At 60.2% G+C, this 57671-nt stretch carries 52 protein-coding genes (1 of these 52 running past the window's edge); 10 read left to right on the top strand and 42 right to left on the bottom strand.

Annotated features, from left to right (window positions below):
• Together AC1Q61_RS13385 and AC1Q61_RS13380 are read right to left on the bottom strand one after the other, a co-directional pair.
• Positions 1-63 carry the 5' portion of a DUF8820 family protein gene (locus AC1Q61_RS13385; protein WP_003943690.1) on the bottom strand. It extends 393 nt beyond the left edge of the window, so only the first 63 of its 456 coding nucleotides appear in the window; it begins with the start codon at positions 61-63; the stop codon falls past the left edge of the window.
• Between the two features lie 45 nt (positions 64-108).
• Positions 109-1287, bottom strand: coding sequence for a DUF6745 domain-containing protein (locus AC1Q61_RS13380; RefSeq protein ID WP_492651138.1), 1179 nt, complete (start codon positions 1285-1287; stop codon positions 109-111).
• Positions 1288-1532: 245 nt separating this feature from the next.
• On the opposite strand from AC1Q61_RS13380, the gene AC1Q61_RS13375 reads away from it, so the two are divergent.
• Entirely contained in the window at positions 1533-2465 is a 933-nt protein-coding gene (locus AC1Q61_RS13375; protein ID WP_125050427.1) for a hypothetical protein, read from the top strand.
• Here AC1Q61_RS13375 and AC1Q61_RS13370 read toward each other — a convergent pair.
• On the bottom strand, positions 2455-4395 hold the full coding sequence (locus AC1Q61_RS13370; protein WP_492651137.1) for a S9 family peptidase: 1941 nt from the start codon (positions 4393-4395) through the stop codon (positions 2455-2457). The genes AC1Q61_RS13375 and AC1Q61_RS13370 overlap by 11 nt on opposite strands.
• 76 nt (positions 4396-4471) lie before the next feature.
• On the opposite strand from AC1Q61_RS13370, the gene AC1Q61_RS13365 reads away from it, so the two are divergent.
• Entirely contained in the window at positions 4472-5725 is a 1254-nt protein-coding gene (locus AC1Q61_RS13365) for a pyridoxal phosphate-dependent aminotransferase (protein WP_003943683.1), read from the top strand.
• A gap of 509 nt (positions 5726-6234) precedes the next feature.
• Positions 6235-7497 (top strand): YibE/F family protein, encoded by a 1263-nt coding sequence (locus AC1Q61_RS13360; RefSeq protein WP_492651367.1) that lies wholly within the window; start codon positions 6235-6237, stop codon positions 7495-7497.
• Between the two features lie 9 nt (positions 7498-7506).
• On the opposite strand, the gene AC1Q61_RS13355 is transcribed toward AC1Q61_RS13360, so the two are convergent.
• Positions 7507-9183: a DUF7159 family protein gene (locus AC1Q61_RS13355; RefSeq protein WP_492651368.1), complete on the bottom strand. Its 1677-nt coding sequence runs from the start codon at positions 9181-9183 to the stop codon at positions 7507-7509.
• A 149-nt stretch (positions 9184-9332) separates the two neighbouring features.
• The gene (locus tag AC1Q61_RS13350; protein WP_063314864.1) at positions 9333-10652 is read right to left on the bottom strand and encodes a UDP-glucose dehydrogenase family protein; all 1320 of its coding nucleotides are present in this window, start codon (positions 10650-10652) and stop codon (positions 9333-9335) included.
• Between the two features lie 108 nt (positions 10653-10760).
• Between AC1Q61_RS13350 and AC1Q61_RS13345 the strand changes: the two genes are divergently transcribed.
• The gene (locus tag AC1Q61_RS13345) at positions 10761-11285 is read left to right on the top strand and encodes an arsenate reductase/protein-tyrosine-phosphatase family protein (protein ID WP_058038968.1); all 525 of its coding nucleotides are present in this window, start codon (positions 10761-10763) and stop codon (positions 11283-11285) included.
• On the opposite strand, the gene AC1Q61_RS13340 is transcribed toward AC1Q61_RS13345, so the two are convergent.
• From AC1Q61_RS13340 to AC1Q61_RS13225, 24 genes are all read right to left on the bottom strand, one after another.
• Entirely contained in the window at positions 11257-12681 is a 1425-nt protein-coding gene (locus tag AC1Q61_RS13340; protein WP_492651369.1) for a tyrosine-protein kinase domain-containing protein, read from the bottom strand. The genes AC1Q61_RS13345 and AC1Q61_RS13340 overlap by 29 nt on opposite strands.
• 130 nt (positions 12682-12811) lie before the next feature.
• Complete coding sequence (locus AC1Q61_RS13335) at positions 12812-14137, bottom strand: UDP-glucose dehydrogenase family protein (RefSeq protein ID WP_058038966.1); 1326 nt, start codon at positions 14135-14137, stop codon at positions 12812-12814.
• Positions 14138-14192: 55 nt separating this feature from the next.
• Positions 14193-15161: a GDP-L-fucose synthase family protein gene (locus AC1Q61_RS13330; protein WP_492651370.1), complete on the bottom strand. Its 969-nt coding sequence runs from the start codon at positions 15159-15161 to the stop codon at positions 14193-14195.
• On the bottom strand, positions 15158-16189 hold the full coding sequence (gene gmd, locus AC1Q61_RS13325) for a GDP-mannose 4,6-dehydratase (protein ID WP_007726640.1): 1032 nt from the start codon (positions 16187-16189) through the stop codon (positions 15158-15160). The genes AC1Q61_RS13330 and gmd (AC1Q61_RS13325) overlap by 4 nt, the downstream gene beginning before the upstream one ends.
• 97 nt (positions 16190-16286) lie before the next feature.
• Positions 16287-17081, bottom strand: a complete 795-nt coding sequence (locus AC1Q61_RS13320; protein WP_042452261.1) for a WecB/TagA/CpsF family glycosyltransferase — start codon at positions 17079-17081, stop codon at positions 16287-16289.
• Positions 17082-17086: 5 nt separating this feature from the next.
• Positions 17087-18253 (bottom strand): glycosyltransferase family 4 protein, encoded by a 1167-nt coding sequence (locus tag AC1Q61_RS13315; RefSeq protein ID WP_065456014.1) that lies wholly within the window; start codon positions 18251-18253, stop codon positions 17087-17089.
• Positions 18250-19146 carry a glycosyltransferase family 2 protein gene (locus AC1Q61_RS13310; protein WP_065456015.1) on the bottom strand — a complete coding sequence of 299 codons (897 nt, stop codon included), beginning with the start codon at positions 19144-19146 and terminating at the stop codon, positions 18250-18252. The genes AC1Q61_RS13315 and AC1Q61_RS13310 overlap by 4 nt, the downstream gene beginning before the upstream one ends.
• Positions 19143-20354, bottom strand: coding sequence for an MATE family efflux transporter (locus AC1Q61_RS13305; RefSeq protein WP_054187552.1), 1212 nt, complete (start codon positions 20352-20354; stop codon positions 19143-19145). Before AC1Q61_RS13305 ends, AC1Q61_RS13310 begins: the two co-directional genes overlap by 4 nt.
• On the bottom strand, positions 20351-21562 hold the full coding sequence (locus tag AC1Q61_RS13300; RefSeq protein ID WP_209907884.1) for a glycosyltransferase family 4 protein: 1212 nt from the start codon (positions 21560-21562) through the stop codon (positions 20351-20353). The genes AC1Q61_RS13305 and AC1Q61_RS13300 overlap by 4 nt, the downstream gene beginning before the upstream one ends.
• Before the next feature lies 1 nt (position 21563).
• Positions 21564-22889 (bottom strand): O-antigen ligase family protein, encoded by a 1326-nt coding sequence (locus tag AC1Q61_RS13295; protein WP_065456017.1) that lies wholly within the window; start codon positions 22887-22889, stop codon positions 21564-21566.
• On the bottom strand, positions 22876-24399 hold the full coding sequence (locus AC1Q61_RS13290) for a sugar transferase (protein WP_047269061.1): 1524 nt from the start codon (positions 24397-24399) through the stop codon (positions 22876-22878). Before AC1Q61_RS13290 ends, AC1Q61_RS13295 begins: the two co-directional genes overlap by 14 nt.
• An 875-nt stretch (positions 24400-25274) precedes the next feature.
• Positions 25275-25577, bottom strand: coding sequence for a GNAT family N-acetyltransferase (locus AC1Q61_RS13285; RefSeq protein ID WP_230359580.1), 303 nt, complete (start codon positions 25575-25577; stop codon positions 25275-25277).
• Positions 25578-25992: 415 nt separating this feature from the next.
• Positions 25993-27438 carry a tyrosine-protein kinase domain-containing protein gene (locus tag AC1Q61_RS13280; RefSeq protein ID WP_007726623.1) on the bottom strand — a complete coding sequence of 482 codons (1446 nt, stop codon included), beginning with the start codon at positions 27436-27438 and terminating at the stop codon, positions 25993-25995.
• Between the two features lie 639 nt (positions 27439-28077).
• Positions 28078-29403, bottom strand: a complete 1326-nt coding sequence (locus AC1Q61_RS13275) for a UDP-glucose dehydrogenase family protein (protein WP_007726621.1) — start codon at positions 29401-29403, stop codon at positions 28078-28080.
• Positions 29404-29455: 52 nt separating this feature from the next.
• Complete coding sequence (locus tag AC1Q61_RS13270) at positions 29456-30424, bottom strand: GDP-L-fucose synthase family protein (protein WP_019747431.1); 969 nt, start codon at positions 30422-30424, stop codon at positions 29456-29458.
• Positions 30421-31452: a GDP-mannose 4,6-dehydratase gene (gmd, locus tag AC1Q61_RS13265; protein WP_019747432.1), complete on the bottom strand. Its 1032-nt coding sequence runs from the start codon at positions 31450-31452 to the stop codon at positions 30421-30423. Before gmd (AC1Q61_RS13265) ends, AC1Q61_RS13270 begins: the two co-directional genes overlap by 4 nt.
• A gap of 48 nt (positions 31453-31500) precedes the next feature.
• The gene (locus AC1Q61_RS13260; RefSeq protein WP_492651371.1) at positions 31501-32853 is read right to left on the bottom strand and encodes a lipopolysaccharide biosynthesis protein; all 1353 of its coding nucleotides are present in this window, start codon (positions 32851-32853) and stop codon (positions 31501-31503) included.
• Positions 32850-33776: a glycosyltransferase family 2 protein gene (locus tag AC1Q61_RS13255; protein ID WP_021343200.1), complete on the bottom strand. Its 927-nt coding sequence runs from the start codon at positions 33774-33776 to the stop codon at positions 32850-32852. Before AC1Q61_RS13255 ends, AC1Q61_RS13260 begins: the two co-directional genes overlap by 4 nt.
• Positions 33766-34557, bottom strand: a complete 792-nt coding sequence (locus tag AC1Q61_RS13250; RefSeq protein ID WP_019747435.1) for a glycosyltransferase — start codon at positions 34555-34557, stop codon at positions 33766-33768. Before AC1Q61_RS13250 ends, AC1Q61_RS13255 begins: the two co-directional genes overlap by 11 nt.
• Positions 34554-35603, bottom strand: a complete 1050-nt coding sequence (locus AC1Q61_RS13245; protein ID WP_019747436.1) for a glycosyltransferase — start codon at positions 35601-35603, stop codon at positions 34554-34556. Before AC1Q61_RS13245 ends, AC1Q61_RS13250 begins: the two co-directional genes overlap by 4 nt.
• Positions 35600-36922 carry an O-antigen ligase family protein gene (locus tag AC1Q61_RS13240; RefSeq protein ID WP_308372106.1) on the bottom strand — a complete coding sequence of 441 codons (1323 nt, stop codon included), beginning with the start codon at positions 36920-36922 and terminating at the stop codon, positions 35600-35602. Before AC1Q61_RS13240 ends, AC1Q61_RS13245 begins: the two co-directional genes overlap by 4 nt.
• Position 36923: 1 nt before the next feature.
• Positions 36924-38075: a polysaccharide pyruvyl transferase family protein gene (locus AC1Q61_RS13235; RefSeq protein WP_492654889.1), complete on the bottom strand. Its 1152-nt coding sequence runs from the start codon at positions 38073-38075 to the stop codon at positions 36924-36926.
• Positions 38047-39144: a glycosyltransferase family 4 protein gene (locus tag AC1Q61_RS13230; protein WP_031332980.1), complete on the bottom strand. Its 1098-nt coding sequence runs from the start codon at positions 39142-39144 to the stop codon at positions 38047-38049. Before AC1Q61_RS13230 ends, AC1Q61_RS13235 begins: the two co-directional genes overlap by 29 nt.
• Positions 39145-39295: 151 nt before the next feature.
• Positions 39296-40816, bottom strand: a complete 1521-nt coding sequence (locus AC1Q61_RS13225; RefSeq protein WP_308372104.1) for a sugar transferase — start codon at positions 40814-40816, stop codon at positions 39296-39298.
• A gap of 872 nt (positions 40817-41688) precedes the next feature.
• Between AC1Q61_RS13225 and AC1Q61_RS13220 the strand changes: the two genes are divergently transcribed.
• The 3 genes from AC1Q61_RS13220 to AC1Q61_RS13210 all read left to right on the top strand — a co-directional run bounded on the left by AC1Q61_RS13220 (position 41689) and on the right by AC1Q61_RS13210 (position 45213).
• Positions 41689-43158: a hypothetical protein gene (locus AC1Q61_RS13220; RefSeq protein WP_228117920.1), complete on the top strand. Its 1470-nt coding sequence runs from the start codon at positions 41689-41691 to the stop codon at positions 43156-43158.
• A complete protein-coding gene (locus tag AC1Q61_RS13215; RefSeq protein ID WP_099698602.1) occupies positions 43152-44624 on the top strand; it encodes a glycosyltransferase in 1473 nt (490 codons plus the stop codon). Before AC1Q61_RS13220 ends, AC1Q61_RS13215 begins: the two co-directional genes overlap by 7 nt.
• A gap of 262 nt (positions 44625-44886) precedes the next feature.
• A complete protein-coding gene (locus tag AC1Q61_RS13210) occupies positions 44887-45213 on the top strand; it encodes a helix-turn-helix domain-containing protein (RefSeq protein ID WP_223258030.1) in 327 nt (108 codons plus the stop codon).
• On the opposite strand, the gene AC1Q61_RS13205 is transcribed toward AC1Q61_RS13210, so the two are convergent.
• The 4 genes from AC1Q61_RS13205 to AC1Q61_RS13190 all read right to left on the bottom strand — a co-directional run bounded on the left by AC1Q61_RS13205 (position 45207) and on the right by AC1Q61_RS13190 (position 51588).
• Complete coding sequence (locus tag AC1Q61_RS13205; RefSeq protein WP_019747444.1) at positions 45207-46130, bottom strand: UTP--glucose-1-phosphate uridylyltransferase; 924 nt, start codon at positions 46128-46130, stop codon at positions 45207-45209. The genes AC1Q61_RS13210 and AC1Q61_RS13205 overlap by 7 nt on opposite strands.
• A 571-nt stretch (positions 46131-46701) precedes the next feature.
• A complete protein-coding gene (locus AC1Q61_RS13200; protein WP_133728385.1) occupies positions 46702-47850 on the bottom strand; it encodes a beta-mannosidase in 1149 nt (382 codons plus the stop codon).
• Between the two features lie 46 nt (positions 47851-47896).
• Entirely contained in the window at positions 47897-49630 is a 1734-nt protein-coding gene (locus AC1Q61_RS13195) for a glycosyltransferase family 39 protein (protein ID WP_046378102.1), read from the bottom strand.
• Positions 49627-51588 (bottom strand): hypothetical protein, encoded by a 1962-nt coding sequence (locus AC1Q61_RS13190; RefSeq protein WP_492651373.1) that lies wholly within the window; start codon positions 51586-51588, stop codon positions 49627-49629. The genes AC1Q61_RS13195 and AC1Q61_RS13190 overlap by 4 nt, the downstream gene beginning before the upstream one ends.
• Before the next feature lie 306 nt (positions 51589-51894).
• On the opposite strand from AC1Q61_RS13190, the gene AC1Q61_RS13185 reads away from it, so the two are divergent.
• Positions 51895-52617, top strand: a complete 723-nt coding sequence (locus tag AC1Q61_RS13185) for a hypothetical protein (protein ID WP_492651374.1) — start codon at positions 51895-51897, stop codon at positions 52615-52617.
• Positions 52618-52650: 33 nt separating this feature from the next.
• Here AC1Q61_RS13185 and AC1Q61_RS13180 read toward each other — a convergent pair whose 3' ends face one another.
• The 9 genes from AC1Q61_RS13180 to AC1Q61_RS13140 all read right to left on the bottom strand — a co-directional run bounded on the left by AC1Q61_RS13180 (position 52651) and on the right by AC1Q61_RS13140 (position 56363).
• Complete coding sequence (locus tag AC1Q61_RS13180; RefSeq protein WP_019747449.1) at positions 52651-52848, bottom strand: CsbD family protein; 198 nt, start codon at positions 52846-52848, stop codon at positions 52651-52653.
• An 87-nt stretch (positions 52849-52935) separates the two neighbouring features.
• Complete coding sequence (locus AC1Q61_RS13175) at positions 52936-53199, bottom strand: GlsB/YeaQ/YmgE family stress response membrane protein (RefSeq protein ID WP_003943661.1); 264 nt, start codon at positions 53197-53199, stop codon at positions 52936-52938.
• 409 nt (positions 53200-53608) lie between these two features.
• Positions 53609-54193, bottom strand: coding sequence for a hypothetical protein (locus AC1Q61_RS13170; RefSeq protein ID WP_492651375.1), 585 nt, complete (start codon positions 54191-54193; stop codon positions 53609-53611).
• Entirely contained in the window at positions 54190-54759 is a 570-nt protein-coding gene (locus AC1Q61_RS13165; RefSeq protein WP_492651376.1) for a DUF6286 domain-containing protein, read from the bottom strand. The genes AC1Q61_RS13170 and AC1Q61_RS13165 overlap by 4 nt, the downstream gene beginning before the upstream one ends.
• Positions 54756-55148 (bottom strand): Asp23/Gls24 family envelope stress response protein, encoded by a 393-nt coding sequence (locus tag AC1Q61_RS13160; RefSeq protein ID WP_019747452.1) that lies wholly within the window; start codon positions 55146-55148, stop codon positions 54756-54758. Before AC1Q61_RS13160 ends, AC1Q61_RS13165 begins: the two co-directional genes overlap by 4 nt.
• Positions 55141-55320: a hypothetical protein gene (locus tag AC1Q61_RS13155; protein ID WP_003943629.1), complete on the bottom strand. Its 180-nt coding sequence runs from the start codon at positions 55318-55320 to the stop codon at positions 55141-55143. The genes AC1Q61_RS13160 and AC1Q61_RS13155 overlap by 8 nt, the downstream gene beginning before the upstream one ends.
• A 38-nt stretch (positions 55321-55358) precedes the next feature.
• Positions 55359-55547: a hypothetical protein gene (locus AC1Q61_RS13150; protein WP_007726577.1), complete on the bottom strand. Its 189-nt coding sequence runs from the start codon at positions 55545-55547 to the stop codon at positions 55359-55361.
• A gap of 70 nt (positions 55548-55617) precedes the next feature.
• Complete coding sequence (locus AC1Q61_RS13145; RefSeq protein WP_037131005.1) at positions 55618-55902, bottom strand: Asp23/Gls24 family envelope stress response protein; 285 nt, start codon at positions 55900-55902, stop codon at positions 55618-55620.
• Positions 55899-56363, bottom strand: a complete 465-nt coding sequence (locus AC1Q61_RS13140) for an Asp23/Gls24 family envelope stress response protein (protein ID WP_003943699.1) — start codon at positions 56361-56363, stop codon at positions 55899-55901. The genes AC1Q61_RS13145 and AC1Q61_RS13140 overlap by 4 nt, the downstream gene beginning before the upstream one ends.
• Before the next feature lie 186 nt (positions 56364-56549).
• Between AC1Q61_RS13140 and AC1Q61_RS13135 the strand changes: the two genes are divergently transcribed.
• Together AC1Q61_RS13135 and AC1Q61_RS13130 are read left to right on the top strand one after the other, a co-directional pair.
• Positions 56550-57128, top strand: coding sequence for an RNA polymerase sigma factor (locus tag AC1Q61_RS13135; protein WP_003943626.1), 579 nt, complete (start codon positions 56550-56552; stop codon positions 57126-57128).
• Positions 57125-57616: a hypothetical protein gene (locus AC1Q61_RS13130; protein WP_218960345.1), complete on the top strand. Its 492-nt coding sequence runs from the start codon at positions 57125-57127 to the stop codon at positions 57614-57616. Before AC1Q61_RS13135 ends, AC1Q61_RS13130 begins: the two co-directional genes overlap by 4 nt.
• Positions 57617-57671 lie beyond the last annotated feature (55 nt).

Raw genomic sequence — 57671 nt, 5'->3', positions numbered from 1 at the left:
GTAGTCGAAGACATCGAGGCCGGTGAGGCTGGTGAGAGCGGACAAGGTCATGTTCGAGTTCATAAGTATCACCCAAGGTTTGAGGATTGAGGGTAGAGGGTTCGGGATTCAGGTTCGACGAACGAGACGGGAATAGTCGGTACCGGTGATGCCGTAAGTCCATCCGGCGGCATCCAACGCGGAGGTAAACCATCCGGGTACGTGAAGGCCGTATCGACGCCGATGCCCGTCGCGTTCGAGAGAACCGTTGACCGCGAGGAGAATCCGTCCACTTCGACCCCAGCCCTCCGGCGACGCGTAGAGCTGCAGCAGGCAACCGGCGTTACCGGGATCGTCGGTTTGGTCGACCAGTGTCAGGCCCGCCAGCTCGATGTAGGAATCCCAGCCGATCCGCTCGATTGCACATCGACGGATCTCGACGTTGCGCTCGTGCGCGATGCGTTCGGCGGTGGGGTCGAGCACTACCCACTCTGGAACGATCGCTCCGTGTAGAACGAACGCCGTTGTACCGTCTACGAATTCGATTGCGGGGGAATCAGAATAATGCAAGCGCCGTGCTCCCTGCGCGCTGCCCGGAATCGGTTCGGCATGTAAGGCGGTGGGTCGTTCCGCCATGATGCACACGTCGTCGAACGCCCACCACCACCCGGTCGAGTCGGCCAGTGCGGTCTGCACGTCGAGGAGTTCACGGTCTTCCGAGCGGAAAGTCGCAAGACCGAATCGATGACATGTGTCGTAGTACGCGATTCGATGTGCGTCCTGCTGCCCGTACCAGGTCACTTCCCCGGCCACCCGAGTCGACATCGTTCGTATCGCAGCTGCGACGCCGTCGAACAGCGTGGTGTGCAACGATTCCCAAATGGACGCCCTGACCAGGCGCTCCCCCTGCCGGCGTTCCATCTGCCAGCCAGTTCTCCGACGTTCGATCCGCGCGTCCATGCGTCGGCGCGATGCCGCAAACATGCTCGCGATATACCCGGAAGCGCAGTCGAGGCCGGTGCCGTCCAATGACATCTTGGTCGACAGTCCTTCGGTGACGATCAGGTCCGAACCAGCAGACGGCGACGGGACCCAGACGAACTCCGGTTTCGGGAGCCCGGAGCGCCGATACAGTTGCGCGACAGAGGCTTCTGCGGTGTCTCGATCAGCAGGACGAGTACACAATCCGCGTTCGAGCCACACGTCGCGGATCTTTTCCAGGGCCAGACTGTCTTCATCGAAGAGATTGAAGTTCTCGGGCAATGTCGCTCGATGTGATGCCGACGAGCGAATCGGTGCGGCGCTCACGCGACGGTGGCGGTGTCCGCCTTTCCTGTAGTCATAGTTGAACAGCCTGGCACGCGAACGCTCCGGACGCAAGGGTTTCCTAGAGCGCGACACCGGGAACCTGCCACCGTTTCCCCATACCGAACACCCTCTCCAGCGACGCGAAACCGGTTCGAACTGTGGACAAGTGGTGTTCACTCACGGCTATCCACACCCCCGGGGTCACGGCTTCCTTTCCATCGCCGGGCGCAGCAAGATCGATCGACATGGGGGAACAGACACATATCATCCGCAGGCCGGACCAACTGTCGATCGGTCGCACCGATGCCGAGATCCGACAGGCCTGCGCTAGTGGAACCTGGGCCAGAATCCATCGTGGTGCGTACGTGGACAGCGGCCACCTGTCCCGCCTCGACGCATACGGACGACATCGATTGCGGGCAGAGGCCGTGGCCTGCGCCGCTTCACCCGGTGCCACTGTCAGCCACGTCTCGGCTGCGGTTCTGCACGGTTTCGAACTCTGGAACACTCCGCTCGACGTCGTCCACCTGTCCCGGAACCGGCGAGGTGGTGGCCGAAAGTCCGCTCGACGTCATGTGCACTCGACATGGCTGGCGGACAACGAGATCACCGAAGTCGATGGGCTGCGCGTCACGACTCCGGCACGAACTGTTGCGGATCTCGCGAGGACACTCACTTTCGAACAGGCTCTCGTCGTGGGCAATTCAGCGTTGCACCGTTCAAGGTTGACCAAGGACGCGGTTGCAGCCTCGCTGGCACTCAGCCCGAACCATCCGCGCCATCGACATGCGCTCCACGCGCTCACCGCGATGGACTCCCGTATCGAAAGCGTCGGTGAATCACGGAGCCTCGCATTGTTCCTGCACGAACACCTGCCGCTCCCCGAACCCCAGGTCGACATCCACGACGCTCGAGGGTTCGCCGGCCGCGTCGACTTCCTGTGGCGTGAGCAGCGCACCATCGGAGAGTTCGACGGCCGCATCAAGTACGGCCGACTGGTGCCAGCCGGTCGCAGCCCCGAGGACGCGCTCTGGAACGAGAAGCTCCGCGAAGACCGACTCCGTGACGCAGGGTGGGAGGTCGCGAGGTGGACGTGGGCCGACCTGTCGACCCCGTCACTGGTGGCAAGTCGGATCCTGGCGGCCTTCGCGCGCAGCCGCGGGGCCGTCAGCTACTGATCGCAGGCTTCCACAGCTCGAGCGTCGGAATGCCGGGTGGAGTGAATCCGAGCACCTGCCCGTAGAAGGACAGCTCGGCGTTGCGTGAGCTGATGATGGTCGACTGCTTGCGGAATCCGTGAGATTCACCCTCGTAGGCCAGGTACGCGTGCGGAATGCCCTTGGCCACCAGAGCATCCCGGAATCGCTCCGCCTGCGAGGGTGGCACGATCGGATCGTCGAGACCCTGGAGAAGCAACACCGGGCAGTTCAACCCGTCGACGTTGTTGAGTGGAGCACGTTCCGCGTACAGGTCGGCAGATTCCGGCAGCGGGCCGATCAAACCGTCGACGTAACGCGATTCGAAATCGTGAGTTTCCTGCACGAACAGGTCCAGTTCGGCCACGCCGAAATAGGAAGCACCACAAGCGAACACGTCGGACGTCGTCAGTGCGGCCAGAACGGTCCAACCACCGGCAGATCCGCCTTCGATGGCAAGGCGGGCCGGATCGGCGAGCCCCTGCTCGGCCAACCCGTTGACGGCGGTGACGACGTCCTGCACGTCGACGACACCCCACTGACCGCGCAATCGATTACGGTACTCACGCCCGTAACCGGTCGACCCGCCGTAATTCACATCGACGACACCGATTCCGCGGCTGGTGAAGAAGGCGTAGACGAGGTTGAGGGCCGGTGCGACGTGCGCCGTCGGTCCACCGTGAACAAACGCGACGTACGGCGGCAGTTCATCGTCGGGCCCTTTGTATCGCGGGCTGCGCGGCGGATAAGCAACGGCGTGAACTTCTCGCCCGTGTCCGTGAGCCACGACGGCTCGCGCTTCCGGAAGATAGGCAGACTCGGGCAATTCTTCGACCGACGAACGGATTTCGGTGAGTTCACCGGTACCGAGGTCCAGTTCACGTAGCGCGCCCGCCAGTTTCGCGCCTCCCGAGATGAGCAGTAACCGATCGCCACGAACCTGCATGAGGCCGATGCTGGTGGCACCCGGGATCGCGATGTCGCGCAGTTCCCCCGACGCCGGGTCGAGTACCGCCAGCGTGTCGGTTCCGACGGTGCGTGCGGTGAGAAGGTGCCCGTTGTCGAGTTCGACGAACCAGCGCGCACCGAAGCGCCACTGTGGGCCACCGAAATCCGCATTCAGCGGGCAGGTCGGGATGATCTTGCCGCCGACGCGATAGATGTTCCACCAGCCGCTGCGATCGCTGATTGCGTAGAGTTCGTCGTCGGTGATCCACTCCGGCTGCAGGACGGACTCTTCAAGTCCGCCGATAAGCACGGAATACGCCTGAGCGATGCCGTCGACGAGTGGAGCCACCCTCAGTTCGGTACCGTCCCAGGGCATTTGCGGATGGTTCCATGCGATCCAGGCGATCTTGGTTCCACTCGGCGAAAGCCTCGGTGACGAGAGGAAGTCCGAGCCGCCGACGATCGAGCGGATGTTGCCGGAACCGTCCAGCGGAATCGCGCAGATATCGCGAGTGATCGCCCCGTCCTCCGCGTGCGCTTCCCGAACCGCCCACACCTCGCCGTTCACGATCTGCAGGTCTGCGTATCGCCACGCGGCCGGCGACGCCGGTTCGGGCGTCAGAGCCCGTGGAGTGACTCCTTCGAGGATGTACACCCGTTGATCGGAGAATTCACTGAAGACCAGTTTTCCGGACTCGGTGACCGTCCAGGCGCCACCGCCGTACTCGTGAACCCTGGTTCGCGCGTTCCACGGCGCGGGGAGGATGTCGACGGGTTGGTTGTCGAGACCAGATCGACGGATCGAGGTCCGACCACCCTCGGTCGGACGAAGTTCAGCCCACCAGATCTCGTCACCGACGTATCGTCCACCCTCGACAGGGTGCCCACCTGCAGCCAGATCAGCTGCTCCGATCGGAGAAGTCCACGATCCGTACGGGGCTGCAATCTGCTCGCTGGGGGTCATCGCTCGACAATAGCCAACGGGGCGTGCGACACGGTCCCCGACAATGCACTTGCACAGTGGTGGAATCATGTAACTCGTGAGCACACCAGAACCCGTCCGCCACCGTCAGCCGCAGCGCGAGCTGGAGCAGTCGTCGAAGCTCCAGAACGTCCTGTACGAAATCCGTGGACCGGTGCACGCGCATGCCGCCCGGTTGGAGGCGGAAGGACACCGGATCCTCAAGCTCAACATCGGCAACCCGGCACCGTTCGGATTCGACGCCCCCGATGTGATCATGCGGGACATGATCGCCGCCCTGCCCTATGCACAGGGCTATTCGGAGTCGAAGGGCATTCTGTCGGCGCGGCGCGCAATCGTGACGCGTTACGAGCTGGTTCCCGGCTTCCCCGAGCTCGACGTCGACGACATCTACCTCGGCAACGGTGTTTCCGAACTGATCACGATGACCATGCAGGCCCTCCTCAACAACGGCGACGAGGTTCTGATCCCAGCACCGGACTACCCCCTGTGGACTGCGATGACGAGCTTGTCCGGAGGCACGCCCGTCCACTATCTCTGCGACGAGGCCAACGACTGGAATCCCGATATCGCCGATATCGAATCCAAGATCACCGACAAGACAAAGGCTCTCCTCGTCATCAACCCGAACAACCCCACGGGTGCGGTGTACTCGATGGAGGTTCTGCAGCAGTTGGTCGATCTGGCACGCAAGCATCAGCTTCTGCTGCTCGCCGACGAGATCTACGACAAGATCCTCTACGACGACGCCAAGCACATCTCGCTGGCAACACTTGCCCCTGATCTGCTGTGCCTGACGTTCAACGGCCTCTCGAAGGCCTACCGCGTCGCCGGCTACCGCTCCGGCTGGGTGGCGATCACGGGCCCGAAGGATCACGCGGCCGGCTTCCTCGAGGGACTCGATCTCTTGGCGTCGACCCGTCTGTGCCCCAACGTCCCCGGACAGCACGCCATTCAGGTCGCCCTCGGCGGTCACCAGAGCATCGAAGACCTGATCCTGCCCGGCGGCCGCCTGCTCGAGCAGCGCGACGTCGCTTGGGAGCGATTGAACATGATTCCGGGGGTTTCGTGTGTGAAGCCTCGCGGCGCGCTCTACGCGTTCCCTCGTCTGGATCCGAACGTCTACGAGATCCACGACGACGAGAAGTTGGTTCAGGACCTGCTTCTCCAGGAGAAGATCCTGATGGTTCAAGGCACCGGGTTCAATTGGCCGAATCACGATCACCTTCGGATCGTCACCCTTCCGTGGGCCCGAGATCTCGCCGTGGCCATCGAGCGATTCGGCAACTTCCTCACCAGTTACAAACAGTAGATTCTCACGCTGAATCCGGCTGAAATCGAGTAAACAATTCGTTGTACAAATGCCCCGTAAACGTAAAACTGCGGGGCATTTGTGCGACCTTGGTCACATTTTTCGCAAACCATGCGGTTTGATTGACTCTTTAACTATTTAGTGACCTGCCCCGATGTGAAAACGGTCCAACCGGTACGTGATTCGTTGTGAAATTGGTAGTTGGACAACGCGCCAAATCGGTTTGAAATTGGGTACATTAGTTAGCAGCACTTCGGTGCCGCGAGCACCTGGTATCCCTCCCCCCCCTGTGGATACCAGGTTGGTGGCGGGGACAACCCCCCCTGTTCCCCGCCACCCAGCTCGACCAATCCCAGTTTCACAACCACTCATCGGTAGCACCGGTTTTCGCCGACTCTGCCTTGCAGCGACACTGCCTTTCACCGACACTGCCGTCAGAAGCTGACCATTCGCTTCGGAGCCGATAACATTGCACCGGTGCAAATCCCCAGTCCGACACTCAGTTTCCGATGAGTCACGGCCATGGCCACGGTGGCCCCATTCAGATCGGCCCCACCGCATCACGCGTCGTCATCGGGTTGCTCGTCGTCATCGGCATGGTCGTCGTCGCGGCAGCTGTCGCACTGTGGCCGGACAAGAACACCATTCCCGTCCCACTCCCCTTCCAGAATGCCGACGGCAGCTCGGTGGAAACCGCGGCGGGCACCGTCACGATGCAGGATCTCGGTGACTGCGGAAGTTCCTCCGCCGGAAGGGTATTCGTCGGTGCCCCGCAACCGCCGCCTACCTCCGCCTACCAGTGCCAGCGAAGTATCGTCGATATCGAATCCGGGCCGAATGCCGGAACGAAGACATTGCTCGAGGTCATTCCGGGCGCCGGTCAGCCGGACCTTCGCGTGGGTGACCACATTCGGCTGGTGCGTCAGACCGACCCGAACGGAAACACGCAGTACTCCTTCGAAGACTATTCGCGTGGGCTCCCGCTGGCGTTGATCGTCATCGCGTTCGCCGTCGTCATCATCGCAGTCGCACGGTGGAGAGGGCTGCGCGCACTCGTCGGCCTGGTGATCGCCTTCGGCGTAGTCGTCGGGTTTCTCCTACCCGCTCTGCTCGACGGCAAGCCTGCGATACCGGTTGCGCTGGTCGCCGGGGCGGTGATCTTGTACGCGGTTCTCTATCTGGCGCACGGGGTCTCACTCAAGACCAGTTCTGCTTTGCTTGGCACCCTTGCCGCCATGGTGCTCGCCGCGGTTCTCTCCTACCTCTGCATTGAACTGACACACCTCACCGGTTTGTCTGAAGAGCAGAACACCAATGTTCAGACCTATATCGAGCACATAGACATCACCGGCCTGCTGCTGGCGGGCTTCATCATCGGCTCGCTCGGCGTTCTCAACGACGTCACCATCACCCAGGCATCCTCGGCATTCGAGTTGGCCGAACTCGACAAGCATGCGTCCCGTCGAAAAGTCTTCGGCGGTGCGATGCGGGTCGGACGTGATCACATCGCCAGCACGGTCTACACCTTGGTTCTCGCGTACGCGGGTGGGGCGCTGCCACTGCTACTGCTCTTCAGCGTCAGCGGGCGCCCTCTTCAGGACGTCCTGGTCGGTGACGCTGTAGCGATCGAAATCGTACGGTCCGCGGTCGGCGGAATAGCCCTGGCGCTTTCGGTTCCACTCACCACTGCCATCGCCGTGATTCTCGCCCGTCCGCCCGGTAGCGCGGTCAAGGCCGGCCCCACGTCAGGTGGCCGACACTCCAAACGCTGAAAGCGAGCCTCAGAGTCCGGGAATCGGTGGGAGAACCGGCAACAGAATCGGCGGAAGCCCCGGGATGTAGATCGCCGGCGGTGGCGGCGCGGGCGCGGGCGCGGGAGGCACGTAAGTGTCCTGCACGACTGGCGGAGCCTCGACGACCGGAGGGGCTTCCTCCGTCGTCGTCGGGGGCGCGGTCGTTGTGGTCGTCGGCGGCGGAGTAGTCGTGGTCGTCGGTGCCGTCGTGGTCACCTCGGTTGCCACGGGTCCGGCGTCCTCGGAATCGAAGACCTTTCCTCCGTAGCCCAATCCCAGCCCCACGATCACGATCGCCGCGATCACACCGGCGCCGAGGCCCGCGAACCGTAGCGGGTTTCTCGGCTCTTTGGATGTCGATTCAACGGGTTGTGTCCCGGCGAGCCAGGACGGGTGTGCGGTTCCTGCCCCGGGTCCCTCGCCTTCGTACATCGCCGAGTACGCCTGGGCGTCAACCATCACGGCCTCGGTGTCTGCGTCACGTTCTGTGCCGAATCCGTCCGTGGCCTGGTCGCTGTCGGCGACCACGAGATCTGCGGCCGGATCGAATCGTTGCTCGTGTCGGTTCGGTCGCGGCTGAGGCAGTTCCGCCGCGTAAGGGCTCGGCACCTGTTCCTGCGGAACGGACTTCGTACCGGAAGCGGCTTCGGACAAGGCATTCGGCCGCTCCGATTCCGCGAGCGTTGCGACCCCTCCGTGGCTGAACGCCTGAACCGGAACGGGTACCTCCGCCGGGGTGTGGATCGGATACGGCGCAAAGATCGGCGCTACAGCCGGAACTTGAACCGGGGCAGATACCGCGCGCGCCGATGGCGTCATCGACGACTCCGCGATCAGCGCAGCGCCTTGAGCAGTCACGAGTTCCGGCTGCTCGGGCGCGATGAGGGGGCACTCCAGCCACGCGGCGAGGGTCGCCCGCACGATCGGAATGCGTGCACCGCCACCGATCAGGAGAATCGCGTCGGGGTTACGGCCGGACGTTGCGATGACCTCTCGTATCTCGCGTGCGAAGGCCTCCACCGACGTGACGACCAACGAATCGAAAACTTCCCGCGACAGCAGGAGAAGCCCGCCGGGGCCGGGCAGGCACACCGCACTTCGTGAGGACAGCTGTTCCTTCGCGAGTCGGCATCGCGCCTGCAGTTCGGCATCGCCGCCCGGGTCGGCCGGCGTAGCTATACGGCGACGCACGGTCTGATCCGAGTAGACGAGCTCGTCGAAGTGATCTCCACTGACCCGCGTCGACCGGGCGGTGACGACGGTAGACCGCATCTGCCTGTCCACGATGCTGATCGTCGATCCAGAACTACCGATGTCGACGACGACGAGTGTGCTCTGGTCGGTCAACGCACCGGACTCCTCGAGCATTCGAAGCGTCGCGACTACTTCGGGAACCAGCTCGAAGTTGTCGATGCCTTTCTGTTCGAACGCTGCTTGGAGTGCTCCGGCCTGTGCTTGATCCCGGTAGGCGACGACCGTATTGCTGCCGAGGTCGGCATTCTCGGTCAAGGCCACGCCGGTTGCCTCCGCTGCGACTTCCTCCGGAATCTCGCGGCCTCGATCGACCGCTCTGGATCGGAACACCGGACCACTGTGGTCGGGCGTCCCCGGGCGCGCCAAACGCACAGCGCTGGCTCCCACCGTCACACCCAAAACCAAGTTCATGATCCACCTTCGTCGACCGTCGACGGGTTCCGTCACCAGACCCCGTCATTCCCCGGCCGGAAGTCTACCCACTGGGCATGGTCTGCGAGGTTCGCGCATCTCACCTAAGGCCTTCTCGCAGCTATTTTTTCGCTACCTGGACGTTCGACCTACCGCCCCAATCCGCGATAGTTCCAACCGGCGGCGCGCCACAGGTCCGGATCGAGGCAATTTCTGGCGTCAACGATCACCCGCCGCCGAACGAGCGGTTCCAAATCGCCGGGCACGAGTGAGGCGAACTCGTCCCATTCAGTGGCGATCAAGACCACATCAGCATTCCTGCAAGCTTCTGACGTGGAGGTTGCGTAGTGAAGGGTGGGAAACAGTCGGCGAGAATTATCCATTGCCTTCGGATCGAAAACGGTGACCGCCGCCCCGTGCAACTGCATCATTCCTGCAACGTTGAGCGCAGGCGAATCGCGCACATCGTCGGATTCGGGTTTGAACGCGGCTCCCAGCACCGACACGTTAGCTCCCAGCAAACTGCCATCGCAGGCTGCCGTCACCAGTTCCACAGCTTTTGTCCGTCGTCGCATGTTTATGCTGTCGACCTCGCGGAGGAAGTACAGCGCCTGGTCGACACCCAACTCCCCGGCGCGTGCCATGAACGCCCGAATGTCCTTCGGCAGGCAACCACCGCCGAACCCCAAGCCCGCATTGAGGAATCGCCTACCGATCCGAGCGTCGTACCCGAGAGCGTCGGCCAACATCGTGACGTCGGCCCCGGTCGCCTCGCACACCTCCGCAATCGCATTGATGAAGGACACCTTGGTCGCGAGAAACGCATTCGCAGATCCTTTGACCAACTCGGACGTCGCCAGATCGGTCACGAGGAAGGGCACCCCTGCGTCCAGTATCTCGGCATACACCTCGCGAAGAAGGCCTTCGGCGTTTCCCGGCCGGTCACGATCGATCCCCAGAACCAACCGGTCAGGGCTCAAGGTGTCCGCGATCGCGTGTCCTTCACGCAGGAACTCCGGATTCCAGGCCACCTCTACCGAGCCACCCGCCGGCGCAGTCGCTCGGAGCCGCTCGCCGAGAGCCGCTGCCGTGCCTACCGGCACCGTCGACTTCCCGACTATCAGCGAAGGCTTTCGCAACAACGGCGCCAACATGTCGATCACCGAATGAACATGACTCAGATCTGCGGCGTACTCCCCCTTCTTCTGAGGCGTCCCCACACCGACGAAATGGATGTCCGCAAAATCCGCGGCATCGGAGTAGGAAGTCGTGAACTGCAGCCGACCCGACGCCAGATTCTTCTCCAGCATGTCGGTCAGACCCGGCTCGAAGAACGGGACCTCCCCACGAGACAACTTGTCGACCTTGGACTGGTCGATGTCGACTCCCAGCACGTCGTGGCCAAGTTCGGCCATACACACTGCGTGGGTCGCCCCCAGGTATCCCGTTCCGAACACGGTCATCTTCATGTGTTGTTGGTATGCGTCCGAACTTTCCGAAACGCGTACGCCAGGTGGGCGCGAAACCAACATCGGGCGTACGACGAGTGCGTCGCGTGTGCAACCTATGCTTCTGCCATGCACGTTCTCTTCGTTTGTACGGGAAACATCTGCCGATCACCCACGGGCGAACGCCTTGCACGTGCTTATGCCGCCGAAGCCGGGGTCACCGGATTCACCGCGTCGAGTGCCGGAACCCGGGCGATGGTCGGACACCCGATCGAGCCAACTGCTGCGAGGGTTCTCGCGGGGCTCGGCGGCGACCCCACGGAGTTTCAAGCCCGACGCATGACAACAGCGCTGGCCTCGGACGCCGACCTCATTCTCACGATGACCGAAAGTCAGCGAGACAAAGTCCTGGCGATGGCTCCGGCGCGGCTCAAGCGCACGTTCACACTTCGAGAAGCCGCACGGTTGGGCTCGCTCGCAGATGCAGGAACTGTCGAGGACCTCGCCGCCGCCAGACCCCGATTTCGTGCCACCGAACCCGAGGACGTCATGGATCCGATGGGTAAGGAAGAGAACGTGTTTCACGAGATCGGACTCGAGATCGCCGATCTCCTCGGCCCGCTGCTCAGCCGACTTCGCTTCGGTGAGCGTTGAGCGCGGGCACCGCGGTCAACTGCGGTAGCGACTTGTCCGACTCGTAGTAGTAGCTGTACTCGTACGCATTGCGTCCGCGAGACGGCGTCATCGTGATGACCGTGCCCAGGACGTGCGCACCCACACTCTGTAGGTTTCCGACCGCGCGCGCCAGTTGATCGCCCTTCGTGGAGCCGTGTCGGGCGATCACAAGTGCACCGTCCGACATCGCGGCCAGGACCGCGGCATCCGTGACGGGTAGCAACGGCGAGGCGTCGATGATGACGTAGTCGTATCGCGCCCGCAGTTCCTCGAGAACATGTTTGGCCGTGTCCGTGCCGAGTAGTTCGCTCGGGTTCGGCGGGATCGGTCCGGAGGCGAGCACTGTCAGCCCGTCGAACTCAGTCGGCTGAAGCACATCGTCCAGCGTCGCTTGACCGGAGAGCACCGAACTGACGCCGACACTTCCAAGCAATCCCAAATACTTCGACACTCGCGGCTTCCGGAGGTCGCCTTCCATCAGGCACACTGATTTGCCGGCCTCCGCCAAGACGAGAGCGATGTTCACGGCCGTGGTCGTCTTACCTTCGGAGGGAAGCGAACTCGTGACGACGATGACACGCGGTGGATGGTCCACCTCGAGGAACTGAAGGTTGGTGCGCAACTCACGGAAGGCTTCGGCACTCACGGAACTTCCGTCACTGAAAGCGATCGCGTGATTGACTTCGACGTCCTTGTCGAACGGGATCGTGCCCACCATCGCCGAACCCGCGATCTCTTCTACAGTTCGACGATCTTTCACCGTGTTGTCGAGTCGATCACGAATCAACGCAAGCGCGATCCCCACAACCAGTCCCGCCACTGCGCCGAGCGCGAGGTTGCGCGAAGTCTTGGGTGACACCGGAACAGTCGGCTGTTGAGCCTGCTGTTCGACGACCACACGTGCAGGCGGTGTTCCGCCGTTCTCGGGTGTCTCCAGTTCCTTTGCCAATGCCACGAATTCGGATGAGAGAGTGTTCGCGATCTCGCGTGCGAGTTCCGGTGACCCGTCCTTGACTGCGAGGTCGATCAACACAGTGTCGGGCGCCGACGTCGCAGTGACCTTGGAGGCCAACTCGTCAGCCGACATCCCGCCGACCACCCTCGGTCCCAGTTCGTCGATCGTCCGCTGTGCGAGTGTTCGGCCGGTCAGGAGTTTTGTATAGGACAGAACTCGCTGCTGTGAAAGTTGACTGCCCTGCAGTGCCTCGTTGACCGAGGTACCCGCCGACGTCGAAACGAACAGCCTCGTCGAGGCCTGGTAAACGGGCGTCGAAAGAAGAGAAGCGCCAAGGGCTCCGAGGATTCCGAGCACGGTTACAGCAGCGACGATTCGCCATCTGGCTTGCAATATCTTCAGGTAGTCGACAATTTCCATCTTGATGTCTCCTTCGGCTCACGCATGTCCACTGCGGGTCTGAGCGGTCTTTGCCGGTCGGACCGCGAGGGCGAACCGGGCTTTATCAATTTCGATATAGATCAGCTGCGACGGACGAGACGTCGTGTGCTCACGGGCGTCCCAGTCCGCGGTAGTTCCAACCTGCGCCTCGCCAGTCGTCGGGGGAAAGGCAATTGCGCCCGTCGACGATCACTTTGTTGCGAACCACCGAATCGAGATCGGACGGCTGCAACTTCAAGAATTCGAGCCACTCGGTCAATACCAGGACGACATCGGCACCTTCGCAGGCCTCCAATGCATTTGCCGAGTAGGTCAGCGTCGGGAACAGCGCGCGCGAATTGTCCATGGCCTTTGGGTCGTACACGTTCACTGCAGCACCTTGGAGCTGAATCTGACCCGCGACGTTGAGCGCCGGCGAATCACGAACGTCGTCCGAGTCCGGTTTGAACGCGGCACCCAGAACTGCGACTCTCGCACCGAGAAGCGATCCGCATGCCTCCCGCGCCAGTTCGACCATGCGTGTACGTCTGCGCATATTGATGTTGTCGACTTCGCGCAGGAACGTCAGTGCTTGATCGGCACCGAGTTCACCGGCGCGAGCCATGAAGGCGCGGATGTCCTTCGGCAAACACCCTCCGCCGAAACCAATTCCCGCGTTGAGGAATCGACGTCCGATCCGAACGTCGTGCCCGATCGCGTCGGCAAGCACTGTGACGTCGGCGCCAGCGGCCTCGCACACTTCGGAGATGGCGTTGATGAACGAGATCTTGGTGGCCAGGAAAGCGTTCGCTGACGCTTTCACCAACTCCGCCGTCGCAAGGTCCGTGACGAGAAACGGAATCTCCGCATCGATGAGCTCTGCATAAACTTCGCGCGCAACAGATTCCGCTCGACCGCGGACATTTCGATCGACTCCGAGCACAAGTCGGTCCGGGTGCAACGTGTCCTGGACGGCAAATCCTTCACGCAGAAACTCGGGATTCCACGCGACTTCGACGCTGTCACCGATCGGTGCCAGTTCCCGCGCGCGCTTACCGAGCCGTTCCGCGGTTCCCACCGGTACCGTGGACTTGCCGAAGATGACCGCGGGCTTGGTGAGCAGCGGCGCCAAAGTCTCGATCACGGCATCCACGTAGACCATGTCCGCGGCGAACTCACCCTTCTTCTGCGGCGTCCCGACCCCGAGGAAGAACACGTCCGCAAATTCTGCGGCTTCCTCGTACGACGACGTGAACTTCAGTCGCCCTCGATCGATGTTGTTTCGTAGGACCTCGCCCAACCCTGGCTCGTAGAACGGAACTTCACCTGCTGCCAGTTTCTCCAGCTTTGCCGCATCGACATCCACTCCGAGGACCTCGTGACCGAGTTCGGCCATACAGGCCGCGTGTGTCGCGCCCAGGTATCCCGTGCCGAATACTGCTATGCGAGTGCTCATGTTGCTCGATCTGCTTTCTCGAGAGTGTGCGAAGTGTGTTGATGGGAAAAGTGATTCAGGTACGTACGGCACCGATGTTGTCGCGGTACCACGAGATCGTCGACGCGATTCCTTCGCGCAATCCGATTGTCGGCCGCCATCCGAGTTTCCGAATCATGCTCACGTCCAGCAGTTTCTGCATCGTTCCGTCCGGCTTCGAGGTGTCCCACCGCGTCTCTCCGGTGTATCCGACCTCCGTGGCGACTATCGAAGCGATCTCACGAATTGTGTGGTCCTCGCCGGTTCCGACGTTGACATGCGATGCACCGTCGTAGTTGTCGAGCAGATGCAGACACGCCGACGCCAAGTCGTCGACATGCAGGAATTCACGTCGCGGATTGCCACTCCCCCAGTTGACAACCGACTGGACTGCCGACGACTGCGCCTCGTCGTAACGCCGAACGAGGGCGGGAAGTACGTGCGATCCGTGCGGCGAAAAATTGTCTCCCGGGCCGTACAGGTTGGTGGGCATAGCTGAGATCCAGGGGCGACCATGCTGCCGCCTGGCAGCTTGAACATGGAGTATTCCCGCGATCTTTGCTATTGCATAGGCGTCGTCGGTCGGCTCGAGATGCCCGGTGAGCAGGTATTCCTCCTTGATCGGTTGCGGTGCCAATTTCGGGTAGATGCACGATGATCCGAGGAACAGGAGACGCTCGACGCCGTGTGCGAGGGCAGCGTCGAGCACGTTCACCTGGATGCGCAGATTCTCCGACAGGAAGTCGACGAGGAAAGTGCTGTTCGCCGCAATCCCCCCAACTTTTGCTGCTGCGAGGATCACGTTGGTCGGCTTTTCGCGGGCGAAGAAATCGAAAGCAGCTTCCCGGTCACGTAGATCGAGTTCGGCCGACGTCTTTCCGAGCAACCTGGTGAAGCCCGCAGATTCCAGGTGTCGCCACACCGAAGAGCCGACCAGACCTCGGTGGCCGGCCACGTAGAACGGTGCGCCTCGATCGAGTGGTCGCGCTGCGAATGAATCACTCATCGCGTCGCCGACCAGTCGGGAAGTGCCGGAGTGTCGATCCACGGTCGCCCTTCGTGTTCGAGCGCTTCGATGTCTGCCTCGACCATGATCCGGGCCAGTTCGGGTGTGTGCACGCCGGCCTTCCAACCGAGTTTGCGCTCGGCATGACTCGGATCCCCGATCAGTGCGTCCACCTCGGTCGGCCGAAGATACCGTTCGTCGAATCGAACGTGGTTTTCCCAGTTCAGACCTGCATGTTCGAACGCGACGGTCAGGAAGTCGCGCACCGAGTAGTTGCCACCGGTGGCGAGCACAAAATCCTCAGGCTCGTCGACCTGCAGCATGCGCCACATTCCCTCCACGTACTCCGGCGCATATCCCCAGTCGCGAATCGCATCGAGATTGCCCATGTACAGATGATCCTCGATACCTGCCTGGATGCGTGCGACCGCGCGCGTGATCTTCCGCGTCACGAATGTCTCACCACGCCTCGGGGATTCGTGATTGAACAGAATTCCGTTCACAGCGAAGATCCCGTATGCCTCACGATAGTTCTTGGTGATCCAGTACGAGTACACCTTCGCCGCACCGTAGGGCGAACGTGGGTAGAACGGTGTCTCCTCGTTCTGCGGTGGCGGTGTGGCACCGAACATCTCGGAACTCGACGCCTGGTAGAACCGGCAGTCGAGTCCGGCCATCCGAACCGCTTCGAGTAGTCGGATCGACCCGACGCCAGTGGTGTTCCCGGTGTGTTCGGGTTCGTCGAAGCTGACCCTGACGTGAGACTGCGCAGCGAGGTTGTACACCTCGTCCGGCTTGATCTGCGCGAGTAGTGTCACCAGGCGCGCTCCGTCACTGAGGTCACCGTAGTGAAGAAAAAGTCGAGCATCCGCATCGTGCGGGTCAACGTAGATGTGGTTTATCCTCGAAGTGTTGAACGTCGAAGATCGACGGATCAGTCCGTGAACCTCGTAGCCTTTGGAGAGCAGCAACTCGGCAAGGTAAGAGCCGTCCTGCCCCGTGATTCCGGTAATCAGTGCGCGTTTCATCCTGCGTTCCTTCCGTTGCGGGACAGCCCGCCTGATAGTTGCGAAACCACGGTCGTGGTCCGTAGTCCTCCGAATCGCTCGGCAGTCTTGATCTCGCTCATGCGCGTCCCCCCAAACGGCCGAAGACTTTTCGTATGTCACGTGATGCCAGCCGTATGAATGTCGAGTTACCGAACAGGTAGCGCCGCCACAGACGTTTGGGTTCGGATACAAGTCGATACAACCACTCGAAACCCGAGTTCTGGACGAAAGATGGTGCCTCCGAAACAGTTCCGGCCAAGAAGTCGAAGGCCGCGCCGACACCGACGGCCACGTAGTCGGTTCGATCCGCTATCGCCTTCGTGACAAAGTCCTGCTTCGGCGCACCCAGACCGACCCACACGATGTCCGGTGACGTCGGATCGATCTTCGTGATGATGTCGTCGACGAACTCCTTGCTGAACGCGGCAAACGGCGGGGCATATGTGCCGGCCACCTTGATTCCCGGGTATAACTCCTCGACTCGATCCGTCAAGAGATTCAACGTCTCTTCTGTCGTGCCGACAAAATGGTGACGAAGGCTGTAGCGGCGTCCCTTGTCCAGGGTGGCCTCGAAGAACGACGGACCCCGGACTGGTCGAACACCGACGTGATCGGCGGTGCCGCCGATCAGGCGCATCACCCAGCTGACCGGGGTTCCGTCTGCGAAGTTCACACCGGGACCCTTCAAAACCGCGGAGTAGTCGCGATCACTGTGCGCCGCCGACACGCAGTAGGAATTCGACAACCTCACGGAGACTCCGGTTCCGGCTCCCTCTCGTCTGTCGTTGACCACCCAATCGGTAGCTCTCTCGAGATTTGTCGCGGCAAACGGAATGCCACCCACCTCGATGACCTCGAACGGACTGCTCATCTGTCTCACCACTTTTCCGAGTTCGTTTGTCGACGTTCATTGCACTGGCCGTAGCTGCGCGACAAGACCGATGTCAACCGGGACCGAGTCCAATCACGTTGCGGTTCAAAGAGAGAAAGCTCGGTCTCGACAATCGATCGAGCGATACGAGAGGAGAGAGTCGACGCCGGAGCAACCTGGATCGTCACGGCGTTCCTACCTGCCAGTGTCGGCACACCGCCGAGATCCAAACAGACCACCGGCAGGCCCACCGCAGCCGCTTCGGCCGCCACCCAGCCGCCCGAATCGTGCATGCTCGGGAAGAGCAGAGCGGAGGAGGCCCCCATCTCGCTTACCACTTCCGATCTGTCGCGCCATCCGCGAAGCGTGACCTGACCGCGCCGATACGGAAGCGACTTCTCGATCCGCCCGCGGGCGGGTCCGTCCCCGACAAAGGTCATGGACCAATCGGTGCCCAGCTGCTCGAGCGCATCCAGAATCAGGTCGATTCCTTTGTATTGCAACAGTCTTCCTACGAACAAGAGTCTTCGTTTCGGTCTGGGTACCGCTTGCTTCTCGATTCCGTCGTAGTCCAGAACACAATTGGGTTGGACGACGACATTGCGTGCCCGCGGTGCGCCTCGTCCGCTGTCGGAGTTCATCGCGATGAAAGTGTCGACTCGTCCGGACATGAAGATGTGTGTCAGTGACCGAACGGCTTTCGTGGAGCAGGTCCGAACTGCCGTGGTTGCCAGGTACCGCATACCGATGCGCCTGGCGAGCGGCATCGGCGGGTAGGTGTTGCCCCCGGCAGGCCCCCATACCAGTCGTACTCCGCCGGCTCCACCGAACAGCACCGGTGGGGGCAACCAGTCGGAGGCGAACGTTGCATGATGCAGGACGTCGAAGTTTGCCGCTTCACGCCGAACGAACAGTGAGGTGTGCCAGAGCCATCGGAGGTATCGACCGTACGATCCGGCTTCTTCCGCGGGCAAAGTCGCTATTCGCACGACACGAACTTCGCAACCGAGCTGTTCACACTCTGATTCCAATTCGGGAGCCTCACCGGAGCGAGTCACCACCGTGATCGACTCACACAGTTCGGAAGCTGCCGAGAGAAGCGCCCAACCCGCACCGGATTCACTCCCCTGATTCGGATCGCAGGCGTATGCCGTCATCAACAACCGTGTCATCGCGCTACCACCAGCCTCTGTGCGCGCGGCGTCCGAGAATCGCTGCGGCTGAATCGCTCTGAGAACCAACCGATGTTGCGTGCACCGTTGTCGAGAACCACGCGCTTGATCCGTGGACTGATCAAGGCAACGGGGATCAACGTCGCCGACGCGAGTACGAGCAGAGCGCGTTTGGCACTCTGAGCCGCCAACAGTGGCAGCTCGAGCTGTCCCTGACAGACCGCGAGGATTCGTCCGTTGTTGACATACCGGGCGAAGAGCCAGGAATCCCGACGCCGATCCTCGTCTACCGGTTCGTACGCAAGCGCCTCGTCGCACCACACCAACCGGACACCGCCGGCGCTCATCCTGAGCGTGAACTCGGTGTCCTCGCCGCCAGGTAGATCCCAGTCGTCACTGAAGTTCAAGCCGTTCAAAGCCTTCAGGTCCAACAACAGATTTCCAGCGCCTGCAGACGCAACCGGGGTGCCGGTCGAATGGCGAACGCGAGTGTGCAATGGAAGTTCCGAGGCAGGCAGACCCACCGGAATCACAGGACCGGCCACAGCACCTGCGTCGAAATCTGCGGCGCAGGTGAGGAGATTCGACAGCCAGTCGACATCGACGTACTCGTCGTCGTCGACGAAGACGATGTAACGACGATCTCGTGCACGGGCGAGATCGACCAGCGCACGTCGCGCCGGAGATACCCCGCCGAATCCGAGATGCAGTCGTTCGATCCCGTCGGCAACATACGTCGGCGTGGTGGATTCCGGATCGTTGTCGCCTACTACGACCTGGGCGGAGGCACCGGAAGCCTGGATCGATGCCCGGACGCTGTCGATGCAGACAGCCAATTCCGATTCACGACGAAAGGTCAAAATCGCCACTACGACGCCGTTGGGATTCTTCATGAGAGGTCAACTTTCGGTCGGGCGTCACGGTTCATCGAAACCAGAAGTGCGACGCTCGCGCTGGCGCACGCCGACACGGCCAATGCTCCTGCGACGTATACGGCGCTGTCGGTCAGTCCCGCCCCGAGAACGATCAGAAACTGTAGAGGCAACAGCATGGCGCGAAATGTGTTGAGGTTTGCGGTCTTGTCCACGACGCGGATCGAGGTACCGACGCCCAGAAGAATCCCGTTGAACGCCACCGCCAACCCGCACAGCAGAATGACCGGTATCAAGTTCGGAAAGTGCGGCCCGACCAGATGATCCATCAATCGCACTCCCGAGAGTCGAATCTCGAGCGTGAGACAGATCAGCGAAACGCAGATGATCGAAACCCAGAAGATCTGCAAGCCCACTCGGCGGCCGAGTGCCATGCACTCGCTCGGGCTCATCGCTTCGACACCACTGCCGAACTTACGCATCAGAATTGGCGAGATGCCCGCGAACATCAAGGACAGCGGACCGAGCAGTGTCTGGGCAGTTCTGATCTCACCGATCATCGAGATCGACGCCACCACAGTGAGTATCAAGAACATCGCCTGCTGAGCAGCTGATCCCATCAATATCTCGATCGCAAACGGCACTGATCTATATCGGTGAGTGCGCGAGTACCTGATCGACGGTACCGGCGGTACCAGACGCATAGATGCGTGACCGAGAGCGAGCGCGACGAAGACACCGACCGTATAGGTCACGAGTGCAAGTGTCAGATTCTCGACCAGGAAAGCTGCAATAAGGACGAACGAGAGTGTCACGATCTGTATCGACACAGAGATCCAACTCGCACCGTCGTGCATCAGCATCGTGCGTATCACGTCCAACACCACGAAACCAGCTGCAGCCAAGGCGTATACCGTGAGATTCATCGAGTCCGAGCCGGCGATCACGAACAGTGCCCACACCGATGTCACCGATACCGCCGCCAGCACGATCGTGGGCGCCAACGCCGGTCCACGCTCGTCGGACCCCGCCCCTCGCGACAGCCAGACGTCGACGCCGATCGCTCTCCCCAGTGCCAGTGCCAACAGACCCGCCGATTGAATCACGGCAACCTGGCCGACTTCGATCGGACCACCGAGTCGTGCCACCGAGGTGAGAACGACAAAAGTGAGGACGCTCGAAAGCCCTTGATCGGCCATGAATGTCACATGCCGAGTGCGATCTTTCACGATCTCACCTCGTCGATGAGCTCACGCATCGACGTCGCCGCTTTGCGCGATGTGAAGCGATTCGAGTAGTGACGATAAGCAGATCTGCGTATCGCCGATCGATCGTCCGCTCCGAAGATTCGATCGAGGGCCTCGCGTATCGACGACTCTTCCAAGGTATGGAGAGGCGTTCCGCCCGGTCCGACGATGTCCGCGAGTGCACCGTTGGTTGCGTAGATCACCGGGGTGCCAACCGACATCGATTCGATCGCAACGCGTCCGAACGGTTCTGCCCATTGAGACGGCACCACGGACGCCGCACTGTCGCGAAGTATCTCGATCACATCTTCGTGCGAAGTGAATCCGGCCAGCGTGACGTTGTCGAGAGCTGCGCTTATGCTGGAGATCTCGCCGTACTGCGGTCCGTCACCGAGAACTGTGAGCGAGGGACTTCCAGCGCCCTGCGGCCAGTTGCGCACCAAATCCAGGACGCCCTTCTCCGGTGTCAGTCGGCTGACGCACACAACCGAATCAGTGCTCCGAAACTCGGGTTCATTTTCTTCGAATCCGAAGTTCGGACGAACCACGACGCGGCCAGAACTGATCAGTCGTCCTTCGACCAGACGTGCTGTCATCGCGCTCGTTGCGACGAACCTGTGCTGCTTCCACCCAAAGACGCTCAGCTTGACCGCCGTAGCGCTCAGGTAGCAGACAAGGCTCTGCAGTCGGCTGTTTCCGTAGCATCCGTTGCGGACACAACTCGTGAAGTATTTGGTGGAACCGCATTCGGTGCACGTGCCATCTGCGCGCAACTTGGCTGACGGTGTGGCGAGGCGATAGTTCCGAACCGCCTGCAACGTAGGAATTGCGGCGGCTCTTGAGGCCACGAGCAACGAAGCCGAGAACGCCGGCCAGAGATTGTTCACGTAGATGACGTCGGGGCGCTCCGAACGGATGATGCGCAACGCATCGACGAGTACGCGAGGACTGAACACTGCGGTGACTGCCGCCCACGGTCCCCGGGAGATCTTGGAATTCTCGGTGGTGCACTGAACCGTCTCGTATCCGATCGATTTCAGGAGCTTGGATTCGTTGGCGAAGCTCTGCTCCTCACCACCCGGATTCCGATAGATCGCATGGAACATCAAGGCTTTCGGCGGCGTGAATCCACCGGTGGACGTCGGGTTCACTTCAGGCTTCGAACGCGCTACATCGAACGACTTGTACATCTCAGTGACCTCCTCTTCGCTCCGGAGCGAACCTGTACGCGTCGTTCTTGTCGGCACGAACCCCACGGATCGACAACTCGGCGTTGCCCGCACTGTGAGAGCGGTGGGTCGAGGGTCCGTACGGCGCCAGGAAGACCCATGCGATCAGCCACATGGCGCCGAAGAAGAGCGTCGACTCCGTCAAGTCCATCGAGAAAACGAGAACCATGATCGCGACGACGGCGATGTACTCCGTTCTGCTGCGGGCTCGCCCGAGCGCCGTGCTCAGAAGCAGGTAATAGCCGGCCAACAGCAGCAGGAATCCGATCCAACCGATCTGCAGCCGAATGTCGAGCATTCCGTTGTGTGCGCTGGTCGCCGGAAAGGACAGCTTTGACCGAATCATCTGCCCCACTGCACTGTCCGGCGCCCACACCGAGCCGAAGCCCCATCCGAGCAGAGGCCGCTGTTCGGCGTAGTAGTCGGATACCGTCCAGAGATGTAACCGGCCGGTCAGCGTGACATCTCGCGAGAGTAGCGCCGCGACATCGGGTCCGAGCACCTTCATCGCGCCGGACACCCCGAGGTACAGGCCGATGATCACAGTCGAGGCGAGGTGAGCGTTCGGTGTCCGTCTAAAGCACCTCAGAGCAAGCATCGTCGCCAGCGCAATCCCTGCAGCGACGAGACCGGTCTGGCTCCGGGCCTCGAACAACACGATGCCGGCGACAGCAAGCGCCGCCACCCACGGAATACGCTTGATGTCGGGAAGCATGAGCATGACACCGACAAGTACAACTTCGATGGCAGCCATTCGTCCCAAAGTGTTTTTGTGCGTGAAGATTCCGCGATAAGCAACGGCGCGGGTGTCCACGTCGATGCCAGTCGAAGGATCGAGGAACACGACCATCAGCGACAGCACGAGAAGTACCAGCAAGGTGAGGGCAACAGTCCGCACTCGCACCGCGAAGGTCAACTCACGGGCGACGATGATTCCCGTGATCGCCAGGCACACGACGACGATGCCGGCGACGGCGGAGTTCCGGGGCAGTGTCGACCAGTGCCAGCTGGTTGCCGGGACGCCGGCCGAGATCATAAGCGTGAAGACAGGCCACGTCGTATTGCGTGAGTATCGCCGGTCGAGGAAGTAGACCAACGCAAGTGTCGCCGAAAGAACGGCCGAACCGTGTACGAGCAACGATCCGAGCGCTGTCCTCTGCGTGTACGCCTGAAAGGCTCCGCTCGCGCCGATGACCGCGATCACCAATGCCGTTCGCAAGATCAGCGGATTGTTCGGCGCCTCATTTTCGCAAGGCGCCGGTACCGCCTTCTTGTCAGTAGGCGCCATCACTTCCCACCACCGCCTTGAGCGTCTTCGCGACGATCATGACGTCACCCATCATCGACCAGTTGTCGACGTAGGAAAGGTCCAGGCGGACAGTGTCTTCCCACGAAAGATCAGAACGTCCACTGACCTGCCACAGGCCGGTGACACCGGGCTTGACCAGTAGCCGACGACTGACCGCGTCGTCGTACATCTCGACCTCGCGCCGAAGCGGTGGCCGCGGTCCTACAACACTCATCTCTCGCCGGAGGACATTGACGAACTGGGGCAACTCGTCGATCGAGTATCGGCGCATGAATCGACCTACCGTCGTCACACGCGGATCGTCTCGCATCTTGAAAAGCACTCCGGCGCCTTCGTTCTCCTTCATCAGTGCCGTGACCTGTGAATCCGCATTCTGGACCATCGAGCGGAACTTGAGCATGGGGAACGGCTGACCGTCCAACCCCATCCGCTCCGACTTGTACAGAACCGGACCCTTGCTCGTGAGCTTGACGGCGATCGCAGCCGCCAGAAGCACCGGACTGATCACGGCCAGCACGAGCGCCGCGAAAGCAACGTCGAAGGTCGTCTTCGAGAACTTCTGTGCGCCGTGATAGCGCGGACGCTCGACATGAATCAGCGGAAATCCTGCGACCGGGCGCATCGAGAGCCTCGGCCCGGACACATCCAGAATCCCCGGTGCGACAACAAGGTCCACATGATCGCGCTCGAGATCCCAGGCCAGCTTGCGCAGCCCTTCCGGTCCGAGTCGCTCCGACGCCGTCACCGCCACCGTGTCGGCACCGACCTGTTCGAGTGCGTCGGTGACACTGTGCTCGTCTCCGAGCACCGGAATGTCCCGACCGTTCACTGTGACAACTTCGCCCACGTCTCCTCCGTAGCCGGGTACGCAGACTCCGACAACTCGGTATCCATGGGCATCGTCGCGCTCGAGGTTGCGTGCAAGATCGACAACCGCCCCTCGCACACCGACCACAAGTACGGCAGTTCGAAATTCACCTCGGGCTCGCTCACGAGCAATCACCCGTCGCCAGATCCAACGACTCGCGATCAAGGCGGTCAATCCCATCGGAAACGCCACGGCAAGGTACAGGCGCGCGATCTCCAGGTGAAGGAGAAGGCTGGCGATCGCAATCAGTCCGAACAGGCGGAGCGTTCCGACAGCGATCAATCGGTACTCTTCAGGGCCGCTTCCGATCACACGAGGAGATCTGGTCCGAAATACCCTCAGTACGGCAAACCAGCCGATAATCAGGGCGAAAGACAGTGCGGTGTAGCTGAAATGGCCGAATGCTTCACCGTCGACGACATCCGCGTCGCTACCGAATCGCCACCATTGAGCCAGAAACACAACTGCCGCAACGATGATCGTGTCGGTGATCGCCAGACGACGAAGATACGCAGATTGCCATTTCCTGCGTGCGGAAACTCCACCGGCCCTCTCCGGCGTTACTCGTCGGTGTTGTTGTGGCCGCTCTTTCGTGGGCGCGGCCATCTCGAGAACCGTCATGTGTTCAGAAACCTTTCCCCATGCACAGAATTCGGCCTGAAGATGTTCACCGGCCGAGGTCCATCGGACCGCCTTGCCGATTCCCGAAACTTCGACAGCGAAGCAACTGCTCCGCATTGCTGCGTTCAGTGCGTATGGTCGCATTACGTGCGCCTTGCAGTTAACCCGGCGACTATTGTCAGGCCTCGGCCCAACTGTCGATTATTGCGGCATTGCCGCAGCTCACACCCCGTGATTGAAGCAGAGTCCACTAACAACCCAAACACAGGACGATCGGCGATTTCTCCTCGCCCGCTGACGTCGCCGGCCTCGATATTGCCAGGACTCACATCTTGGCAACTCTTCGGCTAGCTGGTCAGTACCAGTGAGGAGTTTGCCACATTCCGGACAGCGTGGCAATAGCGCTTTCCGAAGTTCTTCCCGACGCCAGCATTGACGTCAGTTATTCACCCTCCGACAAGAAGGAGTGAACATTGCTCACCATTACCATTGCGTACCTATAGTTTTCATCGCCTAGCCCATTTGGGCTCCGCGTTTGGACGGAAACCAGCACGCGGTTGGTAAACACTCTGCAATCCATACTTTGATGCGCTCAGCGTCGACTCAGCCCTGGACGATTGTTCGACACTTCGCCTCTGGGCGTCTTACCTACTCCTGGCCGGCATTGCGCGAACCTACGATCGGGCGACACCGAGAATTCAGACATGCAAAAGGAGGAGTGTGGACCGCCAGCGATCGCCTGTGAGGTCCTGAAATAGTTGCAGCACAGCCCAATTAGGGACATGCGAGTTGCGCAGCCGCTCGGCTGCAAAGCGGGGCGACTGCTACCGATGGCTATGGCTATGGCCATGGCAAACGTGTGTGGCCGTGTAGGGTCAACGGACGCTCGACACGCTCGTTCGCACCCAGTAGCGGAGCGTGTCTCTCGAACAACCGACATTGCGGGACAACTGATCAGCTGGGCGCACGCTCTCGAGTAAACCCCCGCACGCTTCGATTGCCTTACGCGAAACCGGGTTCCTTTCGTCGCAGGTAACCAGGACGCGACTGAGCCCCACCGGGTCGCCGACATACGCGAGCGCCTCACCCAGAGCAGTCGACGCTATCCCTTTCCGGCCCTCAGACCGACGGACCCCGTGGCCGATATGACCACCGACATCGGCCAAGAACTCGTTCATGCTGAGTCGCAGCTGGCCGACAACCCCCGCACCCGCTGTCCAAATCCATCGAGGGATGCCAGATCGACATCTAGGCGTTGCGAAACTCTCGAGGCCGAATCGGGCTGGTCCGCCTGCGGTCCGCCACACTCGCTACGCGATTCCAACCGAGACGCCCACAAGGCCTCGTCGGTCGCAACCAGATCGACAGTCATAGAGGCACTGGTCAAGCAGGGACAGCTCAGACCGCAGCGTCACATCCCGCATGCCCGTGCCTACCCAATTACTGCGACGGCCGATGAACCCGTATTCCGCACTGCGCGTCGCAGACTCAGAGGACCCGACTGGAGATTGCGTCCGATTCACCACACAGAGAAGGGCCCTCGAGCATTGCTCGAGGGCCCTGTGAGGCGTCGGGATTTACCGTACGACCAGGTCAGATGACTGTCGACGTGACCTTTCGTTCGCCGACTGGATTGCTGTCCACGGACCCTTCCACGGCCACGTCAGCGACAACCGGATCGGAATCGTAGTAGTACTTGTACTCGTAGACACCACGACCGTTCAGCGGGGTCATCGTGATGACAGTACCGAGAATCGTCGCGCCCACACTGTGGAGATTGCCGACCGCCCTGCTCAGCTGTTCCCTCTTCGTCGTGCCGTGACGAGCAATCACTAGCGCACCGTCCGCCAGCGCTGAAAGAACTGCAGCATCCGTAACCGGAAGCAACGGCGAGGCGTCGATGATGACGTAGTCGAACCTTCTGCGGAGATCGGTAAAGACCGCATGGGCAGTGTCAGTGCCCAGAAGTTCGCTCGGGTTCGGGGGAATCGGACCTGAGGCAAGAACCGTCAGGTCAGCATTGCTCGTGACTTGAAGTACGTCGTCGAGATCTGCTTGCCCGGCCAGGACCGAGCTCAGACCAACGCTTCCGATAAGTCCCAGATACTTCGAAACGCGAGGCTTACGGAGGTCACCTTCGACGAGACACACCTTCTTGCCTGCCTCGGCCAACACGAGTGCGATGTTCACCGCAGTCGTGGTCTTTCCCTCGGAGGGAAGAGAACTCGTAACGACGATGACACTCGGTGGGCGATCCACGGCCAGGAACTGCAGATTGGTTCGCAGCTCGCGGTACGCCTCGGCACTTGCGGAGTTGCCCTCGTGGAAGTTGATCGCTTGATGAACTTCGCGTTCCTTGTCGAACGGAATTGTTCCCACCATCGCCGCGCCGGCGATGTCTTCGACCACCTTGCGCTCTTTGACGGTGTTGTCCAGGCGATCACGCACCACAGCCAACCCGATCCCCAGCAGAAGCCCGATCGCGGCACCGAGCGCCACGTTCCGCGAAGTCTTCGGCGACACCGGTTCCGCGGGAGTTTGTGCTCGCTGTTCGACAACGACGCGCGCAGGTGCTGTGCCACCATTTGCGGGCGTACCCAGATCTTTGACCATCACGACAAACTCGTCCGAGAGCGCATTTGCGATTTCACGTGCCAGTTCAGGCGACGCATCTTGCACGCTCAAATCGAGCAGTACTGTATCCGGCGCCGATGTGGCGGTCACCTTGGACGAAATCTCCGCAGCGGAAAGCCCGCCGAGTCGATCGGGCCCGACTGAATCGATCGTTCTCTGTGCCAGTGTCTCGCCGGTAAGGAGCTTGGCGTAGGAAGTGACCAACTGCTGTGAGAGCTGGTTACCTTGGTAAGCCTCGTTCACGGTTGTTCCGGTAGAAGTCGACACGAACAGGCGCGTGGAAGCCTGGTAGATCGGCGTGGCAATCAACGAGGCGCCCAATGCGCCCAAGATCACGACCACAGTGACGACAGCGACTATCTTCCACCGTGCCTGCAAAATCTTCAGGTAGTCCCGTACATCCATCGTCGAATCTCCTTCGGCTCGAACACGTATCACGTCTTCGAGTAGTAATCGACAGCCGCTGTCGAGCCGCTGCACTCAATGCAGGCTGAACGAGGCAGCCAATCTTCTATCGCGTGTCCCTGCGTCACAGCGCGAGGTATTTGCCGAAACAGCCAGGGGGGAGAGGCCTTCACGGCATCTCACACATCTCACTTCCTGGCCGATGCATGATCGGGAAGTGGCGAACACGCGACACTGACAAACCCGCGACACTGACATCGGGCCCACTCACACATCGCGCAGAGCAGACACAACGTGCAGCCAGGCTGAACTCTACTGCGTCATTGGTCTTTTCACCACCGCAACGGAGCCTCGAAACTTCCTAGACATCGTCAGTCGACTGTGCCGACCATGAAAGGGTCACATACCACAGCGGGCCGTAGGACCAACGTCCGTCGACGACCAACTACGCAACTTGCCGCCGGAAGTTGATGCATACCAACCGAACAAGGCAACATGCCCCTCACCCTGTGATGCACGAGCGGCTATCCCAGCATCTCCCCCGGCCACAGCTCGCTCGCTGACGGACTTTGGTCCCGGGCACACGGCCACTTCCCCTCGATGCCTACAACACCCACCCTCCGTGAAGGTTTCACCGGTTTACGGCCTTCCGAGACCTCGGTAGGTCCACCCTGCGTCGCGCCAGGTGGTCGGTTCCAGACAGTTACGTCCGTCGATGATGACCTTCTTGCGGACGACAGGTTCGAGGTCAGACGGCAACAACTTTCGAAACTCGGCCCACTCGGTCAGAACCAAGACGACATCAGCGCCTGCACACGCTTCAAGTGCGCTCGAAGTGTAAGTGAGGGTGGGGAACAACGCCTTCGAGTTTCCCATCGCCTTCGGGTCATAGACATTGACGGCAGCGCCTTGCAGCTGAATCTGCCCGGCAACGTTCAGCGCAGGTGAGTCGCGCACGTCGTCGGAGTCAGGCTTGAAGGCTGCACCGAGAACCGCCACATTGGCTCCGAGTAGAGAACCACACGCTTCTCGAGCCAGTTCGACCATCCGAGTACGACGACGCATGTTGATATTGTCGACTTCGCGTAGGAATGTGAGTGCTTGATCTGCTCCCAGCTCACCAGCACGTGCCATGAAAGCACGGATGTCCTTCGGTAAGCAGCCCCCACCGAAACCGATTCCGGCGTTGAGGAATCGCCTACCAATTCTCTCGTCGTGGCCGATGGCATCGGCAAGAACGGTCACATCCGCACCTGAAGCCTCGCACACCTCCGAGATCGCATTGATGAACGAGATCTTCGTTGCCAGAAATGCATTGGCTGATGCTTTGACCAACTCCGAAGTCGCAAGGTCGGTCACAACAAAGGGAATACCTTCGTTCAAGAGTTGCTCGTACACTTCACGCGCAATCGATTCCGCACGTCCGGGTCGATTGCGGTCGACCCCGAGCACAAGCCGGTCCGGGTGAAGCGTGTCTTTCACCGCGTAGCCTTCCCGGAGAAATTCCGGGTTCCACGCCACCTCCACGTCTTGTCCGGCAGGCGCCAGTTCCCGTGCCCGCGCACCCAATCGCTCTGCTGTACCGACTGGCACAGTTGATTTCCCGAAGATTACGGTCGGCCTGGTCAAGAGGGGTGCGAGTGTCTCGATCACCGAATCGACAAAACGCATGTCGGCCGCGAACTCCCCCTTCTTCTGCGGCGTACCGACGCCGAGGAAATGGATGTCGGCGAACTCTGCGGCCTCCTCGTAGGAAGCCGTGAATCGAAGACGTCCCGCGGCTATGTTGCGGCGCAGCACTTCCTCGAGGCCCGGTTCGTAGAAGGGAACCTCCCCAGCTTCGAGCATAGCGAGCTTGTTCGGATCAACATCCACCCCGAGAACCTCGTGACCCAACTCGGCCATGCAAGCTGCGTGTGTCGCCCCGAGGTAGCCGGTGCCGAATACCGCAATACGAGAAGTCATAACGATGTCTGCCTGTCGAAGTCGGGTTTACGTCGAATAATGCTGTAGTACTTCATGTCCTGATCGAATCGACATTCTGTCGATACCACTCCACGGTCGATGCGATCCCCGCACGAAGATCAATCCTGGGCTGCCACCCCAAATCTCGAAGCTTCCCGATGTCAAGCAACTTCCGCGGCGTCCCGTCAGGTTTCGAGTGATCCCATTCGATCTCGCCGTCGAACCCGATCTCGTCCGCCACGATCGCGGAAATCTCCGCGATACTCTGGTCCTCGCCCGTACCAACATTGACGTGTTCTGCTCCGTCATAGTGGTCGAGCAAATGAAGGCAGGCATCCGCCATGTCGTCGACGTGGAGAAACTCGCGCCTCGGCGTCCCGCTGCCCCAGTTCACGACTGACGCAGCTCCATCACGGCGCGCGTCGTCGAAGCGCCTGATGAGGGCCGGCAGCACATGAGAGCCCTTGGCAGAGAAGTTGTCACCCGGGCCGTAGAGGTTCGTCGGCATCGCGGAGATCCACGGTCGCCCGAACTGCTTGCGAACAGCCTGTACCTGCAGGATTCCCGCGATCTTTGCGATGGCATATGCATCGTTCGTCGGTTCCAGATGACCGGTCAGTAGATACTCTTCGCGAATCGGTTGAGGCGCGAATTTCGGGTAGATGCAGGATGATCCGAGGAATAGAAGGCGATCTACGTCGAATTCGGCCGCCGCGTCCATCACGTTCACCTGGATGCGAAGGTTGTCGGAGATGAAGTCCACCGGCAGTGTGCTGTTCGCCAGTATCCCGCCCACTCTGGCCGCCGCGAGGACCACGTTCTTCGGCCTCTCAGCGGCGAAGAATTCGAACACGGCACCGCGGTCGCGAAGATCGAGTTCGGCGGACGTGCGACCGACAAGGCGATTGAAGCCGTCGGCTTCCAACCGACGCCAAATCGCTGAACCAACGAGTCCACGATGGCCCGCAACGTATACCGCGTCGCTCCGATCGAGGGACTTCTGCGTGTACTCCCCCGTCATCGAGCGTGCTCCCAATCCACCAGATTCGGACGGTCGATCCAGGGCTTGCCCTCACACGTCAGAGCCTCGATGTCCGCATCGACCATGATTCGAGCCAGCTCCGGGGTATGCACAGTCGCCTTCCAACCGAGCTTCTGCTCCGCCTTACCGGCATCTCCGATCAACGCATCTACTTCCGTCGGCCGCAGATAGCGCTCGTCGAAGCGCACGTGATCTTCCCAGTTCAGGCCGGCGTGCTCGAAGGCCACCGTCAGGAAATCCTTGACCGAGTAGTTACCGCCTGTCGCGAGCACGTAATCGTCCGGTTCGTCGGCCTGAAGCATTCTCCACATTCCCTCCACGTACTCCGGCGCATAGCCCCAGTCGCGGATTGCATCGAGATTGCCCATGTACAAATGGCTTTCCAGACCGGCCTTGATCCGCGCCACCGCTCGCGTGATCTTGCGAGTGACGAATGTTTCGCCTCGCCGGGGAGATTCGTGGTTGAACAGAATTCCGTTCACGGCAAAGATCCCGTACGCCTCGCGGTAGTTCTTGGTGATCCAGTACGAGTACACCTTCGCCGCACCGTACGGCGATCGAGGATAGAAGGGAGTCTGCTCGTCTTGCGGAGGCGGTGTCGCACCGAACATCTCGGAACTGGACGCCTGGTAGAACCTGCATTCGAGACCAGCCATCCGGACTGCTTCGAGCAACCTGATCGACCCGATTCCGGTCGTGTCACCGGTATGTTCGGGCTCGTCGAAACTCACCCGTACATGGGACTGCGCTGCAAGGTTGTAGACCTCGTCCGGGCGTATCTGTGCGAGAAGAGTGACCAAACGCGCCCCGTCGCTGAGATCTCCGTAATGAAGGAACAGTTTTGCATCCGGCGTGTGGGGATCCACATACATGTGGTCGATTCGAGCTGTATTGAACGTGGACGATCTACGAATAAGTCCGTGGACCTCGTATCCCTTGCTCAACAACAGCTCCGCAAGATAGGAGCCATCTTGACCGGTAATGCCTGTGATCAGTGCCTTCTTCATTTCTCTCCTTGATGTGGATGTACGACTTCACAATTTTCTGGCATCTATTCACACGGCCACGCCCGTCTCCACCGCCTTCTCCATGCTTGAAATTCGCCGTGTCGAAATATAGATGCACGGAATGACTTGGAGTACAACCATTCCTGCGGATATCCCCAGGTAGAGTGCGGCGGGTCCGAGTTCAGGAATCAGAGATATTGCCAATACCATTCCGGCGAGGCCGCTCAGCCAGACGCACAGGACCTGCACCCATAGTCCTCGTGGGTCCATGAGGAACATTGCTGCCGGTTGATGCACCGAAACAACAAGGATGTAAACACTTCCAGCCAAAACGGTTGCCAGTGGGACGACAAGACTTCCACCCGAGACAAACCGTATTCCCGGATAGCTGATGACGATCAGAGCGAGCGCAAATACGGCGCCTACTGTGCCGAGAAGTACTATATGCTGGGCGAATTCGCGTACCCGAAGCGTCCCGATTCGGAATCGTTCGCGATACCTTGACCACAAGTTCTGGCCCATCACTCCCAAGATCGCCAATAGCGGTCCAGCGAATTGCGCCACTACCGAATATTGTGCGACGTCTTCGACCGTTCCGAAAGTGGAGATCAGCAACCTGTGGCTCTGAAAGCCGACAACCATACCGATCGATATCAGAAAAAACGGGACCGCAGTTTCAGCTATGCGAACTCGCACCGGGCTTGTAAGACTCCAACCGATCAACGAACCCTCATCGCCGGAAATCGACCGAAGCGCGAGAGCGAGGGTAAGAAATCCGACGGCGAGGTAGCCTGCGCACGGTGCCAGAACAAACAGGTAGGCCGGCGCGTGAGTTGTCCAACAGACCACTATCACGATCAGTTGAATGATCGGACCGATCAACGCTGCGGTAACGACAACGCGCATCTTTCCGCAACCCTGCAGGATGCGGGACCCCAAACCCAATGGAATACCAACTGCCGCAGATATAATCACCACTGTGGCCAGCGCCGACGCATGATTCATCTCACCGACCGCGCCTAGTATCGGCACCCACAGCCCCATCTGGTACAACAGGAACGCGAGGCTTGCGACAGCGAGGGAAACCAGAACTGTGACCAGACTCGCCCGACGAAAATGGGATTGGAACGACATCCGATCGAGTGCACCACTTCGGTAATCTGCTGTTGCGTTCACCATGGTCGCGCCGATACCGAAGTCCGCGAAGGGAAGTAGATTCAACATGGACGCCATCAGCGCGTAGAAGGCGTAGTACTCAACGCCGTAGTCACGAGACAGAATTGCTATTACGGCGAAGTTCGCACAAGCTCCAGCCAGCAGACCTACCAGTCGAAAAAACCCGGTCCCGCCCAGGTCGATCGACTTCGCCGACCTCAGGTAGGAGCTGACGACTGTGTTCACCCTCGTGCCTCCGAGGTCCCAGCACCAGAGACGATTGTGGACTGCTTCAGACCGCTGTTACCGAGCCGAGAAAGTACCTTGTAGCACGCGGCAACTACTACCTTTGTGCAGCCTCGCCAGTACAAACCTTGCGCGAACGACGCTCGTCCCATACGTGCATTCGCAGCTGCGGCAACCGCCGATGCGTTCATCAGCCGAACGTTGATCCCTAGGTGTCGCGCGTAGTGGCCCCTGATCGACTCCTTGCACAACAGCGATTTCTCAGGAGAACCAATGGATTTACCTGCGTACATCGAATACACGAGGGAAACAGTGTTGTGCTGAACGATTCGGCCGACGACGGATAACCGAATGAACATCTCGTAGTCGTCGGCGTAACGCTCGACGATCTCAGGTACGTCCAGCGCAATCGCCGCTTCGTAATCGGCACGCCGAACCAGCGCAGCTCCCGGTGGAAACGGACCGTACCCTTGTGTCAACAGGGTTCGAGTATTGATCTCGGAGTACGACTGATTGTTCAACCGACTACGCCCACGCGGGAGGCTCGCCATCACACGTCCAGCGACGACTGCGCAGTCCGCCTGCGCAGAGAGAATACGCAAGGACTCGTGAACGCCGGATGCGACCAGAAGATCATCCGCGTCCAGGAACACGATGTACGGTGCCGTGACAAGCTCGGCCCCCCGCCGTCTCGCGAGGTATGCACCCGCATTTGGCTGCGTCAGAACACGTATATCGTGGGCGCGACATAGCGCGGCAGTACTGTCGGTGGAACCGTCGTCTACCACGATGACTTCCGAAGCGCCCGCACTGTGCGCGCTCTCGATTGACGCCATAAGTGTGGCTTCCGCATTGAAAGCTGGTATGACAACTGCGAATTCCGCACTCAATTGCGTTGTGGGTTCCAAATAGTCATCGGACACGAGGAGTCACCCCTGCTAACACACGTCTTTGGACACGATCGGTTTTTGCCAGAAGCGCAACTCCCAAGGACACTGCATAATCAAGCCACTGCGCCCTGAAGACTGTGACACCGGTCAGGGCGCGTGATCGCCGCATGTCCCGGTAGTGATCCATCATGCCCCGCACCGAACCGGCGCCGGCCGAATCAAAATCACAGAAAAACTCGGTCCACACCCGCGGTTGCGATCGAACCGCCATCTTCAGCAGATAAAGTTGGTCGGCACTGAGCCCGAATTCGGTATCGTAGCCGCCGATCTCAACATGCAGCGACTTCTCGATCACACATGCTTGATGGGGAATTATGTTTCCGCCTAGCGAGAATCGGGACAGACTGAACGGGATTCGGCCACCGATTCCGATGGAACTTCCGGAGTCATGGATGTTGCTCAGCCCGTAACCCCACCGCCAAGAGACATCCCCTCCTTGATACTCCCGAGAGACTCTCTCCAGAACGTCACATGAATGGAACACGTCGGACGAGTGCATGAACCACAGCAACTCGCCACTCGCCAGTTCCGCGCCGATGTTCATTGCGTCGTAGCGACCGCTGTCGAGACCTGAGTTCCACACTAACGAATCACCCAACGAATCAAGGTATTCGACAGTCCCATCGGTCGAGCCACCATCAATCACGATGTGTTCGACTCCTTGTGCACTCTGAGCCCGGACGCTCTCGATCGTGCGGATCAGCCCCGAAAGATCGTTCCTGGTGATGGTAATGACGGTGACCGATGAAGTCATCGAGAAGCCCCTATCGCGAATGCATAGGCGTCGATGAGCGCTGTACGCGAACTCACGACGTCCACTGTTCGGTTGAAATATTGTGTCTTGGCTTGAACCGTCGTTCGGTAGTCCAGGCAGTCGAAGTAATGTGTGACGGCCATCGACAGAGACTCGGCGGTATTGCCAGCGACTGGATAGCCAAGCGAGACCATACTTTTGATGTCACGACTGATTACGGAGACACCGACCGCGGCGGCTTCCGCAGCGGAAATCGGAGCGCCCTCCCAGGCCGCAGTATGGAGATACAGCGAACTGGCGCGCACTTCGTCCAGCACCTGTTCAGCTGGAATCCAACCCGTCACCCGAACCCCTGATTCCACGAGACTTTCTTTCAAGACGGCTTCGCCATCTCCTACCCACACGAACTCGAACCTGCTCGACAGCCTTGCTGCAATATCGGCGAACAGTTGGGGATCCTTTTGGGGAAATATCCTTCCCACCATCACTACTCGGCTTCGTTCAGCCGGTACCTCCGCTGTCCGAGAGCTGCTTGCGCGCAAATATTCGCCGTGATCGGTCGGTGATACGTTGCCGACCACGATGGAGGTGGAGGAGTTCGACAACTCCGTAGTCAACTCGGCTTCTCGTCCACTCACTGCAACAACACACTGACGCCGAATCGAAAGTAGCCCACGCTCAACAGACTTGTAGAGTACCCGCGCTAGGGGACTGACGTCGGTGCGCTCGAATGCGTAACAGTGTGGGGTGTATACGATCCCAGCTCGGTGCCCAGGGATGATCCGGGCGAGACCGGCAAGACTGGAATGCAGGTGCAGAATATCGAAATCTCCTCGGCGCACCATACGAATCGCGGATAGCAATAGTGCGGCCAGACTTCCAGGTACCAATGTCACGCTGAGTTCGGAGGGGAAGCTGTATGTGCTCTGCCCGACCCGTTCGCGAGCGATCACGCAGTGATGCATTTCTGGCGTCAACGCCTGATAGTTCAAGATCGCGGTGCTTACACCTCCTCCGAGTGCTTCCGTGACGTGCAGAACCTTCATCGCGCACCATCCCTCGTAAGGCCGGCAAGAACATTTTGGTTTCGAATAGCTTTCATCGCAGGGTCTTCCGTCTCCGAAGTATCAACTGATCTTTTCCGCATGCCTGAGGAGCACAAGAGAAGAATGAGAGGGCACAGGAAGGGAAGCAGACCGGTTCGATACGGCTGGATCGGTGCCTCCAGGAAACCCACAGCGACCGTGGTTACGATCAGCGCCGATGCCAAGTATCGATTTTCGACATCCGTGGTCAGCAGCGCCCAGACGGCAGCGACGACAAGCACGGCAATTCCGAAAAACCCGACGGCGACGCCGAGTTCTAACCAAATGTTGTGCGCGGCATAGTTGGAGGAGAAGCGATACGCGTTATGCTCCGTCCAATAGTTCGCACCGTGACCAACATTCGGGCTCTCCGAAATCAGCTCCTTCGCCCGCATCCACAAAGCACCGCGATAGGTGTAATCACGGAGTCCGTAAACTCGGAACACTGGCACAAAAGAAATCACCAACGCAACCATCGCAGCTGCCAGTGCCACAACCCGCGACATGCGGTTTCCGATTCCGAGGACTACCAGGTAGCCGAGAACCAGACCGATCATCGCTGTTCGACTGCCAGAAATTTCGATCACGATCAGGCTCGCCAGTCCAACCGCCGCGACTGTGATCCAGTGTTGCCGATACACCGCAATGACGCTCAGCAGTGCGACACACAGCCCCAGGAAGTTGCCATTGCCTGTGATCGACGACGTGAGCACTTGGCCGGCCACAGTGCACTTGTCCAGCCGACAGGTCTCGACCACAGCCTCAGGCCAGACGACGAAAACCACAGCCATACTCAGACAAAGCACGAGCAGACCCTGGTAACAAAGACGGGGCCAGTTCAGTACGTCAACCGAGAGCGCGCGGCACCACAGAAGCGTAGGCACAATCATGAATATCGCTCCGACGACACCGATGTCCACGACCCCGAAGATGAGGATCGGCATGATCACCACCGCCATGACCAGTATCGCGGGGACATAGGGGAATGATTCTCGGGATCCGAGCGCGACGATGAAAATCGCGATTCCGATGACAATCGAAGGCACGTAGGAGATCACGAAGACCGCGGAGCCAGAAACTGGAAGGTATAGGGCAAGGACGCTGCCTAACACCGCTTTGAAAAGGACCGGCCATACGAGCGATACCCAAAACCAGATCCCGATCAACCCGCTTCTGGTGCTTGTCGAGGATTGTCGTCGGGGTTGCAACACCGTGACCACACGTAAACGTGCGATCAGCAAGAGAAAAACACTGGCAAACAACAAGATCGAGAGATTCATGTCATTGGCCAACCGTCGGCAGGTGGCATGGCACAGCCAGGGAGTCGAGCAGGCATTCCCTCTGGGATGCGACGGCCTCGATGCGTGAATCGATCAGGCTCCAGTAAGCGGCTGGATCGTCTCGAATCGATTCCACCGCGTCGAGAACGCGAGTTGCCGAGGTCCTTCGGGCATCGAGAACGTACTGTTCCAACCCCAGATCATGAAATGCTCCCCATGATTTTCGTTCGTAGCCTAGGTGCACACTCGGCTTTCCGGCGAGCAATGCAGACAACGATCCGTGGAGGCGCGTACTGACAACGACGCGATTCTCCGTGCTTTCCAAATAGTGCTGCAATGGCTTTGGGGTTCCCGGAGAGTATTTGACGGTGAGGGGCGTGTCATTGTTTCCGCCACCGGTGGACTGAATCGCCCATACAACATGATCTGACCGAGCCAAGTCGGACAAAGTGTTCTCGTAGGATCCAGGGCGGGACAGCTCACGTGCCACGACTACCGGGCCATGCGTGATCTCGATATTGCGAGGTGTACGGACCTCCGCCATCTTCAGAACCGCCAGATCCGAGATTCGTTCGACATTGGTCAGGTCGGCGAACAAATCGCGTGATCGATCGTCACGAACGAGCACCTGGTCCATCGCCTTCAGTGAACTCGCGATACGGCGACGGAGAATGTTCGGGAACGGGCCGATACTCTGCGGCAGATAGATCTTGCGCGCACGACTTCGTGCGGCAAGATCGAGTTGACCGAAATGCGCCCCCGCAGTCTTCAGGGCCTCGGAAACAGACGAGCCCCGAAGGTATCCGCCCCCGACAGCGACTATCAAGTCCGCTTGTTCGAACAGTATCTTGACAGGTGCTGGCCCGCCGATGACGGAACTAGCCAGCATGGAAACACGTACGGACGCCTTCTTTTTCGGGTTCGGAAGCCATGCCGACGCCCACTGATGAAACTTGACATGATTTGCCATCGGATGGTGGCGGAACGATTCGGCATCAGTGGCAATCACGTCGACGACAGAATCCGGCCACACCGATCTCAGCAATTCGAGTGTTTCCTCCACCAACAACCGGTCGCCAGAGTTTTGAGCACTGTATGCGTGAATGACCAGGATGCGCGGGTGGTCACGATTGTATTCGGGCAACGATCTCACTCCTGGTCGTCATGGTTCGGGACGCCTGCAAACCCATTGAATAGGCAAAATCTCGGTACTCGTCACTCGATACGACGCCGAGGGCGGACCGAAGGCTGGGCGCGCCGGCAAATGTAAGCACCGGCCCGGAGGTGCGCAGATCCTCGAATGCAGGTAGATCGGCAGCAACAACCGGCCGGCCGCGCGCCCACGCCTCCCATACGAACACAGGATTGAGTTCGTTTCGACTGGGCATAAATGCTGCATCTGACCAATCCAGGTAGGGCACAACATCGTCGACGCGTCCCACCAGTTCCACCGTATGCGAAGAAGGCTTCGCACTGTCGAACCGCTGTCTCAGGTCTTCTTCTTCGGGCCCTGAACCCAAAATCTTTATTTCACAGGGAATCTCGATATCCGACAGAAGTTCGGGAATACGATCGAAGCCCTTCTGCTTGGATAGACGGCCACAGGCCAGCAGCCGTAGGGGTGCCCCCGAAGATTCACGACGAGTGGTTTCTCTCGAGTCAACTCGGATCAAGTTCGGCTCGTACACAAGGCGAGCGTGCGGTCCGTAACGTCGTTGACGAATCTGACTCACGGCTAATTCCGAAGGCGCAGTGATCAGCTTTGCGTGCCGAAGTGCATTACGAACGAGCACGTTCTCGACCAGGGAGACAACGCCAGTTTCATCCGCACTCGGCAACTGATGGAAGGTCGCAATCAGCTCACCCGGAAGACGTTTGAACATACTCGAAACACCGAGGGCGACATGGCTACCCCTCATCAGTGAATAGACCACATCCGAACGCTGCAGATGTGTTGCTACTGCACGACTGGCTCCGACCAGTCCGCCAGGGCTTCTTGGATAGTCGAGCATGACGAACTCGTCTGCGAGGTCGGCAACCTCGTTGAAGTCTCGGCAGCCTGCGAACAAAGTGACCACGGTCGTATGTGTGTCGGTAAGCCCGCGCAATAACCCGCACAAGGATTTCTGTGCACCCCCACCTTCCAACCAGGGCGCCACAACAAGCAACGACTTCAACTTTGGCGGTTCCGACACAAACTTCTCCTGGTCAATTTGCTCCATCACTTCCCAACATCGCCTTGAGCGCCTTCGCGACGAACGTGTTCTCGCTCGTCATCGACCAGTTGTCGAGGTACGAAAGATCAAGGGGAGCTGTGCCTTTCCACCGAGAACATCACGAACTGAAGTCGGTCCAGACATCCTTATTCACGTCTCAGTACGCGCCGTCACTGGCCAATACCGCTTTCAATGTTTTGCCGACGATCAAGACATCCCCCATGAGCGACCAGTTGTCGACGTACGAGAGATCCAGTCGTACAGTCTCTTCCCAGGAAAGATCCGAGCGTCCGCTGACCTGCCACAGCCCTGTGATTCCCGGCTTGACGAGGAGTCGGCGACTGACTGTTCCGTCGTAGGCCTCGACCTCGCGACGCAACGGCGGCCTGGGGCCGACAACGCTCATCTCGCGCCGAAGAACATTCACGAATTGAGGCAGTTCATCGATCGAGTATCTGCGCAGGAAGCCCCCGACCCGTGTGACGCGCGGGTCGTCGCGCATCTTGAAGAGCACACCGGCGCCGTCGTTCTGGGCCATCAAGGACGCCACCTGCGAGTCTGCGTTCTGGACCATCGAACGGAACTTGAGCATCGGGAACGGTTTGCCGTCCAGCCCCATTCGCTCTGCTCGGTACAACACCGGGCCCGGGCTCGAGATCTTGACCGCCACAGCTGCCACCAGGAAAACAGGTGCGATGGCGACCAAGATAAGCGAAGCGAAAATCACATCGAACGATGATTTCGCAAAGCGTTGCGCACCATGATATTTCGGACGCTCGACACGTATCAGAGGCTGACCGGCCACCGGCCGCATCGACAGGCGCGGCCCCGACACATCGACGATGCTGGGCGCCACGACCAGATCTACGTCCCGCGATTCCAGATCCCAGGCGAGCGCACGGATGCCATCCGAGCCGAGATGCTCGGTTGCCGTCACGGCAACGGTGTCTGCGCCGACAAGTTCCAGCGCTTCGACTACCGATGTCTCACCGCCGAGGAGCGGTATGTCACGCCCGTCGACCGCGATGGACTCGTCCGCGCGCCGAAGGAACCCCGGCACACACACTCCGACCACACGGAAACCGTCTGCGCTACCTCGCTCGAAGTTTCGTGCGAGTTCAGCGCCGGCATCCTTGCTGCCCACCACCAGTACAGATGTGAGGCACTCACCACGAGTACGCCTCCGCACGATCACCCCGCGCCAGAGCCAACGGCTCAATAGCAGCGCGAGAAGGCCGACAGGAAACGCGAATGCAAGGTAAAGCCGGGCGATATCGAGACGGAGCAGAAGGCTTACGATCGCAATGACGCCGAACAATCTCATCGCGGACACCAGGATTCGTCGATACTCCTCCGGACCGCTTCCGATCACACTCGCAGATCTCGTCCTGAATATCTGCAACGTCGCCAGCCACGCGACCACCACACCGATGGACAAACCGGTGTAGCTGAACTGCCCGAGCTCACGAGCGTCGACGGCGGTCGGCGCTGCGCCGAATCGAAGCCACTGAGCGGCCGAAACCGCACCAACGACAATCAGCGAATCCGTCACTGTCAGAGCACGTATGTATCGATGCTGCCACGCTGCACGCGAGGAAAACTCCGCACGGGAGTCCGGCACGATGCGCGGACGCCGATACCCGAGCGACGGCGCCATGGACATGTCCAATGCCGACATCTGACCAACCTTCCCGTTTGCGAGCCGCCAGGCCCCGACCGTTCTTCGGAATTCCGGTTTGCACCCGAAAGCCCCAGGCGCAACTAAAAAGATGGAGAAGAGCAAATGTTCCGCTTAGGTGTCGGCAACGTTGCAACTCGATAATCCGGAGGCATTGCACGTGCCGCGTGAGTACTATGAGAACATCTCGAAGGCCGGAGTTCAATTCGAATAATGTTGCAGGTCAAGACTCTAACCGGCAATTCTTCTTCCCAGCAGACATCCGAAGAATGTTGGACGATCGTTCACGTTCGATCGCCGTAAAGCCACGGTGCCATTTGCGATGTAGTTACCAATTGGTAGCTATAATTCAGCTATTCAGCAAATGCACGGAAACCTCCAGGGCTTAGGTCCCGACGACCGCAATAGCTCACAAAGCGGACATTGCCTCTCACTGCTGACCACAGTTCTTTCGCATGGGTAACTGGACCCACATCCACGCAACCGAGAACCGTCCCTGCACGCTGGGGACCTATGTCCCCGTAGGTCGAATCCGCGGAACTTGATTGAACTTTCTGCAATCCGAAAGTGAATTACCCTTCGATACGGAGTAATTCGGCAGACCGAAAATCTTGTCATGCCATCCGGCCGGTCAAGGCCCGCACTGGGAAGCGAAAAAAAGATTTCAAACTTCCCACTATGTGAGATTCGAGCGCGTGAGACCTCCGGCCGGACTGCTCAGAGACCGGCGCCTCGACGTGGCGAGGGCGATATGTCTTGATCAAGTAATGTCTGCATGTGGCGCCGGACCGACGGAGATGGTCGGCAGTCCCTAGCGGTGCGCAGCCTCGAATCGCACGCAGATGTCGGGTAGCAAGCGAATGGAACTGGAAATGTTGAAGATTCGTGAGATTCGCTCCGAGTCCGGGATCATTCCTCGACTCGCAGTGCGGTGGTTGATGATCGCGCTCGCCACGATCTTTGCATTCTGGCCCACCTGGACCAAGCTTTGGCAGAGCACGGCCAGCGGAACTGCCATCGGCTACGTCTTCGCTCTACCGCTCTTGTGTTTGGTTGCCGCCGTCGGAACAGACTTGAGGCGCGGCCCGGAGCTTCCTATTCACGATCGCGAGACCGACAAGATAGTCGGCTGCATCGGCCTCTTCGTCGCATTGGGACTCCAAGCGCTCCTGCTGCCGCGTTTTGCCGAGACCTACGAATTGATGCATATCGACGTGATCGCAGCGTGGGTATTCGTCTGGAGCGCAGCGGTTCTGATGTTCGGCCTCCGTCCGGTCAACCGGTATTGGGCAATCTGGGTGGTCCCGGTCATCTTGGCGCCGCTACATTACCGCGCCATCGCGACCGAAATGGGCGGGACCCGTTTCGACTACAGCGTCCTCATGGTGCTGGTCGCGTCTGCCGCGACCACGATCGCCGTCAGTAGAACGTGGAGGCGAGGGGCGATCGCCTTTGTCGCCGCAACGGTGCTCGGTGTGGTGGTTCTCTACGTCACGATTCAGAAGTATCCTACTGCTCCGCTTTTCGCCGTGCAGTTGTTTCCGGCGCTCGGAACCGCAATCGTCGTCGGTGGCGCCTTCTATCTGTACGAACGCCGGGGAAAGTCGCTCAAACCGTTCGATCGACCACTCCGAAAGCCTTCGACAGCCACGAGCAACTGGACCATCCTTGCGGTGTTTGCCGCCGCAGTGCTGATGTTCTTCACACCGCTGCCACCGACAAGTTTGACCGTCAACGTCGGTCCGCCTCCGGCTACGGCCGATCCTCGACTTATCGTTCCACTGGGCTGGCATCAGATTGCAGCATCCGAATACGACTGGCCCCGTCGGTACTTCGGCAGCACCTCCGAACTGAGCCGTCAGACAATTCGGGCCGACACTCCGAATCCCGCTTGGGACGCGCAGATGCGGCCTCGCACGGTACAGCTTGACGTCGTCCAGGTCCGGCGGCCCTCCACGCTCGCCGTGTACCCCAGCAAGACCACCTACGACCTGGAGAACGCGAGAGTCAGCCCGACGGTCACGGTGGAGTTGCCGCACGGGATCGTCGCCGAGATGTACACGATCGTCGACGACGCTCTCCTTCTCACATGGAGCAATCTCAATTTCGTTTGGACGCGGGGCGACGGAGCCGCGCAGCGAGTCAGCCTGATCAGCGTCGACAATCACGATCCCGACGCCTACTTCCCCGAACCGAAGCCGTCGATGGCGTCCAACGGTAGCAATACCCTCGCCGTTCTACTGCGTGGTGAAACCTCGACCGAAGACACCGAATCCGAGTACAAGGACCTGGACATGCTCGAAGCACTCGCTCGACTACTCGTGGAGGCTCAGACGTGGTGAACGAAAACCGAAGCCAGTCCAACAGTGTTGTGGTCAGCGGCGACCCGGATACAGCGGAGTACCGCGAGGCCGCCCTGCACGATGCAGTGAACGGTCTACGCGAGCGCCATCCGATCTCGTCCGCCTCCGTGGCCTTCTATCCGTGGCAGCGAAATACGTTGTTGGCAGGCTTCGCACTAGTCGTCGTCAGCCTCGTGTTCTTCCTCGTCCCAACTCTCATCGCGCTGACACTGATCTGCACCATTGGATACATCTGGGCGATGGTCGACCGTCTGATCTTGTTCACGAGGGGTCTCGATGCGTCCTCGATCATGACGATCAGTGACGAAGAGGCACTGGCTCTTTCATACGACGACCTTCCCACGTACACCATTCTGGTCCCCGCATACAACGAGCCTGAAGTCGTCGGCGACCTCATCGCAGCCATGCGAGCGATCGATTATCCGGAAGACAAGATGCAAGTCCTTCTCCTATTGGAGGAAGATGACGCCGTCACTATCGAAGCCGCTCTTGCCGCCGGCGTGGACGAGGTCGTCAGCATTCTGAAGGTGCCCGCGGCCGATCCACGAACCAAACCGAAAGCATGCAACTACGGTCTGCATTTCTCGACGGGCGAGATCGTCACGATCTACGACGCCGAGGATTCCCCCGACCCACTCCAATTACGGCGAGTAGTTGCAACTTTCGCGAAACTTCCCGAGAACACTGCTTGTGTTCAGGCCAAACTTGCATTCCACAACGGAACTCAGAACCTGTTGACCGCGTGGTTCACCGCCGATTACGCGCTGTGGTTCAACTTCATCCTCCCTGGATTGATGCGGAGCAATTCACCGATTCCTCTCGGCGGTACCTCGAATCACCTACGACGTAGCGTCCTCGGCGAGATCGGTGCGTGGGATCCCTTCAATGTCACGGAGGATGCGGACCTCGGGGTACGGATTGCCGAGAGCGGCTACCGCACCGCGGTGTTGAATTCCACCACGCTCGAAGAAGCCAACAGTGACACGATCAACTGGATCAGACAGCGCTCGCGTTGGTACAAGGGCTATTTGCAGACGTGGCTCGTCCATATGCGCCAACCCGTGAAATTATGGCGAGGATTGGGCCCAATCGGATTTCTCCGCTTCACGATTCTCATGGCCGGCACACCTTTGGTCGCCACTTTGAACATGGTGTTCTGGCTCATCAGTCTGGACTGGATTCTCGGACAACCTGAAGTGATCCACCAGGTCTTCCCCAACTACGTCTATTTCCCCGCGTTGATCTCTCTGGCATTCGGTAACGCCGCTGTTCTCTACATGAACCTCGTGGCGTGCCGAGAAACGCGAAACGCGATGCTCCTCCTCGCCTGCCTGACTGCTCCGTTGTACTGGGTGCTGATGAGCATCGCGGCGATCAAGGGGACCTACCAATTGATTCGCAACCCGTCCTACTGGGAAAAAACCTTCCACGGTCTGAACACGTGACAACGCAATCCTTCACGTTCTACACAGGTGTGAGTTATGTCTACTGGTCCGCCTCACCCACAATTTCACCCGATTTCGGGTTTCAACGGAAAACACACAGCTAGATGGTCGCGGTAAACACACAATCCAGTCACAAAACTTAACTACCGGTACGCGAGAACCGCGGTGATTGGTTGCCGAATGATCACAGATCGGCCGTCGAGCGCCTTAAGTGCCGAGACGGCACTGGCTTACCGCGCAGCACTCAGGCACTATGACCGGTATGAGCGGTTTTTCGGAATGGGTGAAGCATCAACTGGAACTTCGCCAAGAAACAGACGTAGCCGATGCTGCGCGTGCGCTGGGAATACGCCCCTCCGAGCTCGGTCGGTGGCTGTCCGCGAAACGCCCTCCCACGCAGGACACGATCAGAACTGCTTGCCGCGTCTTCGACGTCCACGTACAGGAAATTCTTGTCGCGGCGGGCTACATGACACCCGACGAGTCGGGTCTGGACGACAAGCCGATTTCACTGTCGTCACTCAGCACCCGAGATCTCCTCGATGAACTGGCGAGACGCTCCGCGTCGCATAGCCTCGCAAGTCAGTAGGTCAGCTGCGGATCCGGCTGATCCAGTCGTTCCTTGAGCCAGACTCTCAATTCCGGTCCGTACTCGGTGCGACTGAGCGCATGGTCGAGAGAGGCCCGCAAAAATCCGCCCGGGTTTCCCAGATCGTGACGCGTTCCGTGATGGACGACGACATGAACCGGATGCCCCTCTGCAATCAGCAGCGCTATCGCATCCGTCAGTTGCAGCTCGCCACCCTGCCCTGGCGAGATTCGTCTGAGCGCGTCGAACACGGCGCGATCGAGAAGGTAGCGTCCGGCCGCAGCGAGAGTGGATGGAGCATCCGCTGGTGCGGGCTTCTCGACCATGCCGACGACGGCAAGCACATCGGGATCACCGCCCTCCACAGGCGCTTGGACGTCGAATACCCCGTAAGCACCAACACGATCCGGCGCGACGTCGAACGCGCACAACACGGAACCGCCTCGCTCGGCACGCACCTTCGCCATCGCGTCGAGAACACCGCAGGGGTGGACCAGATCGTCCGGAAGCAGCACCGCGAACGAGTCCTCGTCCGCATCCAGCACCGATTCGACAAGACCGACAGCGTGTCCCAATCCCAGCGGAGACTCCTGCACAACCGGCTCCACCGAGATCAGGCCTGGAGCCCGACGCACACGCTCGAGTAGATGATGCTTCCCGCTGGCGGCGAGCTTGCCCTCGAGCACCAGATCCTCGACGAAATGCCCGACGACCGATGCCTTGCCCGGCGCAGTGACGATCACCAGACGTTCCGCGCCTGCTTGCGCCGCTTCGCTTGCGACCAGCTCGATCCCGGGTGTATCGACCACGGGGAGCAGCTCTTTCGGAACCGTCTTGGTGGCCGGGAGGAAGCGAGTCCCCATCCCGGCAGCCGGCACCACAGCAGTCTTGAAAGCCCGTTCAGCGCACCCAGTCATCGTTCACCTCTCCGCTCACGCGATGTTTTACACAATTACCGTTACGCGCATGCAGCGATCGTCCCCTCATTCCGACGACCGAAGCTCACACCGCATGTACAGCCTGCGCACAAGGTCTACCGGGCGACCGATGCCGTCGCAAGTTGACCCGAACTCGGAATTCGTTGCGCGCGAGAGCTACACAGCACCCCTCGATGTCACTTCCACGAAGGGCACACGGCACTCCGCGCACTGCCCGTTACCGCAGCGAACGGTTGAGATCCTTTTTCGACGTTGACCACGGCGGGACGTAGTAACTGGCCAAAGAGACAGGTACGACACAACTTCCGAACTCAGCGCCTCAACCGGACCGTCCCCAGCCGACCCGGACGTAGGTCCTGGAGGCGTCGCATCGATGGTCCCGAGCGACTCCACAAGCCTTCAAGTTCGGTTATCCACAAGTGAATGCCACTGAATACCATTGGATGCAAACGAAATAGGGTCATCACGTCACAACGCCAGGTTCAGGTTGTTATCAGATCGTGACCATACTCCCACTGGGCGGAACTCCTAGTGGACTACCAGCAGTGTCCTAACTTGCCAGTGAAGCGATCACGTCGAAGAGTGGATCATCGGGCCCGATGTCCATTGTGCACTCGTTCGGCCGCGGATCCGGTACGAAGGCCCACAGGAGAGCTCCGGCCGTGCCGGCCGCCTTCTGCCCCGTCAGCTTCGTCTCGATATTCGTGGCTCGGGTCGCCAGTGATTCACAACTGCCCGCCAATTCGCCTGTCTCAGCGACCAACAACGGCTTCGAGACGTTCGTGGCCTGTTCGATGCGACGCGCCAGTCCGTTCCACTGGTCGCCCGGAAGCGGAACCCCGTCTGCTCCGTAGTCGTGATACTGCAGAATGTCGACGAAGTCGGACTCGCTCACGTATTGGTAGTCGTCACCAGCAGTGCCGCACTGACCGCCCCCGACGTATCCGGCCGTGATCAGGGTGTTCGGATCGATCGCCCGAAGTTCGGCGCCTGCCGTGTCGAAGAACTCCCGCAACACCTGCGCGGAATCAGACGGGCACGTTCTTGTCCACCAATTGCAGGCGGCGTCGGTACACAGGCTCGGTTCCGGCTCCCCCACCAATTCCCACGCCGCGACGGAAGGCTCGTTCTTCCAACGGTCGACGGCGGTGTGCATCCAGTCCTGAAAGCTCATGGTGGCTCGACCTGGGATCAGGTTCGCAACCTTCCAGTCGTCGGTGTACCAGTCCCTGGATTTGAACAGCCCGTCATCACACCCGCTGTCCTGTGGTGAGAGCACCGGAATCGTCAACTGGTTGTGTCGCGCCGCAGCGTCGAACACCGCGTCCATCGGTCCGAAATCCATCTGCCCGGACACCTTGTTCACCGCGAGCGCTTGGAAGGCGTTGAAACGCGTGACGGAATTCGGTGGCAGAGAACCGAAGTAGGCATCGAGATCGACCATCGCGCCACAGCCGAAGTTCACCGACCAATCAGTGGCCAGTTGATAAGCATTGAGCCCGGTGGGCCACCACGGCTGTCCGTCGAGTGTCAGTCCGCTCGACGACGCTCCGACCCGAACCGTCTTGGGCGAATCGGCAACCACCGGCGTCGTGAACATTCCTGTCACGACCGCGACGGTTGCAAAGCTGACTACAGCGGCAGCGATACGGCGACGCACTGTGCCACGCACACGCGGACGCGCTTCTTCAGAAGACATCTACAACCATCCACGTCATACGGACAATCCTCCCACACGAATTCCCTCATCGACCCGTTTGACGTTCACCGGTCACGCGATACAAACGCCAGGCCGAAGGGTCCATGCCGCCGTCGTTGGGCACCTCGAGCACCAGTGCTCCCACACCGCCGGCACCAGTGTCGTACATCGTCGGATAACGCCGATTGACCGCGTCCGACACACCGCGACCGGTGTTCGGAACCGACAGGATGTACTCGACGTGATGTTCGGCCGGGTTGTTCAGTACGCGCACGAAGTCCGCATCGGAAGGCACGACGAATTGCCGAGGGTTGTTCGACGACGCCACGACGGCATAGCTCTGCACGGTGTCGAGCAGAACCGACCCCTCCGGCAGAGCCAAGTCGTCCAGGTACCTGGCGATGCGACGCTCGGCCGCAAACGTGCGTAGATTCGTCTGCTCCTCCAGGTTCTGGCGGCCCGGAATGATCGCGCTGGCAATGGAATGCTCGAGCACTGCGATCCGCGCACTACCCATCGCGACAAACGTGACCAGCGTCGAACCGACCAGCAAGCACAGGGAGATCACAAGAGGTAGAGACGGTCCCGCCTGCTCGGGGTACGTCGACACCGAGCGCGACGCAGCAGCCCCTGGTCGACGCGTGATGACCGGCGCTCCGCGAGGAGCGATCAGGACGACCAATACGAAACACAGCGGAATGATCGAAATGTAGAAGCGCAGAAGAGGAAACGTCGATCCCATCAGGTAGAGCAACGTCTGCGCTCCGAGGATGGCGCCGAACAGCACAAGAGGCACCACCACTTCGGTGTCGCGCCGCCGAAGTGCGTAGATGACTGCCAGGACCACGAACACCGGGAGCGCCGGCCCGAGTACGGCCATTTCGGTGATCGAGAACGCAAGGCGGGCAACCGGTGAGTCGGTTCCGGCACCAGCCTGTTCCAGGATGGAACTGTTCCCGTACACCGACGAGAACTGTTGGAACGCTTGACCCGTGATGAGCCAACTGGCAAACGACCACAACGCGAAGGCCAGGAATCCCGGCATCAGCACGACGGCACCGTCGAGCGCTGCTGCCCAGAGCCGCAAGCCAGGTCCTGCGCCCTCGCCCCGCTCCTCCGCTGTCGGTTGAAAACGAAGCCAACTCACCACGGTCACCAGCACCACCGCGACAGACAGAGGTGCCAATGCGTCGTATCGAGTGAGGTACGCCAGAGCGAACGCGAGGCCCGCACCGATGAGGTCGTGTACGTCGTCGCTGCGCATCCACCGAATCAGTCGACGTGTCGCCCACAGAACGAAGAAGAGGAACGGAGCTTCGCTCATTCCGCTCGCCGCGTACATGACGATCATCGGATTGACAGCGAACAGCACGGTAAGGACGACGGTGACCCATCGCGGACACCCACGGTCGCGGCTGATCCCGCGTATCTGAATCACCGCGCCAGCCATGAAGGCCGCGGACATCACGACCGCAGTGATGTTCCACCGCAGCAGATCCGGCCACCAATGACCCATCAGGCCCATCGGAATCTGGACTGCCGCCGTCAACGGGGTGAACACGAATCCGATCGCCGCGAAGTGCGGATCACGGCTGAGCAGCATCGCCGACACCGCGGCGACACGACTGAGCGAATCGGTGAAGATGAACCCGATACCCGCGTTCATCCATACGCCCAACGCGGTGTAGATCGCGAAGAGCACGACGAACATCCGCCATGGCTTCCGGCCCGGTAGGTCGTGGACCGCGACGGACAGGGCCGGGCGATCGGTGACGGTCACTGTCCGCGACGCCGAGCCACGAGCACACCACCGACGGCAACAGCGATCAGAACCACGGTCCCGAATCCGATCCAGCCGATCGTGACCGCGCTCAGTCCGGTCTCTTCTTCGGCCGAGGTCGCAGTGCCCAACGGGGCGACGTCGACTCCGACGTCGAACGGCTCACCTCCGCGAGGTGCGACCAGTAGATCGCCGGTCAGTTCTGCGAACCGGTCTTTCCCACCTTCCAACCAGTTGAGCAGACCGTCGGCATCGGCCGCATCACCCTCAGACGTCAGCGCCACTACTTCGTTGTGCGAACCCGAAACCACCTGCAAGGCACCGTATTGTCCACCGAATTCCAGACCCTGCAAGCGCAGGAGTCCTTGATCTGCCGTGTCCATGGGTAGAGCCACCGGATTGGGCAGCGTCCCGTCCGCCGCGATCAACAACGCCGGCAGCGAACTGGTCGCCGCGTCGCCGAACGGGAGCACACGCGGTTGCAGCGGCAGATAGCTCAACCGCTGCATCGCGACAACGAGGCGCTGGGCTCGAACGAGATCTGCAAAATCACCGTGACTCAAACCGACATCGAGTGTGGGCAGCATCGACTGAGGCAATGACTGGAATCCTCCAGGCGTCGGCGGGAATCCGGTAGTGGACGTGATGGTGCTGGCCGGATCGACAGTGAGCGAAGAAGGGCTACTGGTGCCGCACTGGAAGTCGCCGGTCACATCCATCGAGACCTCGAACGTCAAGTCGCGACGCAGGAGTTCGTTCGGAACATCGACGCCGATGTCGAAGCGCCCTGTCTCGTTAACCGTCTGCGAGGCGAGTCGTCTATCCCCGAGTGAGATCGACAGTTCTCCGTTACGCGAATTCGGTAGCGGGACATAGGAACCAATCATTCGCACCGAGACATCCTTCATCGGGCGCCCCAGTTGCGACTGACTGAACGGGACGTCGACCTCGATGTGATTGAGACCGGAAGTCGTCAGCGTTCCGAGCTTGAGCTCACCGACGGTGATGGCGTCCTGGGAAATCTGGGCAACCGTGTTGTCCGGTGACGCCAGCGCTCTGCTCGCCGCCCAGTAGCCGTCGAAGTTCGCCGCCAAGAGACTGACCTGAGGAACGAGAGTCTTGTCATCCCCTGAAATCCGCAGCACGGGTGAACCATTCGGCGCCGTCGCGAGATCGATGCCGGCGTCCCCACTGTTACCGAGCACTACAGCTCTCTCGAACAGTCCCGGCTCAGCGGAGGACAGACTCTGACCGTTCGGCAGCTGCTCCACCACCACGGCGTCAGGCTGACTTCCGTACTTGTTGACAATCGCTGCACTCAGTTGCAAAGCCGCACTCTGCTGCGCCCCTGACGAACCATCCGTGACGTAGATGGTTGCCTTCCTCAAAATCGGCGGGAAGAAGGTTGCAACAGTTGTGGGCTGCCGCTCTGCACCGTCGTAGGCGACAAAGGCATCCCGGAGCGCGAGGGGCTGGTATCTCGTTCGGTCGTAGCAGCGGTCGTCGACGGGAACGAGGTGAGCGATCATCGACACGGTGACGCTACGGTCGACCACTTCGAGACCTTGCAAGGGAACCGAAATCGGTAACCCGGTCCCGGCCTGCCCGGCGTCGAAGTCGACGCGGCTCACCAATCTGCCGTCCGAAGTCACTTCGAGCCAGCCCCTACTGAAGTCGGTCGGGGCGGTCAGGATTCCGGTCACGGCTGTTGCAGTGAGTCCGTCCGGCACCGGCACGGTCACCAACACTGGTGCGTCATCGGAAGAGAACACGATGTCCGTTCCTCGGCCGAGTTCGGTGAAGGAGATCGGAGTTGTGGCTGCGGCAACCACCGAAGTATCTGCGTCGTCCTCGAAATCCTGGGCCGAGGCGACACTGCCGAGAGGAAGCAACAAAGTCACCGCGACAGCCACCGGCATTGCCAGCGCGCGCGTCAGCCAGGTTCGAGAGTGGCCCATCAGCGTGTCTCCTCGACATTTCTTGTTTCCGCGCAATCACCAAACACAAATCACGAGTAGCAATCTCGCCAGTTCGCGACGGTCGCAGGTCCGATCGCACCGTTACGGACAAACGAACCATAACGACCAATTTGTGCGTTTGGCTAATTATCCCGACCGGCGAGACTTTTGTTACGGCGCGTCACATGATTAGCAATCGCTGCCGCTGGGAAGCCGAAAGAAACCGTCCGCAAGCCCGTCAACACGCCTGAACGTCCGTCCAGTCTGGGTGCTTCGGGGGGCGGAGAATTCTCAGATAAGGAAGCTGTGACGCTCAATTCGATCATCCCCGCCGGCAAGAGCGCGATCGGAAAGCTGGTCGGCGCACCGTTCTACTTCGCATCATCGCTGCGCATGGCCAGGGTTTTTCACCCGCGCGGGATCGAACTGAAGGGAACATTGAAGCCGGCCACCCCGTGGTGGCCGGTAACGGAGTCGTCGACGATTACCGTCACCGCTCGAATGTCGAAAGCACTCGGAATTCCGGGAGACCTACCCGACATACTTGGCCTGGCGCTTCGGTTGCACGATGTCGGCGCAGATAAAAACCCGTGGGACATTCTTCTCGCAACATCAGGACTTTCTACCTTCTCGAAAATGTTTCCAGCTCCGGCTTTCTCGTGGAACGGCACGAGATACAGCACACTGGTCCCTTACTCACGCGCGGGCGGGGCCGCGGCGTGGCTGATCGTGACACCGCGCGGCGTCCACCCGGCCGGCACTTCTTTGTCTGCATTAAAAGCTGCGGTCGATCATTCCCCGCTGCACTTCTCCGTGTACCTCGCGAGAATTCAACTTCAGTTGATACCGATCGGACATCTCTGTCTCGACGAAGTCGAGGACCACCCGGATTGCCTCCAGCCGTCCTTCGATCCGATCCTGAACAGGCCGGCACACATGCGCATGCTTCCGGAGTGGCTCGCGGAAACGCGGAAGCTAGCGTATCGCGGTAGCCGCGACGGCCGAGGAGACACACAAAAGCGCGGTTGACCGGACATGCCGGTCAACCGCGCCGAAACTCATTCAGCTTGTGAACTTGTCCTTGATATCCGAGACCTTGTCACTGACAGTGTCTCCGGCCTTCTTGACCTTTGCCTCGCCCTGATCGGCAACACCTTCGGCAGCCAGATCGTCATTGCCCGTGGCATTTCCGATCTTTTCCTTGGCTTCGCCGATGAGATCCTCAGCGCGGTGCTTTGCCTTGTCGATGAAGTCAGACATGTGTTTCTCCTTCTTGAATTCGGTGTGGATTCGGTCGTGCGTTCGGCCGTGGGATTCAGTCGAACTCGAACTGCGTGGACAAATGTGTCAGCGCTTTCCGGTGACTGCCTTGACCAGGAACAGCAAGATGACTGCACCGAGAAGGCAAGTGAGGAAGCTGAAGATCCAGCCTGCACCCTCGACATCGACGCCGAAGACTCGAAGCAGGAAACCACCGATCAGGCCGCCGATCACACCGACAACGATGTTGAGGAAGATCCCCTGCTGCGCATCGGTTTTCATGATCTTACTGCCGATCCAACCCGCCAGCCCACCGATGATGATCCAGGCGATGATACCGAGAGGAAGCATTTGAACTCCTTAGAGTAAAGAGGGACGGCGCAATGAGTGACTGCCGGTGAAGGGAGAGTTCCGAGCGATCGGCCCGCGCAACTAGACCGTGATCGCGGGTTGTGTTTGCACACAACCGGACTCTCCGCCGCACGACGCGGGGGATCGTGCACTCAGTAGCAGCCACATTGTCTGCTTACCTTTCTATCAGGTGTTCACGACAGAACCAAAATGACTGGCGATTCACCACATACGAGAAACGACACTCACCGACGCGCACATGATCAGCGTCACTACGATCGCGATCGCCATCGAAGTGACGGTCGCAAGGAGCACCGTGACACACAGTGCCACAGCAACATCCATGACTCTGTGCACGATCGGGAGGTCTACCAATACCCGGTCACCGGGAGGCTCAAACCTCGATTGATCAGAGAGTTCTCGGCTCATCGCGTTTCGCGCTTTCCACGGCGATGTGAGTTCTGGTCGCGACGGATGGATCACCGACCATCGACTCGACTTGATCCCCCGTGTCAGTGACGCGAGAAATCAACTCGGACAACGTTTCCGATCCGGATACGACGCTACGTCTCAATGTCACTCGCAAATCGATCGTGCGAACTCCACGATCGAGCAACGCTTTTCCTCGGACACGCGACACTTCGTCGAAGTCCTCCAGTGATGCGCTCGCCCCTTCCGCCACCGCACCCAGATCCGCGGTGATGGAATTGTGCGAGTTCGACCCAGAGACCGTGATCTCCTTCACCCGACGCAGCGGCACATGCGCGATCAACCACCGCAACGCGAGGAGGACTAGCAGTACTCCCCCAGCTCCGACAGCCCATGGCCACCACGAGTGATCGACAAGATCTTCAGCCCACGGGATCTCGATACGCGCCGGGAAATCCTTGATCACGTCGCGATTCCACAGGATCGCTGCAACTCCCAGCGCTATCGCGAGCATCCCCACGACGCATGTCGCCACGCGATCCATCGCCGTCGCCGTCCGAGTCATGACAGTGATCCCGTCTGGATACGAACCTTGATTCGCGGCGATGGTGACAGCGACCCGGCCAAGTCCCCCAGCACCGCACGGATTTCCGATTCAGCGGTGGCGGCTCCATCGGGCGTGACCGAGGCCTTCACTTCCAGCTTGCGCCGGGTCGCGTGGGACGAAGCGGATCGAACCTGGGCCAGTGACTCGACGCGAACAGACGCTATCGCCGCTACATCGGCGGGATCGATCCATGTATTCGCGACTCCGACCAAGGCATTGGCAGTCTTTCGTCGCGGTTTGAGTCCGAGGATGACGAACCACAGGCCGAGAACGACGACTGCGATCCCCGCCGGCAACATCCAACCCTGGTACGCGAGCCCGTCCACATATGCGGCAGCACTTGGTATCCACTGCGACCCGGTGATCACGCCGGTATCCACCAGCGCGTCGCGGACGCCGACCACGCCGAGCGCAAGTAGCGCCGCGGCGATGAGGAATCCCGTGACGGCCGATCCGGGCGCCGCAAGGGGAACAGGAGCAGCAGCCCTCGAGGCAGTGGGTGGTGCGACCTTGTCGGCGGTCATCGCACTTTCCTTCCCGCGTCACGCTTGGTCGATGCCGGGAGAACGCTCACGATCGCCACGTCCACGCCGTCTACGTCCAGGCCCGATACAGACTGCAACTGGGTTGTCACGTTCTCTCGCACCGCGGTACCGATGACCGACAAGGATCCGGGCCACTCGATCGCGATGTCCACCTTGGCCCGTACCCGCTTGCCGGATACCAGCACTCGCGCCCTCGGCAATTCGCGCCCGGTCAGTTTGTCCATGCCGGCGGCGTGATGGCGCACCCCCGGGGTTCCGCGCGTCGCCTCGAGAACCAACTTCTGCGCGACTCTGTCTCGAATCGTCAGCGTTCCGCGATCGCCCGGCTCACCAAGCACAGACGACTCCGGTCGAGCTGTCTCAGCCACGTCCGCGACCCTTCAGCATCACACCGAGATCGAACTCGCCGTCACGCTGACCACCGACGAGGTATCCAATCACACCGAGAACCAGAGCGATGAGGAATCCGGTGAAACCGCCTGCAGCAGCTGCGACTCCGAGAAGTAGTCCTGCCAGTAGGCCGACAGTCGAGGTGGTCATGTGAATCCTCCGTTGTGGATGATGTTCGATGGTGCCTGTCAGATCTCGGTGTAGGTCTTTGCACCCGGAAACCGAGCGCGCAAACGCGTGTACTGGGTCCGAGCGGGTTTCGCTATCTGCCGCATCGTGCCGCGCAGTGTCCTGCGCACACCCACACCGATCGGGGACGCGAAGTCCCGGTCGACGCGTTCGAGCGCTCGATTGAGCGCGTCGGCAGATCCGCCCACGTCGGGGTGGTAGCTCCTGATCGCCTCTCGGCGTGCGGATCGGCGATCAGGAACTGGACCACGAGAGTGCTCAGGCATCGTGCGCACGACCGACTACGTCTTCCACTGTCACGTTCACGGGGCCTGTAACGAGTCCTGAAACCGCTTGGCGGATACGTAAAGCCGTGTCTCGAACGGCGGCGTCGGCGAAGATGCACACATGGATGTCTGTCGACGACTCCGTCACCCGCACGCCGACGACGCGGCGGCCGGGGAGGTACGTGCCAACCTCGCCGAACATTCCGGCATGAAGCGAGGCGACCCCAGGTACCCCCGTCACAGCCGCCGCGATGGTGTCAGCGATTTCGGAACTCACTGCACGCGTGCAGTCTTGGGCTCGCCGGTTTCGTCGTCGCTGCCCTCGTCGAGGTGGACGTCGTGAACTGTGATGTTCACCTCGGTCACTTCGAGACCCGTCATCCGTTCGAGCGCCGCAATGACGTTGCGGCGAATGCCGGTGGCCAGATCGGCGAGCGATACGCCGTACTCGGCCACGATGTCGATGTCGACCGCTGCCTGCTTTTCGCCGACCTCGACCGATACTCCCTGGGAGTGGTTGACACTCGCGCCGGGGATCCGCTCGCGCAGTGCCCCGACAACCCGGGACGCTCCGCCGCCGACGTCGTACACACCGCTCACCTCTCGCGTAGCGATGCCGGCAATCTTCGAGACAACGGTGTCGGCGATCGACGTCTTTCCTTGAGAGCTCACGAGAGCCGAGTCGTTCGATGATGCAACATCCTTCGTAGATGCTGTCGCAACCTGTGTGCTGACCACTGTCATCTCCTCCTGTTGATCGATCTACCTGTGTAGTCGTCACTCGAAGGCAAAACCGAATGCCCGAGTCGGGTGACGTGCATCACTGACACTTGTTAGTTACTGTCCGTAACATTCAACGCCCCGGCCGGGCGAACAATCTTCGAACGCAGCCGAGTTTTCCGCATTTCCGCGAGAGGAGCGACTGTGGCGTTACCGCACACACAGGGGCTCACCGAAGCACCTGACGGCTTGGACACCGCAACGGTGGACGCTGCGATACTCGGCGACCGAGAAGCATTCGAGTCACTGGTGCACTACTACGGACCTGCACTTCACCGCTATGCGCGTCGAATGCTCGCAGATGAAGGCGACATTCTCGAGGTAGTCCAGGACACCTTCGTGGCCGCGTGGCGCCGACTCGATTCATTTCGTGGCGAATCGTCGATGCGAACATGGCTTTTCGCGATCTGTTCCCGAAAGATCGTGGACAGCTATCGAATCAAGAGAGCTCAACCGATCGACGACAGATTGCTCGATCCTCTCGTGCCGTCTCCCGAGGCCGGCCCGTTCGACACGACCTCGAACTCCGCGTTCCTCGAGGCATTGGAAGAAGCGTTGGGTGAACTGCCTTATCGCCAGCGTGCGGCATGGACGCTGCGAGAGGTGGAGATGCTCACGTTCGTTCAAATCGGCAAGATTCTAAGACTCACCCCGGATGCGGTGCGCGGGCATCACCATCGTGCACGGGCTAACCTGAGTGAACGAATGACGAGGTGGCGATGACTGAATCACGAACCGACGCATTGATGGCGCACGCATCCGACGTCCTGCGGAACGCTCCCGAGCCGGGCTGGGATCGAATCAGCGACAAGGTGATCCGGGCGCTACGGTCGACCTCGGCGTCCGGTTGGCCGCTCGACGCACACGCGTCGGAAGGTCCACGTCTAGGCACGGTGTCGGTGAGCGATCACGTACTCCGCACCCACTTGGCCGCCGAGATACGTTCTCGGCACCACTGCTCGCCGAGCAGCATCGAGTTCTTCGTCGACGGCCACGAAATACGTTCACTACGTATCGAACTGGCAGCGCCATACGGAGTGGATCTGGCCGAACTGTCGGACCGGGTTCGATTCACCGTCGTCGATGTCGTTCACCTGATCCTCGGCGACACGGACCCACCGGTCTCTGCAGAGAGCATCCACGTCGCCGTAGTCGACATCGTCGATGATCTACCTGCCGAAGGGAACACCAAAAGCCACTCCGAACACTAGGTGTTTGTTCGGCAAGTGTTTGGGAACCCGGCACTCATGACCACTCCCCCACCAC

It is taken from the genome of Rhodococcus sp. MPR-R1B (genome assembly GCF_058793255.1).
This window is presented reverse-complemented; position numbering and strand designations above follow the sequence as displayed.

Coding starts and splice junctions, on each gene's coding strand:
- AC1Q61_RS13375 (WP_125050427.1), top strand. CDS start 1,533: ATGGGGGAACAGACACATATCATCCGCAGGCCGGACCAACTGTCGATC.
- AC1Q61_RS13370 (WP_492651137.1), bottom strand. CDS start 4,395: ATGACCCCCAGCGAGCAGATTGCAGCCCCGTACGGATCGTGGACTTCT.
- AC1Q61_RS13360 (WP_492651367.1), top strand. CDS start 6,235: ATGAGTCACGGCCATGGCCACGGTGGCCCCATTCAGATCGGCCCCACC.
- AC1Q61_RS13355 (WP_492651368.1), bottom strand. CDS start 9,183: ATGAACTTGGTTTTGGGTGTGACGGTGGGAGCCAGCGCTGTGCGTTTG.
- AC1Q61_RS13350 (WP_063314864.1), bottom strand. CDS start 10,652: ATGAAGATGACCGTGTTCGGAACGGGATACCTGGGGGCGACCCACGCA.
- AC1Q61_RS13345 (WP_058038968.1), top strand. CDS start 10,761: ATGCACGTTCTCTTCGTTTGTACGGGAAACATCTGCCGATCACCCACG.
- AC1Q61_RS13340 (WP_492651369.1), bottom strand. CDS start 12,681: ATGGAAATTGTCGACTACCTGAAGATATTGCAAGCCAGATGGCGAATC.
- AC1Q61_RS13335 (WP_058038966.1), bottom strand. CDS start 14,137: ATGAGCACTCGCATAGCAGTATTCGGCACGGGATACCTGGGCGCGACA.
- AC1Q61_RS13330 (WP_492651370.1), bottom strand. CDS start 15,161: ATGAGTGATTCATTCGCAGCGCGACCACTCGATCGAGGCGCACCGTTC.
- gmd (WP_007726640.1), bottom strand. CDS start 16,189: ATGAAACGCGCACTGATTACCGGAATCACGGGGCAGGACGGCTCTTAC.
- AC1Q61_RS13320 (WP_042452261.1), bottom strand. CDS start 17,081: ATGAGCAGTCCGTTCGAGGTCATCGAGGTGGGTGGCATTCCGTTTGCC.
- AC1Q61_RS13315 (WP_065456014.1), bottom strand. CDS start 18,253: ATGACACGGTTGTTGATGACGGCATACGCCTGCGATCCGAATCAGGGG.
- AC1Q61_RS13310 (WP_065456015.1), bottom strand. CDS start 19,146: ATGAAGAATCCCAACGGCGTCGTAGTGGCGATTTTGACCTTTCGTCGT.
- AC1Q61_RS13300 (WP_209907884.1), bottom strand. CDS start 21,562: ATGTACAAGTCGTTCGATGTAGCGCGTTCGAAGCCTGAAGTGAACCCG.
- AC1Q61_RS13295 (WP_065456017.1), bottom strand. CDS start 22,889: ATGGCGCCTACTGACAAGAAGGCGGTACCGGCGCCTTGCGAAAATGAG.
- AC1Q61_RS13290 (WP_047269061.1), bottom strand. CDS start 24,399: ATGACGGTTCTCGAGATGGCCGCGCCCACGAAAGAGCGGCCACAACAA.
- AC1Q61_RS13285 (WP_230359580.1), bottom strand. CDS start 25,577: ATGAACGAGTTCTTGGCCGATGTCGGTGGTCATATCGGCCACGGGGTC.
- AC1Q61_RS13280 (WP_007726623.1), bottom strand. CDS start 27,438: ATGGATGTACGGGACTACCTGAAGATTTTGCAGGCACGGTGGAAGATA.
- AC1Q61_RS13275 (WP_007726621.1), bottom strand. CDS start 29,403: ATGACTTCTCGTATTGCGGTATTCGGCACCGGCTACCTCGGGGCGACA.
- AC1Q61_RS13270 (WP_019747431.1), bottom strand. CDS start 30,424: ATGACGGGGGAGTACACGCAGAAGTCCCTCGATCGGAGCGACGCGGTA.
- gmd (WP_019747432.1), bottom strand. CDS start 31,452: ATGAAGAAGGCACTGATCACAGGCATTACCGGTCAAGATGGCTCCTAT.
- AC1Q61_RS13250 (WP_019747435.1), bottom strand. CDS start 34,557: ATGACTTCATCGGTCACCGTCATTACCATCACCAGGAACGATCTTTCG.
- AC1Q61_RS13245 (WP_019747436.1), bottom strand. CDS start 35,603: ATGAAGGTTCTGCACGTCACGGAAGCACTCGGAGGAGGTGTAAGCACC.
- AC1Q61_RS13240 (WP_308372106.1), bottom strand. CDS start 36,922: ATGAATCTCTCGATCTTGTTGTTTGCCAGTGTTTTTCTCTTGCTGATC.
- AC1Q61_RS13230 (WP_031332980.1), bottom strand. CDS start 39,144: ATGGAGCAAATTGACCAGGAGAAGTTTGTGTCGGAACCGCCAAAGTTG.
- AC1Q61_RS13225 (WP_308372104.1), bottom strand. CDS start 40,816: ATGTCGGCATTGGACATGTCCATGGCGCCGTCGCTCGGGTATCGGCGT.
- AC1Q61_RS13220 (WP_228117920.1), top strand. CDS start 41,689: ATGTTGAAGATTCGTGAGATTCGCTCCGAGTCCGGGATCATTCCTCGA.
- AC1Q61_RS13210 (WP_223258030.1), top strand. CDS start 44,887: ATGAGCGGTTTTTCGGAATGGGTGAAGCATCAACTGGAACTTCGCCAA.
- AC1Q61_RS13205 (WP_019747444.1), bottom strand. CDS start 46,130: ATGACTGGGTGCGCTGAACGGGCTTTCAAGACTGCTGTGGTGCCGGCT.
- AC1Q61_RS13200 (WP_133728385.1), bottom strand. CDS start 47,850: ATGTCTTCTGAAGAAGCGCGTCCGCGTGTGCGTGGCACAGTGCGTCGC.
- AC1Q61_RS13190 (WP_492651373.1), bottom strand. CDS start 51,588: ATGGGCCACTCTCGAACCTGGCTGACGCGCGCGCTGGCAATGCCGGTG.
- AC1Q61_RS13180 (WP_019747449.1), bottom strand. CDS start 52,848: ATGTCTGACTTCATCGACAAGGCAAAGCACCGCGCTGAGGATCTCATC.
- AC1Q61_RS13175 (WP_003943661.1), bottom strand. CDS start 53,199: ATGCTTCCTCTCGGTATCATCGCCTGGATCATCATCGGTGGGCTGGCG.
- AC1Q61_RS13170 (WP_492651375.1), bottom strand. CDS start 54,193: ATGACTCGGACGGCGACGGCGATGGATCGCGTGGCGACATGCGTCGTG.
- AC1Q61_RS13165 (WP_492651376.1), bottom strand. CDS start 54,759: ATGACCGCCGACAAGGTCGCACCACCCACTGCCTCGAGGGCTGCTGCT.
- AC1Q61_RS13155 (WP_003943629.1), bottom strand. CDS start 55,320: ATGACCACCTCGACTGTCGGCCTACTGGCAGGACTACTTCTCGGAGTC.
- AC1Q61_RS13130 (WP_218960345.1), top strand. CDS start 57,125: ATGACTGAATCACGAACCGACGCATTGATGGCGCACGCATCCGACGTC.